Origin of the sequence: Pedobacter jejuensis (assembly GCF_003725795.1) — a bacterium.
Classification (GTDB): domain Bacteria; phylum Bacteroidota; class Bacteroidia; order Sphingobacteriales; family Sphingobacteriaceae; genus Pedobacter; species Pedobacter jejuensis.
On the sequence record NZ_RBEE01000042.1, the window covers coordinates 346,029 to 403,699 of the forward strand.

At 35.4% G+C, this 57,671-nt stretch carries 60 protein-coding genes (1 of these 60 only partly in view); 11 read left to right on the plus strand and 49 right to left on the minus strand.

All coding sequences use genetic code 11. The features are described 5' to 3' along the window. The 4 genes from pnuC to D7004_RS16165 form a co-directional block, all read right to left on the minus strand. Nucleotides 1–337 carry the 5' portion of a nicotinamide riboside transporter PnuC gene (gene pnuC / locus D7004_RS16150; RefSeq protein ID WP_123206864.1) on the minus strand. It extends 284 nt beyond the left edge of the window, so the window shows 337 of its 621 coding nt (coding positions 1–337); it begins with the start codon at nt 335–337; the stop codon falls past the left edge of the window. Nucleotides 338–1,225: 888 nt separating this feature from the next. Beyond that, entirely contained in the window at nt 1,226–4,084 is a 2,859-nt protein-coding gene (locus D7004_RS16155) for a DNA gyrase/topoisomerase IV subunit A (RefSeq protein WP_123206865.1), read from the minus strand. A 490-nt stretch (nt 4,085–4,574) separates the two neighbouring features. Further along, nucleotides 4,575–4,985 (minus strand): endonuclease domain-containing protein, encoded by a 411-nt coding sequence (locus D7004_RS16160; protein ID WP_123206866.1) that lies wholly within the window; start codon nt 4,983–4,985, stop codon nt 4,575–4,577. A gap of 288 nt (nt 4,986–5,273) precedes the next feature. Further along, nucleotides 5,274–6,953, minus strand: coding sequence for a PNGase F N-terminal domain-containing protein (locus tag D7004_RS16165; RefSeq protein ID WP_123206867.1), 1,680 nt, complete (start codon nt 6,951–6,953; stop codon nt 5,274–5,276). A 75-nt stretch (nt 6,954–7,028) separates the two neighbouring features. Here D7004_RS16165 and D7004_RS20735 point away from each other — a divergent pair, with 75 nt between their 5' ends. Next, entirely contained in the window at nt 7,029–7,202 is a 174-nt protein-coding gene (locus D7004_RS20735) for a hypothetical protein (RefSeq protein ID WP_167459522.1), read from the plus strand. 16 nt (nt 7,203–7,218) lie between these two features. On the opposite strand, the gene D7004_RS16170 is transcribed toward D7004_RS20735, so the two are convergent. Beyond that, a complete protein-coding gene (locus tag D7004_RS16170; protein ID WP_123206868.1) occupies nt 7,219–7,707 on the minus strand; it encodes a cytidine deaminase in 489 nt (162 codons plus the stop codon). Nucleotides 7,708–7,855: 148 nt separating this feature from the next. On the opposite strand from D7004_RS16170, the gene D7004_RS16175 reads away from it, so the two are divergent. Genes D7004_RS16175 through D7004_RS16185 form a run of 3 tightly spaced genes read left to right on the plus strand, consistent with a single transcriptional unit; the run spans nt 7,856 to nt 16,150 of the window. After that, entirely contained in the window at nt 7,856–12,850 is a 4,995-nt protein-coding gene (locus D7004_RS16175; protein WP_123206956.1) for a translocation/assembly module TamB domain-containing protein, read from the plus strand. Between the two features lie 16 nt (nt 12,851–12,866). Further along, complete coding sequence (tamL, locus tag D7004_RS16180) at nt 12,867–15,125, plus strand: translocation and assembly module lipoprotein TamL (protein WP_244214364.1); 2,259 nt, start codon at nt 12,867–12,869, stop codon at nt 15,123–15,125. 8 nt (nt 15,126–15,133) lie between these two features. Next, nucleotides 15,134–16,150, plus strand: a complete 1,017-nt coding sequence (locus D7004_RS16185; RefSeq protein ID WP_123206870.1) for a YihY/virulence factor BrkB family protein — start codon at nt 15,134–15,136, stop codon at nt 16,148–16,150. A gap of 83 nt (nt 16,151–16,233) precedes the next feature. On the opposite strand, the gene D7004_RS16190 is transcribed toward D7004_RS16185, so the two are convergent. Continuing rightward, nucleotides 16,234–18,375 carry an ATP-binding protein gene (locus tag D7004_RS16190; protein WP_123206871.1) on the minus strand — a complete coding sequence of 714 codons (2,142 nt, stop codon included), beginning with the start codon at nt 18,373–18,375 and terminating at the stop codon, nt 16,234–16,236. Between the two features lie 40 nt (nt 18,376–18,415). Next, nucleotides 18,416–20,284: a DNA topoisomerase IV subunit B gene (locus D7004_RS16195; protein ID WP_123206872.1), complete on the minus strand. Its 1,869-nt coding sequence runs from the start codon at nt 20,282–20,284 to the stop codon at nt 18,416–18,418. A 554-nt stretch (nt 20,285–20,838) separates the two neighbouring features. Here D7004_RS16195 and D7004_RS16200 point away from each other — a divergent pair. After that, nucleotides 20,839–22,176, plus strand: coding sequence for an APC family permease (locus tag D7004_RS16200; RefSeq protein WP_123206873.1), 1,338 nt, complete (start codon nt 20,839–20,841; stop codon nt 22,174–22,176). 140 nt (nt 22,177–22,316) lie between these two features. Further along, entirely contained in the window at nt 22,317–22,676 is a 360-nt protein-coding gene (locus D7004_RS16205; RefSeq protein WP_123206874.1) for a DUF1304 domain-containing protein, read from the plus strand. A 157-nt stretch (nt 22,677–22,833) separates the two neighbouring features. On the opposite strand, the gene D7004_RS16210 is transcribed toward D7004_RS16205, so the two are convergent. Continuing rightward, the gene (locus tag D7004_RS16210; protein WP_123206875.1) at nt 22,834–24,021 is read right to left on the minus strand and encodes a class I SAM-dependent methyltransferase; all 1,188 of its coding nucleotides are present in this window, start codon (nt 24,019–24,021) and stop codon (nt 22,834–22,836) included. A 288-nt stretch (nt 24,022–24,309) separates the two neighbouring features. On the opposite strand from D7004_RS16210, the gene D7004_RS16215 reads away from it, so the two are divergent. Both D7004_RS16215 and D7004_RS16220 read left to right on the plus strand, forming a co-directional pair. Beyond that, the gene (locus D7004_RS16215; protein WP_123206876.1) at nt 24,310–26,046 is read left to right on the plus strand and encodes a GMC family oxidoreductase; all 1,737 of its coding nucleotides are present in this window, start codon (nt 24,310–24,312) and stop codon (nt 26,044–26,046) included. 5 nt (nt 26,047–26,051) lie between these two features. After that, the gene (locus tag D7004_RS16220; protein ID WP_123206877.1) at nt 26,052–26,684 is read left to right on the plus strand and encodes a gluconate 2-dehydrogenase subunit 3 family protein; all 633 of its coding nucleotides are present in this window, start codon (nt 26,052–26,054) and stop codon (nt 26,682–26,684) included. A gap of 111 nt (nt 26,685–26,795) precedes the next feature. Here D7004_RS16220 and D7004_RS16225 read toward each other — a convergent pair whose 3' ends face one another. The 34 genes from D7004_RS16225 to D7004_RS16390 form a co-directional block, all read right to left on the minus strand. Beyond that, entirely contained in the window at nt 26,796–29,756 is a 2,961-nt protein-coding gene (locus D7004_RS16225) for a glycoside hydrolase domain-containing protein (RefSeq protein WP_123206878.1), read from the minus strand. A gap of 158 nt (nt 29,757–29,914) precedes the next feature. Beyond that, nucleotides 29,915–30,451, minus strand: a complete 537-nt coding sequence (gene rplQ, locus D7004_RS16230; protein WP_123206879.1) for a 50S ribosomal protein L17 — start codon at nt 30,449–30,451, stop codon at nt 29,915–29,917. 135 nt (nt 30,452–30,586) lie between these two features. After that, entirely contained in the window at nt 30,587–31,579 is a 993-nt protein-coding gene (locus D7004_RS16235; protein ID WP_056097531.1) for a DNA-directed RNA polymerase subunit alpha, read from the minus strand. An 85-nt stretch (nt 31,580–31,664) separates the two neighbouring features. Continuing rightward, the gene (gene rpsD, locus D7004_RS16240; RefSeq protein ID WP_123206880.1) at nt 31,665–32,273 is read right to left on the minus strand and encodes a 30S ribosomal protein S4; all 609 of its coding nucleotides are present in this window, start codon (nt 32,271–32,273) and stop codon (nt 31,665–31,667) included. Between the two features lie 61 nt (nt 32,274–32,334). Beyond that, entirely contained in the window at nt 32,335–32,724 is a 390-nt protein-coding gene (gene rpsK, locus D7004_RS16245) for a 30S ribosomal protein S11 (protein ID WP_055910073.1), read from the minus strand. 153 nt (nt 32,725–32,877) lie between these two features. Further along, nucleotides 32,878–33,255 carry a 30S ribosomal protein S13 gene (rpsM, locus tag D7004_RS16250; protein WP_109926334.1) on the minus strand — a complete coding sequence of 126 codons (378 nt, stop codon included), beginning with the start codon at nt 33,253–33,255 and terminating at the stop codon, nt 32,878–32,880. A gap of 69 nt (nt 33,256–33,324) precedes the next feature. Beyond that, on the minus strand, nt 33,325–33,441 hold the full coding sequence (gene rpmJ, locus D7004_RS16255) for a 50S ribosomal protein L36 (RefSeq protein ID WP_010599887.1): 117 nt from the start codon (nt 33,439–33,441) through the stop codon (nt 33,325–33,327). 1 nt (nt 33,442) lies between these two features. Further along, entirely contained in the window at nt 33,443–33,661 is a 219-nt protein-coding gene (gene infA, locus D7004_RS16260) for a translation initiation factor IF-1 (protein ID WP_010599888.1), read from the minus strand. Nucleotides 33,662–33,732: 71 nt separating this feature from the next. Beyond that, nucleotides 33,733–34,518 (minus strand): type I methionyl aminopeptidase, encoded by a 786-nt coding sequence (gene map, locus D7004_RS16265; RefSeq protein ID WP_123206881.1) that lies wholly within the window; start codon nt 34,516–34,518, stop codon nt 33,733–33,735. Nucleotides 34,519–34,610: 92 nt separating this feature from the next. Beyond that, nucleotides 34,611–35,957: a preprotein translocase subunit SecY gene (gene secY, locus D7004_RS16270; protein ID WP_123206882.1), complete on the minus strand. Its 1,347-nt coding sequence runs from the start codon at nt 35,955–35,957 to the stop codon at nt 34,611–34,613. A 7-nt stretch (nt 35,958–35,964) separates the two neighbouring features. Further along, nucleotides 35,965–36,411, minus strand: a complete 447-nt coding sequence (gene rplO / locus D7004_RS16275; RefSeq protein WP_123206883.1) for a 50S ribosomal protein L15 — start codon at nt 36,409–36,411, stop codon at nt 35,965–35,967. A 134-nt stretch (nt 36,412–36,545) separates the two neighbouring features. Further along, complete coding sequence (rpmD, locus tag D7004_RS16280) at nt 36,546–36,725, minus strand: 50S ribosomal protein L30 (RefSeq protein ID WP_123206884.1); 180 nt, start codon at nt 36,723–36,725, stop codon at nt 36,546–36,548. 4 nt (nt 36,726–36,729) lie between these two features. After that, a complete protein-coding gene (gene rpsE, locus D7004_RS16285) occupies nt 36,730–37,248 on the minus strand; it encodes a 30S ribosomal protein S5 (protein WP_010599893.1) in 519 nt (172 codons plus the stop codon). 17 nt (nt 37,249–37,265) lie between these two features. Beyond that, on the minus strand, nt 37,266–37,619 hold the full coding sequence (gene rplR, locus D7004_RS16290; RefSeq protein ID WP_123206885.1) for a 50S ribosomal protein L18: 354 nt from the start codon (nt 37,617–37,619) through the stop codon (nt 37,266–37,268). Nucleotides 37,620–37,624: 5 nt separating this feature from the next. Further along, complete coding sequence (gene rplF, locus D7004_RS16295; protein ID WP_123206886.1) at nt 37,625–38,182, minus strand: 50S ribosomal protein L6; 558 nt, start codon at nt 38,180–38,182, stop codon at nt 37,625–37,627. A gap of 19 nt (nt 38,183–38,201) precedes the next feature. Further along, nucleotides 38,202–38,600 (minus strand): 30S ribosomal protein S8, encoded by a 399-nt coding sequence (rpsH, locus tag D7004_RS16300; protein ID WP_056869756.1) that lies wholly within the window; start codon nt 38,598–38,600, stop codon nt 38,202–38,204. Between the two features lie 150 nt (nt 38,601–38,750). Continuing rightward, a complete protein-coding gene (gene rpsN / locus D7004_RS16305) occupies nt 38,751–39,020 on the minus strand; it encodes a 30S ribosomal protein S14 (protein ID WP_123206887.1) in 270 nt (89 codons plus the stop codon). Next, complete coding sequence (rplE, locus tag D7004_RS16310; RefSeq protein WP_123206888.1) at nt 39,020–39,586, minus strand: 50S ribosomal protein L5; 567 nt, start codon at nt 39,584–39,586, stop codon at nt 39,020–39,022. Before rplE ends, rpsN begins: the two co-directional genes overlap by 1 nt. Beyond that, on the minus strand, nt 39,586–39,927 hold the full coding sequence (gene rplX, locus D7004_RS16315; RefSeq protein WP_123206889.1) for a 50S ribosomal protein L24: 342 nt from the start codon (nt 39,925–39,927) through the stop codon (nt 39,586–39,588). The genes rplE and rplX overlap by 1 nt, the downstream gene beginning before the upstream one ends. Before the next feature lies 1 nt (nt 39,928). Further along, nucleotides 39,929–40,297: a 50S ribosomal protein L14 gene (gene rplN / locus D7004_RS16320; protein WP_010599900.1), complete on the minus strand. Its 369-nt coding sequence runs from the start codon at nt 40,295–40,297 to the stop codon at nt 39,929–39,931. Nucleotide 40,298: 1 nt separating this feature from the next. Then, entirely contained in the window at nt 40,299–40,553 is a 255-nt protein-coding gene (gene rpsQ, locus D7004_RS16325; RefSeq protein ID WP_010599901.1) for a 30S ribosomal protein S17, read from the minus strand. A 13-nt stretch (nt 40,554–40,566) separates the two neighbouring features. Beyond that, entirely contained in the window at nt 40,567–40,779 is a 213-nt protein-coding gene (gene rpmC, locus D7004_RS16330; protein WP_055910078.1) for a 50S ribosomal protein L29, read from the minus strand. A 74-nt stretch (nt 40,780–40,853) separates the two neighbouring features. Then, the gene (rplP, locus tag D7004_RS16335) at nt 40,854–41,276 is read right to left on the minus strand and encodes a 50S ribosomal protein L16 (RefSeq protein WP_010599903.1); all 423 of its coding nucleotides are present in this window, start codon (nt 41,274–41,276) and stop codon (nt 40,854–40,856) included. Between the two features lie 40 nt (nt 41,277–41,316). Beyond that, nucleotides 41,317–42,168: a 30S ribosomal protein S3 gene (rpsC, locus tag D7004_RS16340; RefSeq protein ID WP_123206890.1), complete on the minus strand. Its 852-nt coding sequence runs from the start codon at nt 42,166–42,168 to the stop codon at nt 41,317–41,319. 9 nt (nt 42,169–42,177) lie between these two features. Further along, nucleotides 42,178–42,540 (minus strand): 50S ribosomal protein L22, encoded by a 363-nt coding sequence (gene rplV, locus D7004_RS16345; protein WP_056097519.1) that lies wholly within the window; start codon nt 42,538–42,540, stop codon nt 42,178–42,180. Nucleotides 42,541–42,547: 7 nt separating this feature from the next. Further along, entirely contained in the window at nt 42,548–42,814 is a 267-nt protein-coding gene (gene rpsS / locus D7004_RS16350) for a 30S ribosomal protein S19 (RefSeq protein WP_123206891.1), read from the minus strand. Beyond that, on the minus strand, nt 42,814–43,638 hold the full coding sequence (gene rplB / locus D7004_RS16355; protein WP_123206892.1) for a 50S ribosomal protein L2: 825 nt from the start codon (nt 43,636–43,638) through the stop codon (nt 42,814–42,816). Before rplB ends, rpsS begins: the two co-directional genes overlap by 1 nt. Nucleotides 43,639–43,658: 20 nt before the next feature. Then, nucleotides 43,659–43,949, minus strand: coding sequence for a 50S ribosomal protein L23 (rplW, locus tag D7004_RS16360; protein WP_056097517.1), 291 nt, complete (start codon nt 43,947–43,949; stop codon nt 43,659–43,661). Nucleotide 43,950: 1 nt separating this feature from the next. Then, nucleotides 43,951–44,580, minus strand: coding sequence for a 50S ribosomal protein L4 (gene rplD / locus D7004_RS16365; protein WP_123206893.1), 630 nt, complete (start codon nt 44,578–44,580; stop codon nt 43,951–43,953). A gap of 4 nt (nt 44,581–44,584) precedes the next feature. Next, nucleotides 44,585–45,202 carry a 50S ribosomal protein L3 gene (gene rplC / locus D7004_RS16370; protein ID WP_123206957.1) on the minus strand — a complete coding sequence of 206 codons (618 nt, stop codon included), beginning with the start codon at nt 45,200–45,202 and terminating at the stop codon, nt 44,585–44,587. A 172-nt stretch (nt 45,203–45,374) separates the two neighbouring features. Further along, nucleotides 45,375–45,770, minus strand: coding sequence for a DUF1634 domain-containing protein (locus D7004_RS16375; RefSeq protein ID WP_123206894.1), 396 nt, complete (start codon nt 45,768–45,770; stop codon nt 45,375–45,377). Then, nucleotides 45,770–46,603, minus strand: coding sequence for a sulfite exporter TauE/SafE family protein (locus D7004_RS16380; protein WP_123206895.1), 834 nt, complete (start codon nt 46,601–46,603; stop codon nt 45,770–45,772). The genes D7004_RS16375 and D7004_RS16380 overlap by 1 nt, the downstream gene beginning before the upstream one ends. Nucleotides 46,604–47,131: 528 nt before the next feature. After that, the gene (locus D7004_RS16385; RefSeq protein ID WP_123206896.1) at nt 47,132–47,371 is read right to left on the minus strand and encodes a hypothetical protein; all 240 of its coding nucleotides are present in this window, start codon (nt 47,369–47,371) and stop codon (nt 47,132–47,134) included. Nucleotides 47,372–47,448: 77 nt separating this feature from the next. Further along, nucleotides 47,449–48,705 (minus strand): prephenate dehydrogenase, encoded by a 1,257-nt coding sequence (locus tag D7004_RS16390; protein ID WP_123206897.1) that lies wholly within the window; start codon nt 48,703–48,705, stop codon nt 47,449–47,451. 82 nt (nt 48,706–48,787) lie between these two features. Here D7004_RS16390 and D7004_RS16395 point away from each other — a divergent pair, with 82 nt between their 5' ends. Further along, a complete protein-coding gene (locus tag D7004_RS16395) occupies nt 48,788–49,399 on the plus strand; it encodes a hypothetical protein (protein WP_123206898.1) in 612 nt (203 codons plus the stop codon). An 83-nt stretch (nt 49,400–49,482) separates the two neighbouring features. On the opposite strand, the gene D7004_RS16400 is transcribed toward D7004_RS16395, so the two are convergent. Then, nucleotides 49,483–50,826 (minus strand): deoxyguanosinetriphosphate triphosphohydrolase, encoded by a 1,344-nt coding sequence (locus D7004_RS16400; RefSeq protein ID WP_123206899.1) that lies wholly within the window; start codon nt 50,824–50,826, stop codon nt 49,483–49,485. 279 nt (nt 50,827–51,105) lie between these two features. Between D7004_RS16400 and D7004_RS16405 the strand changes: the two genes are divergently transcribed. Further along, nucleotides 51,106–51,480, plus strand: coding sequence for a hypothetical protein (locus tag D7004_RS16405; RefSeq protein WP_123206900.1), 375 nt, complete (start codon nt 51,106–51,108; stop codon nt 51,478–51,480). Between the two features lie 12 nt (nt 51,481–51,492). Here the strand turns inward: D7004_RS16405 and D7004_RS16410 are convergent, their stop codons facing one another. Next, nucleotides 51,493–51,759 (minus strand): hypothetical protein, encoded by a 267-nt coding sequence (locus tag D7004_RS16410; protein WP_123206901.1) that lies wholly within the window; start codon nt 51,757–51,759, stop codon nt 51,493–51,495. Between the two features lie 376 nt (nt 51,760–52,135). On the opposite strand from D7004_RS16410, the gene D7004_RS16415 reads away from it, so the two are divergent. Further along, nucleotides 52,136–52,795, plus strand: a complete 660-nt coding sequence (locus D7004_RS16415) for a response regulator transcription factor (protein ID WP_123206902.1) — start codon at nt 52,136–52,138, stop codon at nt 52,793–52,795. A gap of 8 nt (nt 52,796–52,803) precedes the next feature. Here D7004_RS16415 and D7004_RS16420 read toward each other — a convergent pair whose 3' ends face one another. The 5 genes from D7004_RS16420 to rpsL all read right to left on the minus strand — a co-directional run bounded on the left by D7004_RS16420 (nt 52,804) and on the right by rpsL (nt 56,725). Then, nucleotides 52,804–53,049 carry a hypothetical protein gene (locus D7004_RS16420; protein ID WP_123206903.1) on the minus strand — a complete coding sequence of 82 codons (246 nt, stop codon included), beginning with the start codon at nt 53,047–53,049 and terminating at the stop codon, nt 52,804–52,806. A 119-nt stretch (nt 53,050–53,168) separates the two neighbouring features. Next, entirely contained in the window at nt 53,169–53,474 is a 306-nt protein-coding gene (rpsJ, locus tag D7004_RS16425; protein ID WP_008244591.1) for a 30S ribosomal protein S10, read from the minus strand. A 134-nt stretch (nt 53,475–53,608) separates the two neighbouring features. Beyond that, nucleotides 53,609–55,723 carry an elongation factor G gene (gene fusA, locus D7004_RS16430; protein WP_123206904.1) on the minus strand — a complete coding sequence of 705 codons (2,115 nt, stop codon included), beginning with the start codon at nt 55,721–55,723 and terminating at the stop codon, nt 53,609–53,611. 103 nt (nt 55,724–55,826) lie between these two features. After that, nucleotides 55,827–56,294: a 30S ribosomal protein S7 gene (gene rpsG, locus D7004_RS16435; RefSeq protein ID WP_123206905.1), complete on the minus strand. Its 468-nt coding sequence runs from the start codon at nt 56,292–56,294 to the stop codon at nt 55,827–55,829. Nucleotides 56,295–56,311: 17 nt separating this feature from the next. Next, nucleotides 56,312–56,725, minus strand: a complete 414-nt coding sequence (gene rpsL, locus D7004_RS16440) for a 30S ribosomal protein S12 (RefSeq protein WP_008244597.1) — start codon at nt 56,723–56,725, stop codon at nt 56,312–56,314. Nucleotides 56,726–57,671: the final 946 nt, after the last annotated feature.

The window sequence follows — 57,671 nt, forward strand, 5'->3', positions numbered from 1 at the left end:
AGCCAACAACAGAAATTAACACTGCAATTGTAAGCTCTTTGCTAGTACTCCACGAAACCTGGTTTTGCCCATCGGCTTTGCGTTTTTTCCAAATTACCCATCCGTAAACGCTCATAATCAAATAATAAATACTTAAAAGCATTTCTGCGTACAGCTTAATATTTAGCAACAGAAACATGGATAATAAAATTGAGATAATTCCTGTTGGATAAAGCCAGATGCTATTTTTCTTTGCCAACAAAACTTCTGATACACCAAAACCGACAGCCATCCATTCTACAATAGATGTATTTACAATTTGCTTTTGAAAAAGATTAAACCACTCTTGAAAATTCATTTACAATACGCTACGTCTTTCGACCAATAAAAATTATTGAAAAACTGCTTTCGGGGCGAAACAGCATTGTAAATTTGACCTCTTCCCTACGTCGGCATTATCCGAATCAGGTGCATTAAAAAGTCGAAAGGTTTTGAGGTGTAAGGCATAAGGTGAAAACCCTTAACCTTAAGCCTTTTTCCTTAAGCCTCTTAAATGGGTGTAATCTCAGCCTTTTGTTCGCAACAGAAATTGCAGAATTCAAAAAGCACCCCTTTGAGTAAGACAAATATAGTTTTTATAATGGAAGATGAAGAGTTTTAATTATCATTCAGAATTTTTCCCGGTCGTCATGCTGAAGTTATTTCAACATCTTTCATGCAAAAGCAGCCTTGCTATTAGGACCCTGAAATGAAATCAGGGTGACGAGCGTTCATAGCAATTTAATGATATATAGCATTGCGCTTTCCCGGTCGTCATGCTGAATTTATTTCAGCATCTTTCATGCAAAGCAGCCTTGCTATTAAGACCCTGAAATGAATTCAGGGTGACGAGCGTTCGAAGCAATTTTAAGTCTGCCGATACCTCATAAATCCAGATGAAAGTTATTTACGCGTAGCATTGCATTAGTGCAATGGGTTTCGCGGTCGTCATGCTGAAGTTATTTCAGCATCTTTCCTAATAAGCAGCCTTGCTATTGAGACCCTGAAATGAATTCAGGGTGACGACCTTTCATAGCGAATTTTAATGAGATCTAGTATTGCGTTTTCGAGGTCGTCATGCTGAAGTTATTTCAACATCTTTCATAATAAGCTACCTTGATATTAAGACCCTGAAATGAATTCAGGGTTACGACCGTTCATAGCATTTTAAGTCTGCAGATGCCTCTCAATAACGAAATCATTATAACTAAAACAAGCCCAATTGCCCTTTATCATCAATCTCAATATCATTCGGATTGGTAATCTCAAAATCTATTTTCTTAGCTGGTTTTTCCTCAGCTTTCGGTTTATCGGCTTCACTTTTTTGTGCTGGTTTTGCATCTTCCTCTTTAGGAGGTTCTACAACAGGCGTTTGAACAGCTTTTTCTTCTAGCTTATTATCATTTACCGGCAGCTGTTCAATAACCTTAGATTTTGTTGGTTCTAATATTGGTTCCTCAACAACTTCAGTTGCGAAGGTTTCCTGTTCAGTAAAATCAACAGCATCTTCAGTTTCAAGAGAAATTTCTTCCTCAACATTATCGCCTGAAATAATTTCTTCTACTTCGATTTCTGGTTCAACCAATTTAACTTTCTGTACATCATGTGGTGATAGTCGATTACCATTAGCTTTCAAGCCCTTAACATCAATCGCTTCAGATAAAACAACTTCTATCGTTTCAGGAATTTGGGTTTTGCCTTTTAAAACATCTACTACAACTTTTGCAGCAGGATTTGCCGTTAAATACAACAATTTGGATTTCTGCTCTTCGCTGATGAAAATTGTTTTACGCCCTATAGATTGTAATTCGAAAACGAAGCGTTTTATAAAATAATTTTGTGCTTTACCCTCGAAATGAACCGCAGCAAAAACTTTTTCAGGGTCGAACTTTTCAATTAAAATCAAACCATCATCAAAATGATTGCTTAACTCGAATGAACTTAATTCATAGTAACCATCTTTATGGATTTGCAAAATTCTATCATCGCCATCAAATTCCCCAAGAAATTTTCCTCTGCCATCAACATTCAGGCGTTTCAATAAATCATCATACCAAATCTTAAGTCCTGATAAAGTTGAAACACCTTTGCTTTTCAACACAATTTTTTTAACCGGGTATTTTGAAATAATATTTCCTTGAGAACCACGACCTTTTATTACAACTTCGGCAAAATCCTGGTCGAATTGAAGTTTACGAAGTTTAGAATGCGGTTTCAAAGCCACACTTACAATTTCGGCTTCTCCATTTGGGTTTGCAGAAAAATACAATACTTTTGAGCCTTTTGTTCCTTTAGTTAAGTCGTATTCTTTATCGCGGGTAACGCCAACAACCGCAAAACGTTTAATGTATGCTGTACCTGTAGAGCCATCTTTATAAATCATATTATAAATGGTTCGTTCATCATTTTTCTTAAAAACCTGGGCATGAATAATTCCTTTACCTACAAAAGTTTTATCGGCTACTTTGGTAATGATACATTTCCCATCCTCACGAAACACAATCACTTCATCAATATCAGAGCAATCGGCAATAAATTCATCTTTACGTAAACCGGTTCCAATAAAACCATCTTCGCGATTCATGTACAATTTAACATTCGCTAAAGCTACTTTGGATGCCTCAACCCTATCAAACAATCTGATTTCTGTTTTACGTTCTCTGCCTTTGCTGTATTTATCCTTTAGCCTTTGAAACCAGGCAATGGCATAGTCTGTTAAATGTTTTAAATGATTTTTAACCACTTTGATTTCATCTTCCAGATTTTTCATTTGCTCATCAGCCTTTTTCACATCAAAACGGGTGATGCTACTCATCGGCTTATCGATTAGCTTTTTAAAATCTTCTGGTAAAATTTCGCGGTAAAGTGATGGTTTAAACGGTTCGAATAGAACATGCAACACCTCTACCACGTTATCAAAATTGGGCGAATTTTCATATTCAGGATTTTTATACATCCCTTCCTGAATAAATATTTTGAGTAATGAACTAAAGAAAATTTTCTCTTGCAACTCATGCAAACGAATTTCAAGTTCCTTTTTTAGTAAGCGTTTAGTGTGTTTTGTATTTTCAATCAGGATATCATTTACACTTAAAAAATGTGGCTTATCATCCTGAATGATACATGTATTTGGAGAGATGGAAACTTCACAAGCGGTAAAAGCATACAACGCATCTATGGTTACATCGGGCGAAATACCTGGCGCCAAATGCACAATAATTTCTACATGCGCTGCTGTACTATCTTCAATTTTTTTGATTTTGATTTTGCCCTTATCATTGGCGGCCAAAATACTATCAATTACCGAACTTGTTGTGGTGCTATACGGAACTTCGGTAATCACCAAAGTCTTTTTATCTTTTTCCGTTATTTTTGCCCTAACCCGAATTTTACCACCACGTTGCCCCTCGTTGTAATTCGAGAAATCGGCCATTCCACCTGTAAAAAAATCTGGCAAAATGTTCGGCCGAACACCTTTTAAAGCTTCAATTGATGCATCTAAAAGTTCGATAAAATTATGTGGCATTACTTTGGTTGCCAAACCAACGGCAATTCCTTCTGCTCCTTGCGCCAATAGCAATGGGAATTTAACCGGTAAGGTAATTGGTTCGTTGTTTCTTCCGTCGTAACTTAATTGCCACTCGGTGGTATCGGCATTAAAAACAACTTCATTCGCAAATTTTGATAGTCGTGCTTCTATGTATCGTGGAGCTGCAGCACTATCGCCGGTAATTGGGTCGCCCCAGTTGCCTTGCATATCAATAAGCAAATCTTTCTGACCAATTTGCACCATTGCATCGCCTATGGAAGCATCGCCATGCGGATGATACTTCATTGTATTACCGATAACGTTTGCAGCTTTGTTGAAACGACCATCGTCCATTTCTTTCAGCGAATGCATAATACGTCGCTGAACGGGTTTTAAACCGTCATGAATGTGCGGCACAGCACGATCTAGAATTACATAAGACGCATAATCGAGGAACCAGTTTTCGTATAAACCGTTAATTGGGGTTATGGTATGTTTGTGTTCTTCGTTTAGGTTTTGGTCTAATTCTTCACTCATCTAATTACAAAAATTGGCAGCCGTAAATATAATAAAAATGATTTTACGGAATGATTGAGGTTATTCACATTTAATGAATGATTATTTTATAGAAAGATTAATGTTTGAGGATTTAAGCTTTGACAAATTTTTTGCTTGTCCGCTATTAAATTTGTCAAAGGGACGTTTGTGTTGTTACAGACCATTAAGCTTTGACAAATTTCTTGCTTATCCGCTATTAAATTTGTCAAAGCTAGGGACGGTTTGTGTATTTTACAGATTATTGAGCTTTGACAAATTTCTTGCTTATCCGCTATTAAATTTGTCAAAGCTAGGGACGTTTTGTGTTTGTATAGATTATTAAGCTTTGACAAATTTCTTGCTTGTCCGCTATTAAATTTGTCAAAGCTTGTAGAATTGATTTCTCTTTTTACACTAAAATTCAAATTAAATAAAAATCCAAATCTTGATTATGCAGGTATAAGCCCTGTCTCCCCCGCTGGCGGGGGAATTAAAGGGGGTGGTTGTTTTTGTTATTGTTAAACCCTTCAACATAAAAGCATATAGCACGATTAACATTTACAATATCTTTAAGAATTTCATCATCATTGAATCGAAGCACAGTAAACCCAATGTCGATCAAAAGCTTATCTCTTGTGATATCTTTTTTCGCTACATCTTCCCAATGATGTGTTAAACCATCAACCTCAATAATGAGCATCAACTCTTTACACATAAAATCAACAATAAAATTTAATATTGGTCTTTGCCTTCGAAATTGGTAGCCCATCATCTGTTTACCACTTAACACATATTTCCAAAGGCAGGCTTCCGCCTTTGTCATGTCTTTTCGGTTAGAATTAGCAAATTTCTTAAGATTAGTGTTGTAATGCCAAAGATTATCTTTATTAGCCTCATCCATATTTCAAGATAAGAATTAATTTATTTTTTCTAACGGATAAATTGAAAGATAGCGAATGTTATAACTTTTAAATCCTCCCCCTGCCTCCTCCAAAGGGGGAGACAAAGTGCAGACAGCATGATGGAATATCAGATTGGTATTGTAAGTTGTTATATTTCCCCTGCCCCCTCCAAAGGGGGAGACAAAGTGCAGACAGCATGATGGAATATCAAATTGGTATTGTAAGTTGTTAATATTTTCCAATCATTTTCTAATCTATTGTAAATCTTGTCAAAAGCCTTAGCTCAATTACTCCGTTCCTAACAACACTCCAGATACATTCCATGCGCTACTGCTCGAACCTTGTGGCGGGCCCATTGGTATGGTAATTTTAATGGAGTGAGTTCCGGCTTTTAAATTTCCTAAATCGATAATATTCGGGTTTGTTACCGTGCCTGGGCACCAGTTCGAACGGCTTAAATCGGATGAAGAAAGTCCTGTTTCGAAGTTACCAGAAGCAGGATTGGATAAACGGTAAGAACCGCAATCTTGTCGCCATGGTACGAAACTAAATACTTCTTTTGCATCCAACCAAATGGTGTTTTTCCTTGGTACAAATTCATCACCTCCACCCCAGCCGCCATGTCCGGTTGTTATGTAGCGTAGCTTTGCATCTTGTATATCTTTATCCAAAGTGAATGAAACTTCCAAACCTTTATCGCTACTAAACATGGTTGCATACTCTTGACCGGCCATTTCCATAACATTTGTAGAATTAAACAAAGGCATAATTACAGCTTTCTCTGGCTTCGGCCGTCCACCATTGTGAAGTGTAATATTTAGTGAAACTTTGTGTCCGCCTTTATCATAATTTCCAATAAAAACAGCTACCCAAACTTCCTTTCCATTTACCATTGGAAACAGTTCGCTAACATCTTGCCTGTAATAAACCTTATCGGCCCAGGTTTTATCTTTTAGCTTTAAATTGTTGTATTTACCAATGCCAAAAGGTGTAAAGAAGCGCATAAGTTCGATTACCGGGTTATAGTTTGAAGTGGCTACAACACCTTGATACTGTTTGCCGTTTCCATTTTGATAAATGGGCAAATCCTTAACCGAGCCTTTAAGTGCATCCATTAAACTGATATTTTTATCCGTTGGAATAATAAACACTGAACCTGTTCTATCATATGCATCACCATTTGATTGTTCAGTTAAATCAACAAAAACATTTGGGTTAGTTTGCAGTTCGGGAAACTTTACTTTGCGGGCAATAACTGTACCGCCAGAAAATTTAAAAACGGAATCGTTTGATTGGGGCTTATCTATAAAATTAATGGTTTCACCTTTAAAAATACTTAATGTTGTAAACCTGCTTTTCCAAAGCAAATCTTTATAAGTTAAGCCATCGGTTAGTTTAAGTTTTGATAAATCTACAGGTTTTGTATTCTTTAATTCTTCAATTTTTGCAGCGGTTATGTAGCTATTTCCGTTTCTAACTTGTTCTAAAACTAAACCCAAATTTTGACCAAGAACCGATGGCGCAGCTTTAATGCCTGCCTCGTTAGTGTACCACAACTCAATCGTATTGGAATTTACTATCGTTTTAGCTTTTTTGCAGGTGTAACCTAAAATTACTTTGGTTTCGTTGCTAAACTCAAAAATTTGTTTAGAAATTGAAGAACTATCTGCAGTGGAAATTTGATTGTTCTGATTTAAATCTGCGATTTGAAATAATATATTATCAGGCTTGTTGATGATGCTTTGCTCAAAAGGAAATTTTCCTTGACCATCTAAAATAGTTGAAGTTGTGATTAAATTTTGATTTACACCTGCAATAATTACTGTAGCATTCCTATCTTCTTTAGGTTTGCCATCTGCAGAGCGCCAATACGTAATTTTATAGGTAACTGTTGGTTTAAGTTTTTGCTGAGACCAAGCTGTACAAGCAAAAAATAGGGAGAAGAGGAATAAGGAAAACTGTTTCATGGATTTTGAAAAATCAAATATAAATAAGATAATTCAGTATCTCTTGATTAGGAAGAAGTGTAACACAATGAATAAATGAATAACCGTCTAGTTGGTTACCAAGCAGCACAAACTGATAATTATAAACCCGACAGCAGCGGCGGCCCCGAATATTTCATGAGGGCTATAGCGAATGGCGGGACTGCTGTTCCAAAAGATTTACCGAACCCTTCATTTCCAAAAAATCTTGATAATTATCTAATTCATTAGTAGCGCTTTAAAAATATTATTTCTCCAACCTATCTTCTACAAAAGCGAAAGGCAATAAACTTTTTATACTAGGCACTTTTAAAACCTCACCATTTAAGCAATAAAAAATTACGGCAATTGGGCTGGCTTGCTTACGTTCAAACTCTGCCATAACTTGCAAACAACCTCCACAAGAAGTTACTGGTTTTAAAATTTCAAAGGCATCTGTTTGTGCGGTAATTGCCATAGCCTCTATAACTGCATTTGGATAGGCTGACCCAATAGAAAAAAGTGCAACACGTTCGGCACAAAGCCCTGATGGATAGGCCAAATTCTCCTGATTGCTACCTAAAATGGTTTCGCCTGTTTTTAAACGAACAGCGGTACCCACCCTAAATTTAGAATAAGGGGAGTAAGAACTTGCCAGCGCCTGTTCTGCCATATTGCAAAGCATCGCATCAGTTTCATTTAACTCATTAATGTTTTGGTATTGCTCAATGCTTATATTTAAGGATATAGACTTCATGTTAAAAAAATTACAAAACCGCCAATGTTAAATAATGATGCGGGGCGAACAATTTAGGATATTTTTTGTAGTAATTACAAAAACAGCCTTAAAATAAATTTTAATGGCATGCTTTTGGCATTCAAAATTCAACCAAACAAAATTAGCTTTGAATAAATACGTACGCAAAAGTCTTAAAGTTTTACTCTGGGTTATCGCATCTATCATCATACTGGTTGTTGGTATTGCTTTATCGCTTAACATTCCGGCAGTACAAAACTTTGTAAAAGGCAAAGCCATAAATTACCTTAAAACCAAAACCAAGACAGAAGTTAGCCTTGAAAGCATAAAAATTGCTTTACCAAAAGATGTGGTTTTAAACAAATTTTACATTGAAGATAAAAAAGGCGATACATTATTATATGCAGAAAAATTGGCGGTAGATATTAGCTTATTTAAGCTGCTTAAAAATACTGTTGAGATAAATAATATTGAACTAAAAAATATACGTGCAAATGTTAAAAGAATAAGTCCTGATACAACTTTTAACTTCTCTTTTTTAGTGGATGCTTTTATGAGCGATCAGAAAAAACCTGAAGAAAAGGTTGATAAAGACACTACATCTACACTTAAATTTTCTATCGACAAGGTTTCATTTGAAGATATTGGGATTACCTACCGCGATGATGTTGCTGGAAATGATGTAAAAGTTTATTTAGGTGCATTTAAAACTAAACTAAAAACTTTCGATTTAGCAAATCAGCATTATGTTATTCGCGATTTAACGTTGAATAACACTTCCCTTAAATATTTGCAACAAAAACCGTTAGTAAAGCTGGTACAACATTTAACAAATAGTGTAGATAGTAGCGAAAAAGCAACTGGTAAATTGCCATTAATTGAAGTTGAGAACTTCGCTTTTAATAATGTAAAAGTAAATTACGACGACCAGATTTCAACTACAAAAGCAATTGCCGATGTTAACGAATTGGGTTTAGTAAATTTAAAGGTAGATTTAAATAACAGCAAATACACCGTTGATGATGCTAAACTGAATAAATCTAACATACTTTTTGCTTTTAAACCAGCACCATCAAATAATTTAAAGAAAGTAAAAGATACTGTTGTGCCAGAAAAATCGACTTTAGGGTTAATTATCAAGAACATTAGCTTGGCAGAAAACACGGTTCAGTTTGATAATTTGGGCACCAAACCTGCATCAAAAGGAATGGATTTCAACCACCTTAAAATTACAGGATTAAATTTTGGTGCAGGTGATGTAAACTACAGTGCTGCAGGCATAAAAGCCAACGTAAAAAATGGTTCGTTAAAAGAGAAAAGTGGCTTTGTTTTAAACGAGCTAAAAGGAAACGCAATTTACAACGATAAGCAGATTAAACTAAGCAACTTCGTTTTAAAAACGCCAAACACAACGATTGAAAATGCTACAGAATTAAATTTCACCTCGATGGATGATTTAACAAAGCATCCTGAACGTGTCAAGCTTGCTCTGAATTTCAAAAACACAACAATTGGTTTAAAAGATGCTGGATTTTTTAGCGATGCTGTTCCTGCAAATTATCGTAATGAAAAAATAAAGCTTAATGCAGATGTTAACGGCTACTTAAACAATTTGAACATTCCACGCTTACAAATAAGCGGACTTAAAAATACCCAAATTGACATTAGTGGAACAGCTAAAGGATTGCCTGATATTAACAAAACCTTTCTAGATTTAAACATCAAAAAACTGTATTTAACTAAAGGTGATATTTTAGTTGTTGTGCCTAAAAAATCGTTACCGCCTAGCATAGAATTGCCTAATGTTATAAATGCAAAAGGTAAGTTCACAGGCTCAATGACAGATTTTAACACCAACATGAACATTCAAACGGACATGGGCGGTGCAATTTTAACGGCTGCAATGAAAGGACCAAAAGGGCGTGAAAGTTACAAAGCCAACGTAAACTTAAATAATTTTAATGTTGGCAGATTGCTAAAAATGCAACCAAAATTAGGTAGAATTACTGTAAAAGCCGATGTTGTTGGAACAGGTTTAGATCCTAAAAAAATCAATGCCAAATTTAACGCAAAAGTACTTAGCGCTTTTTACAATAAATACACTTACAGAAACTTAAGCTTAGCTGGAAATTATAGCAACCAAAACATCAACATAAAAAGCAGCATGCCCGATAGCAATGCCAATTTTGCTTTAGATGCGAAGGTTAATATGACAGGCAAATACCCTGCAATTAAAGCTAATTTGAACTTAAAACAGGTAAATCTGCAGGCTTTAAATTTTAGTCCGACAGTTTTAAGTGCCGCAGGTTTAGTGAAAGTAGATTTGCAAACTGCAGATGCAGATTACCTGAATGGCACTGTTGACATTACCAGCTTGCAAGTTGTAAAAGATGCCCAAAAAATTAATGTTGATACCATTTCAGTTCGTGCCAAATCAACTGAAACTGAAAATGAATTAACCTTAAAATCAGAAATACTTTCTGCAAAAATTGATGGAAAATATCAGCTTTCTAAAGTAAGCAATGCCATCATTAACGAAATAAATAAATATTATGCTTTTGGCACAGTAACCAAAATACCCGATCAAAGGATGAGGTTTTTTGTCAACATTTACGATTCTAAAATTCTGAAACAGTTTGTTCCCGAACTAACTGTTTTTAAACCCTCACAGTTTTACGGTTTAATTGATACACAAAAAGACAGTCTTAAAATTAGAGGTAACTTCCCACAAGTTGTATATGGAGATTTTAAAGTTGATACAACAGTAATTAACATCAATAACGATAATAACAAGCTGGCTTACGCATTAACGGTTAAAGGTTTACAAAGCCCATCCGTATCACTGTTTAACACAGAAATTAGTGGTGATGCAGCAAATAACAATTTGGGTGTTAATATATTTCTTCGCGATAGGCAATTAAAAGATAAATATGTAATTGGCGGAACGTTTCAATCCATCAATAAGGATTTTAAGTTTAGTTTAGATCCTCAAAAACTTTTACTGGATTATCAAAAATGGGTAGTTTCGCAAGATAATTACATTCAATTTGGTGCATCGGGTATTTTGATTAACCAATTTCAAATTAGCAATAGCGGTCAATCCTTATCTATAAACAGTAACCCTACGGCTCCAAATGCGCCTTTAGCGATTGAATTTAAAGATTTTCAGCTCGAAACTTTAACTAAGTTTGCCGAAACGGATACAACATTAGTTGGTGGCCGTTTAAATGGAACTGCTAATGTTAAAGATTTAGCGTCGACTCCAAAATTTGAAGCCAATTTAACTGTAGACCAATTACGTTACCAAAAAGACCAATTGGGAACTTTGAGATTAGCTGTAAACAACAATACGGCAAATGCTTTTGAAGTTAATATGGCGCTTACGGGAGTGCATGAAATGAGGGTTAATGGCTTTTATTATACTGCTCCACAAAGTGCGCTTGATTTAACAGTGAACATTGATAAAATCGAGATGAAAAACATTGAGAGCTTATCACAAGGTCAGTTAAAAAATGGAACAGGAACATTGACAGGAGCGCTTTCCGTTAAAGGCGCATTAACTGCACCAAAAATTCTCGGCGATTTAACCTTTAAAAATGCAGGTATAAATGTGGCTTATGTTAATTCTTATTTCCGCATGCCGAATGAGAAAATCTCATTTACAAATGAGGGAATTAGCTTTAATAATTTTACGTTGATAGATTCACTAAATCAAAAAGCTACTATTAATGGAAAAATCCTGACGAAAGATTATAAAAATTATCGCTTCGGATTGGATATTAGAATGAACAATTTCAGGGCTATAAATTCTACCGCAGCAAATAATGAATTAATTTATGGTACGGTTTTCTTAACCAGCAACATTAAGGTTAGGGGCGATTTAAATCAACCTGATGTAAACATGACGGTTAAGGTAAACAAAGGAACAAAATTCTTTTTCGCTTTACCATCTAGCGACCCATCAGTTATTGATCAGGATGGAATTGTACAGTTTATCGATGCCGATGCGCCACCATTTAACGGACAACGGGCTTTAAAAGTAGATAGTATCAGTAAATCACCTGTAAAAGGCATTAACTTAGTTGCAAATGTAAGCATAGACCCAGAAGCCGAATTAAACGTAGTTGTAGATCCTGCTAATGGCGATGCTTTAAAAGTTCGTGGTGATGCAAATTTAAATGCTACAATGGACCCAAGCGGTAAAATAAGCTTAACGGGTAGATATGAAATTTCTGATGGTTCATATAACTTATCTGTTGGCCCATTGGGTAAGAAAGAATTTAAATTGGTTAAAGGTAGTACCATCATTTGGACAGGTGAACCAACAACTGCAAATGTTAACTTAAGTGCGTTGTACGAAGTTAATGCCGCTCCAATTGATTTGATTAATGATCCATCCAACATCCAGGCGAAAACGAAATTGCCATTTCAGGTATATTTAATGATGAAAGGCGAATTGCTTAAACCAATTATATCTTTCAAACTTGATTTGCCAGAAAATGAGCGTGGAGCACTTAGTGGTATTGTTTACACAAAATTATTAAATGTAAACCGCGATGAAAGTGAGTTGAATAAACAAGTTTTCGCTTTGCTTGCATTAAATAGATTTATAGCAAATAACCCTTTCCAAAGTTTAGCAGGTGGCGGCGGGGGTGTTTCTACGCTTGCCCGCTCAAGTGTGAGTAAATTATTAACCGAACAGCTTAACAATTTAACATCTGATTTAATTCAGGGAGTAGACTTAAATTTCGGTGTAAACTCGTCCGAAGATTACTCTACAGGTTCGATGCAGCAAAAAACTGATTTAGAAATTGGCTTATCTAAAAAGTTGCTTAATGATAGGTTAACCGTAACTGTTGGAAGTTCATTTGCATTGGAAGGTCCGCAAGCACCAGGAGAAAAATCGACAAATATTGCAGGAAACGTAAATGTAGAATATGCATTATCTGCCGATGGAAGATATAGATTAAGGGCTTACAGACGTAACCAAAACGATGTTATTGTACAAGGACAAATTATTGAAACCGGATTAGGGTTTACACTTGTTGTTGATTACAATAAATTTAAAGAGATATTTCAAAAGAAGAGAATTAGAAGAATAAGAAACGTTGAAGAGAAAGCACAAAATGAGACCACTAACTAGACCCTTTTTATTTATAATGGCCTGTTTAGTTTGGGCAGGTTGCAGCAGTACAAAATCGTTAAAGCCGGGTCAGGTTTTATATACCGGTGCAGATGTTATCATAAATCCAGATTCATCAAAAAAAATTGATGACCAGAAACAGGTAAAAACTGATTTGGAATCGAAAACCAGACCACGACCAAATAAATCAATTTTAGGTATAAAATATAAACTTGGAATTTACAACCTTGCCGGCGAACCGAAAAAACCTAAAGGCTTTAAAAACTGGTTAAGAAAGCAAGGCGAACCACCTGTTTTATTAAGTGAGGTAAAGCTTAAATATAATAATGATGTTTTATCGAGCTATTTAATAAGTGAAGGTTATTTGCAAGCCGAAGTTACTGGCGATACTGTTGTAAAAGACAAAAAAGGAAAGGCAATTTACACTGCAATAACAGGTGATAGATATAAAATAAATAAAATAAATTTTCCGCCTGATACCGGAGTTTTGACCAGAATTATAAACGAAAATAAAGGCAAAAGCTTATTAAAAGTTGGTGATTTTTACGATTTGGATGTTTATAAAAATGAGCGAATTAGAATCGATAATGATTTAAAAGAACGTGGTTATTTCTACTTCAGTCCTGATTATTTAATTATGCAGGTTGATAGTACAATTGGGAAGAATTTAGTTAATGTTTCTGTTGCTGTTAAAAACATAGCTCCAGATGCTGGATTAAAGCCTTATACCATTAAAAACATAAATATTTATCCAAATTATTCCCTTAGAAGAGATAGTAATTTACGCAAGCTAAAACCAATTCAGTACAAAGACTTTAATATTTATGATGATAAAAACACGTTCAAACCAAGGCTGTTTGATAGATTGGTGTTTTTTCAAAAGGGCGAATTGTACAATAGAAAAGATCACAATCAATCGCTAAATAGAATGGTTAATGTTGGCGCTTTTCAAGATGTTAGGGCAGAATTTCTACCTTTGGATAGTTTCAAGAACGACCAAATGGATTTAAATATTTACTTAACTCCGTTAAAGAAAAATTCGTTAACTTTTTCTGTAACCGGTACGAGTAAATCAAACAACTTTGTTGGGTCGGAAGTAAAGGTAACGCAAACCACCAGAAATCTATTTCGTGGTGCAGAACAATTAGATGTAAGTGTAAGTGGTGGCTTTGAAACCCAAACAAGAGGAACATCATTAGGAAGAAACCAAATCTCTCTAACTGCCGAAGGTAAATTAACTTTCCCTAGACTTATTGTACCGTTTTATAAACCAAATTCAACTACTGCATTTATCCCAAAAACGATAACATCGCTTTCTTACCAAATGCTTAATCGCGGCTCTGAATATACGTTGCATGCGCTGAAAGGTGAATTTGGATATAATTTCAAGGAAAATATTTATAAGGAACATAATTTAAATCCTATATCTATCAGCTACGTTTCAACAAGTTTTCCAGATAGCACAACACAAACTCGAATTTTTAACGAAAATCCATTATTAAGATCAACGCTAGAAAATCAATTCATCATTGGTAGTAGTTACAACTTTACCTACACTAACCAAATGGAAGATAGCAGAAGAAATAATTCTTATTTCTTTGGAGGAATTGAAACCGGTGGAAATGTTTGGGGTTTATTTGCACCAAAAAATGACGAAAATCAAAAATCAATTTTTAATATTCCATTAACCCAGTTTGTTAGGCTAGAAGCCGATTTTAGAAATTATTATAAAATTAATAAAAGCTTAATTTGGGCAAACCGTTTAAATTTGGGTTATGGTTATGCGTATGGCAATAGCACATCATTACCATTTGTTAGGCAATTTTTTGCAGGTGGTGGTAACGATTTAAGGGCATTTCCAGCCAGAGCATTAGGTCCGGGTACATTTAAAGTTGCAGATTCTGCTGTATTTGCCGACCAAGGTGGTGATATTAAGTTAATGCTTAACTCTGAACTACGATTTAAAATTGTGAGCGTGCTTTACGGTGCATTATTTGCTGATGCAGGTAACGTTTGGTTAAGAAAAGAAGATCCATTAAGACCAGGTTCAGAATTTAAAGCCAAAAATGTTTTAAATGAACTCGCAGTAGGCACTGGTGCTGGCTTAAGAGTTGATGCAACTATTTTTGTTATTCGTTTAGATGTTGCATTTCCTGTTAGAAAACCTTATTTACCAGAAGGACAAAGATGGGTATTTGATAGTATTGCGTTTGGCAACAAAGATTGGCGCAGAGAAAATTTAATTTTTAATATTGGTATTGGTTATCCTTTCTAATTTTTACTATGAAAGCAGTTCATAAGGTTAAACATTTCTTTATTGCACTTTATCATTTATTTATTGCCGCCGGAAAAGGTTTTGCAGAAGATAGAATTTTAAAGTTAAGTGCTGCTCTTGCCTATTATACAATATTCTCTTTAACGCCGCTAATTATTATTGTTCTTTCGGCAGCAACCTTATTTTTTGGTGAGCGAATGAAAACCAGAGATAAGTTTTTTACTGAAATTACAGAACTGGTTGGAAAAGATGCTGCAACACAAATTCAAGGATTTGTTGAGCATGCAAATAAAACCGGGCAATCTACCATCGGATTAATAATTGGTATAGCAACACTAATAATTGGTGCTACTGCAATATTTATTGAAATCCAGGATAGTATCAATATGATTTGGAAAGTAAAAGCTATGCCAAAAAAAGGCTGGCTAAAAATGCTTACCAATAGATTATTATCCTTTTCACTAATCATTTCCATGGGATTTTTACTTTTGGTTTCGCTTGTAATCAATAGCATAGTTGTTGGTTTAGGCGATAAAATCGTATCGCTCATATCTCAAACTAAAATTGATGATGTAATTCCCGTTGCGAATGACACCATGGCTTTACTCATCTATATCTTAAATAATGTAATAACCTTAGCGGCTGTAACGGCTGTATTTACGATTATATTCAAGGTATTGCCAGATGTAGAAATTAAATGGAAATCGGCAATTATTGGCGCCCTGTTTACCGCTCTATTATTTAGTTTGGGTAAATACTTAATTGGAATTTATATCGAAAAAGGAAGCACAGTTTCTGCATTTGGTGCAGCTGGTTCCATTATAATTATTTTACTTTGGATATATTATACCTCAGTTATATTGTACTTTGGAGCCGAATTTACGCAGGCTTACGCAGAAAAGTACGATGGAGGAATTGCACCAAGCAAATACGCAGTGTTTACCAAAATTACTATCGTAGAGAAAGTTGTTGACGTATTGCCTCCGCAGCATCCTGAAGATACCGTTAATGCACCAGATAAATAATATTTGTAAACTATCTACAGGATTGACTTGAATTAATGAATAGGTAGATAAGTGCTTTAAATTTCGATTTTATAAATATCCATCTATTTTAAATAAGCAATCATTTTTTCAATCAGTTCTTTCTCTAAAAAAGGCTTTAGAACCAACTCATTCATCCCCGATTCAAGATATTTAGCTCTATCTTCTTCCATAACGTTTGCGGTAACACCTAAAATTGGAATGTTCCTTTTTAATTCATCATCGCAATTTCGTATTTTTTTGGTCAGCTCTATTCCGCCCATTTCAGGCATCTGAATATCTGTTAAAATAACATCGTAATGATTTTCATTAAATAATTCAAACGCCTGCAAGCCATTGTATGCAGCATCGTAACTCAGTTTATATTTTTTTAAAATGGTGCTTGCCAACAAAATATTAAGCATGTTATCATCAGCTAAAAGCACTTTTTTATTTTTTAATAAGTCAGTATCCTTTACTCCTATTGCTCGGCTAACAACTGCATCTTTAACCTTGTCTGTAATTTCAACTGGCAATTCAAAAGCAAAAGTAGAGCCATGGCCCTCCTCACTTTTAACTGAGATGGTTCCGCCTTGAAATTCAACTATCTTTTTACATATTGCTAAACCTAAACCTGTGCCTTGTTGCTTCTCTTTAGTAGATGAGTAGTAAACTTGAGCAAATTCATCGAAAATAACTTTCTGATCAACTTCATTGATACCCATGCCTGTATCTACTACACTAACTTTCAAATGCGCATTATTTTCTATAGTATTCTCTAATTCTACATTTAAAGTTACTGCACCAGTATTTGTGAATTTTATAGCGTTACTTAATAAATTCATCACCACTTGTTTTAAACGCAATGGGTCGCCGAGAATAAAAATATTTTTATCAACTGACATATTCAGAACAAACCCGATCTTCTTTTTTTCAGCCAAAATTGTCATGCCATCAAATACATCGTTAATGGTAACGAATAGCGAAAAAGGGATTTTTTCGAAAAGGACTTTGCCAGTTTCGTATTTAGAAAAATCAAGAATTTCATTTACAACTTCGAGTAACATCACGGATGAATTTCTAATTGCGTTGACTTGCTCCTGTTGTTCGGATTCTAAATTAACCTGTGTTAACTGCTCCGAAAACCCAACAATAGAATTTAAAGGTGTTCTAATTTCATGACTCATATTTGCCAAAAACCTACTTTTAGAAACTGCATACATAGATGTTTTGTTACTATAATCTATCAAAGCTTTTTCGCTTTTGTATAAATTATAAATGGTGTAAAAAACAAAAAGTAGCAATCCGCCAGCTAAAATCAACAGCAGTAATGTAAATTTATCAAGGTTCTCTACCGTATTATAGGCGGTATAATTTATTTCCTGCTGAACGGATGAATAATAATCTTTTTCATTGGATTTATATTCTTTCAATCCGTTTACAATGGTTTCTATCAGTTTATGATTAACATCTAACAGCTCCTTCTCCTTATCTTTTAGCCGCTTATTAATCCGGTAAAGATTTAAATAATAATCGTTTATGGCTTTTAGCTGCAATTTATTATATGCAACATTTATCGAAGCCGTGTCAGCAGATACTATGGTTTTTATTAGGGTAGATTTAGAACTATCTGTGGCTTTTTTTTCTTTTGCATTAATGGCTGCGATTATTCTACCAAAGAATTTCCTTTTGGGCTGCGCAACTATTTTTGGTTTTAAGGTATCAATGGTTATAATACTTTTAAATTGACGAGCGGTAAATAGCCTGCTTTTCGGATTAATTTTTTCAACATCCTTATCAACCTCAATAGAAAAGTTTATTAAACTATCTGATAGTCTTTTTAAAACGATGAATTGTGCGGTTCTTAGTTTTTTCTGCTTAATAAGTTTATTAAATGCCTCTTTTGAAAGTGACCGCTCTGAATAATTTTGCTCCTCGATTGCATCCATAATCGAAGAGATTTCTTTAATCTCTGCAACAAACTGATTGTAATAAACCCTTTCCCCACTAACAACATACATTCTGCAGCTGTTTTCTGCATTGTAGAGTTTAAAAATACAGCTATCAAGTTTGGTAAAATCATTTTGAACCTGAACGATTTTATTTACTGATTTTAAAAGTGGTATTTTTGAGAAATTAATGAATAAACCTGCAGTTATTCCAAAAATTAATAGAATTAAAAATACGACTATCAGATACTTTCTTGCTGTCTTTTTTGTGGGTTTCAATTGAGTTGAATTAATTTGTGATTAAGTCAACGCCGTTATTCTATGCTACTTCATCGATAATTTTAGGTTCTTCCGTTACTTCGTCTTTCTCTACGCGTAAATTTCTGATGATGTGTTGCTGCCTATCCGGGGTGTTCTTTCCCATATAATATTCTAGCAAACTTTTAATGGTTTGGTCTTTCAAAATAACAGGATCCAGCCTGATATCTTTACCAATAAACAAACCAAATTCATCTGGAGAAATTTCTCCCAATCCTTTAAAACGAGTAATTTCGGGCTTACTCCCTAATTTTTCGATTGCACTCCGGCGTTCTTCATCGCTATAACAATAAATGGTTTCCTTTTTATTTCGTACCCTAAATAATGGGGTTTGTAAAATGTAAACGTGTCCTGCTTTTACTAAGTCAGGAAAAAATTGAAGGAAGAAAGTCATCATTAATAACCTAATGTGCATTCCATCTACATCGGCATCAGTTGCAATAACAATATTGTTGTAATGCAAACCTTCTAGACCATCTTCAATATTTAAAGCATGCTGCAAAAGGTTAAATTCTTCATTTTCATAAACCACCTTTTTGGTTAGTTCATAACAGTTAAGCGGCTTACCTTTTAAGCTAAAAACTGCCTGGCAATCCACATCACGAGATTTGGTTATTGAACCCGAAGCAGAATCTCCTTCTGTAATAAATAATGTTGTTTCGTATCTTTTTTCGTGTGTAGTATTGAAATGTACTTTGCAATCGCGAAGTTTCTTATTGTGTAGTGATGCTTTTTTGGCTCTATCATTTGCCAGTTTTTTAATTCCAGCAATATCCTTACGCTCCCTTTCCGATTGATTGATGCGTTTCAGTAATGCATCGGCAACATCAGGGTTTTTATGTAGGTAATCGTCCAATTCCTTTTTAACGAAATCGTTTATAAAAGTGGCAACTGATGGCCCTTCAGGACCCATATTTTGAGAACCTAGTTTGGTTTTAGTTTGCGATTCGAATACCGGCTCTTGAACACGAACAGATATTGCAGCAATAATAGATGAACGAACATCTGACGCTTCAAATTCTTTCTTGAAAAACTCTCTAACTGTTTTAACTACTGCCGCCCTAAAAGCAGCTTGATGTGTTCCACCCTGGGTTGTGTGTTGCCCGTTAACAAAAGAATGATAATCTTCACCGTATTGCTGACCATGAGTCATCGCAATTTCAATATCGTTACCAATCATGTGGATTATTGGGTAACGAATCTCTTCTGGTTTATTAAATTTCGAAAGCAAATCGTAAAGACCTCTTTCTGAGAAATATTTTTGATTATTAAAATTTACGGTTAAACCTGTATTTAAAAACACATAGTTCCAAACCATGCTTTCAACAAAATCAGGTATATAATGGTAATTTCTGAAAATGGTTTCATCTGGATAAAAAGTAATAGATGTACCATTGCGTTGCGTTGTATCAATAATTGGTTGCTCGTTAACAATTTCGCCTTTAGAAAACTCAACTTTTTTAGTTTTACCATCGCGATAAGATTGAACAACAAAATTTGTAGAAAGCGCATTTACAGCCTTTGTACCAACTCCATTTAAACCAACAGATTTTTGGAAAGCATTGCTATCATACTTACCGCCGGTATTTATCTTGCTTACACAATCTATAACTTTCCCCAAAGGGATACCTCGACCATAATCTCGTATGTTTACCTTTTGCTCAGAAACTGTAATTTCAATGGTTTTGCCGCTACCCATTACAAACTCATCAATAGAGTTATCTACAATTTCTTTTAACAAAACATAAATTCCATCGTCTTGCGCAGAGCCATCACCAAGCTTACCGATGTACATACCGGGGCGTAGTCTGATGTGTTCTTTCCAATCTAATGAACGAATACTGTCGTCGTTATAAATTACTTCTGCCATAAATTTTGTTATTGTTTGTCAGTTTGATAAAACTTTGCATAAACACAAAGCAGCCATACCGAGGGATGGTCGGGTGAGGCTTTAATTACTAACATGACAAGTATTTAGGAATGATTTGATACCGAGAATTTTAAAATTATTGTTTTGATAGTTTCGCAAATCTCGAATAGCAAAAATTGTTAAACAAAAATAGATTTATTCTACGAAGCAAACAAAATAAAATTTCAACAAAAATGGAAGATGTAAGAGGGAAGATGGATGGTGGGGAAATCTAGGATGTAAGAGCGAAGATGGACGATGCATAATGTAGGATGTAAGAGGGAAAATGGACGACGGCAAAATCGGGTCTGTACTATGTCAATCAATAATTTTGCTATCCAACTTCGTAATCTATCATCCATTTCCCATCACCCATCTTCCATTTCCCATTTTCCATCGTCCATCTCCCATTTCCCATTTACCATCGTCCATTCCCCCCTCATCCGTTTTACATTATCCATCTCCCGTCTTCCATAATTTCCCTATCTTCATCCCTTAAATTTATTCTATCCTTAATGCAACAAAAAAAGCAACTTTCGCTCTTCGATTTATCCATGATTGTGGTAAGTTTGGTTATAGGAATGGGTATTTTTCGTACGCCTGTTAACGTTGCAGCTAAAGCCCAAATTCCTGAACTTTTTTACCTGGCTTGGTTTATTGGCGGTTTTGTAGCCTTTTGTGGTGCACTAACCTATGCAGAGATTGGTTCTCGTTACCCAGTTACCGGTGGTTATTATAAAATATTTTCTACTGCTTATCATCCGTCAATTGCATTTGCCATAAATTGTATTGTACTAATTTCGAGTGCGGCATCGGTAGCTGCCATTTCTATAATTGGTGCAGAATATTTAAGCAAAATTATTTTACCCTCAGCAATGCAAACTGATATATACAGAGTTGCAATTGCCATTGTAACAATTTTAGTTTTTTATTTAATTAATCTTTTGGGTTTAAAAGCAAGTTCTAAAACGCAAAACATTTTAACAGTTATTAAAATCGGACTTATTTTAACCCTTATTTGTGCTGTATTTTTTGGTGAGCAACCGCAAACCATTACACCAGTTTTTAAAACAGCAAATGGCACATTACCAACATGGTCTGATTACGGAAAAGCGTTAGGTTTATGTTTAATTGCGGTTTCATTTTCGTACGCGGGTTATGCACAAACCATTAATTTTGGCGGCGAAGTAAAAGAAGCAAAAAAAGTAATTCCTCGTTCTATAATTATTGGTTTAACAATAATTGTAATGCTTTATTTAGCCATTAATTACGTTTATGTGAAGGTTATCGGTTTCGAAGAATTAAAATCAGCAGAAAGTATTGCAGCAATTTTGGCGGCTAAAATATTTGGTCCGGCGGGCTACAACTTACTTTCGGTAATTATATTTATTTCGGTAATGGGCTATGTAAATGTGAATTTACTCAGCAACCCAAGAGCTATGTTTGCCATGGGCGAAGAAGGTGCTTTACCAAAAGTTTTTAGCAACATGAATAAAAAAACCGAAGTAATGACATTAAGCTTAACCGTTTTTACCATTGCAGCAGTGGTTATAATATTCTACGCTAAAACATTCGATAAAATTTTAAACTACACCATATTTTTAGAAAGCATTAGCATGGCCAGCTCGGCAGCAACCATTTTTATTTTGAGAAAACGTACAGCTCATCTCGATAAAAAAACCATTTACACGGTTCCCTTATATCCAATTTTACCCATCATATTTATCGCAGCTTATACATTTGTTGCCTTTAGTATTTATGCTGATGACCCAAATGCAGCGCTAAATGGACTGTATATTTTTATTGGCTTTTTAATTATTTATTTCGTTTCGAGGTTATTGAGCAAGAAATAATTAAACATTTTTTTATGGGTTTGGAAATATTATTTTCGTCTCCTTATTAGATACAATCACTCCAAAAAATTAGGATTGAAAAAAAGTCATTGATAAAATTAATTGATTTATTGTATCTTCATTTTACCAAACAAAATGATATGCAACTAGCAGCACAAATTTTAATCGGCTTAATTGCTATAATCCACATCTATATCCTCTGGTTAGAAATGTTCGCGTGGACCACCAAAGCGCCTAAAGTTTTTACCGTATTACCCAAAGAATTATTTCCACCTACAAAAGTGTTGGCAGCAAACCAAGGCTTGTACAATGGCTTTTTGGCAGCAGGATTAATCTGGTCTTTGTGCATTAGCGACCATCAATGGAAATTCTATGTAGCAATCTTCTTTTTAAGCTGTGTTCTAATTGCAGGAATTTATGGGGCAGCAACAGCAAGTAAGAAGATACTTTTTGTACAAAGCGTGCCGGCATTAATTGCATTGATTTTATTGCATTTGTAATTTTTCGTGGATAAGCAGAATTACAAGATAAGCGTTTCGATTTTTAATGTAGAAGATATTTAAGAATCACGCAAGCTGGACTACGTTAATATCGACTTTAGAAGGTCTTATATCTTCCTATATTCCTTATATGGTGCATAATTCTCAAAATCTATTACTACAATTCTAACAATCTTTCCAAATGATGATAGCCAATTCCAAAGTATGCTTTACTAGATTTAATTTTTTGTAAAATCTCATCCTTGTTCTTTGCTCCTTTATCCTTACTCTTAATACCCACTACCAATACATTCTTCGGTGTATGCGCATCAGAAATAAATTCGAATACTTTAGTCTTGTATCCAAAATACTCTAAAATCAAAGCACGAATACCATCAGTAACCATCTCTGCTTGTCGCTCTAAAAAGATACCATATTTGGTTAAAAACGAAACATCATTCTTCACTTTGTTTTGCTCAATTTCTTTACGGATTTGTTTGTGGCAACAAGGCGCAACCACTATTAATTCAGCATTGGCTTTAATTCCCTTAAAAATTGCATCATCGGTTGCGGTATCACAAGCATGTAGTGCAATAAGAACATTTACACCGTCTGCATTATAATCTTCAATTGTTCCCTGAACGAAGTTTAATTTTTCAAATGCAGATTTTTCTGCAACAGAATTGCACAAATCAACCATATCCTGCCGGTATTCTATACCTACAACTTCCGTATCTAACTTTAAAACAGTGTGCAAGTAATCAAATAAAGCAAAAGTTAAATAACCTTTACCAGAACCCATATCAGCAACTTTGTTTATTGTTCCTTCGGGTAATTCTTTAATTAAAGAACTTAAAATTTCGATATAATGGTTAATCTGACGAAACTTATCTTGGGCATTTTTAAAAACTTTTCCCTCAGCATCTGTAATCTTTAGTGCAGTTAAATATGATTTAGATTCTGCTTTAATTAATCTCAACTTCTCCTTATCGTGACTACCGTCTGGAACAATCTTAGTTGAAGCTGGCAATTCTCTTAACACAATTTTTCCATTGTTTAATTGTTCAAAAACTAAGTCCTTTTCTGTTGTGAACAACGTTCCAATTTTAAATCCAGTTTGTAAATATTCAGAAACTAAGTTTACGGCTTCCATTAAATCGAAGTTCTTAACAACATCGCGGGTTTTGTAGCGAAAGGTGAATGCAAATTTATCTTCACGTTTAATGATTACTCTCCTTATCAAAATCTGTTTCAAAGCCTCTTCTTCACCCTTATAATTCCCTAAAGAGATTTTTACAAAGTTTTGTAAGTTTAAGCTATCTTCTATTGCAGATATGAATTGTTCTAAATGTTCTGAAAATACCATCAATTAAATTTATAACACAAAGATAAACCATTTTATTTGGAGCGCAATCTCGAGAAATAATGTAACAAATGAGCGACCAAAAAAATCTCCAAAATGTTGATAATTTTTCATTCCTATAAATAATTATATGCTGAGAATCGCTTAACCAAAATAACTAATACGATTTAGGAATAAAAATTATCAACATTAATCTGTAATGATTCCAAAATAGCAAATGTTTGATAAAGCATTTTAATTTTACAAAATTTAGTTCTAGATTAGAATCTGATTAATTTCTAAATTCTATTCATGAGTGACTTTCAGATAAAAAAATCGCCCATTGTTTACGATGCCATTGTTGTTGGCTCGGGTGCAGGCGGTGGAATGGCAGCGTATGTATTAGCAAATGCAGGCCAAAAAGTTTTAATGCTCGAAGCTGGTCAGTATTTCGACCCAAGATTGGATTCACATCAACTAAAATGGCCTTGGGAATCGCCTCGACGCGGTGCAGGAACAACCCGCCCATTTGGAGATTTTGATGCCTCTTATGGCGGTTGGGAACTGGATGGTGAACCTTATACTCAAAAAAATAAAACAGAATTTGAGTGGTTTCGCTCTCGTATGCTTGGCGGTCGTACCAATCACTGGGGTCGTATTTCGTTAAGGATGGGTCCGCAGGATTTTAAACCTACAGATGGGTTAACAGATTCATGGCCAATTACCTATAACGATGTAAAACCATTCTACGATAAAATAGACAGAATGATTGGCATCTATGGAACTTCAGAAGGTATAGAAAACGAACCCGATGGAATTTTCATGAAACCACCTAAGCCTCGCTTAAATGAACTATTTATTAAAAAAGGTGCAGAGAAAGCTGGGGTAAAAGTTATTACTGGTCGCGGTGCCGTTATGACGGAATCGATAAAAGGGAACAACGACCGTGCTCCTTGTTTCTATTGCGGTCAATGTGGTAGAAGTTGCAAGGTATATGGCGATTTTTCCGCATCATCGTGTTTAGTTATCCCAGCAGTAAAAACTGGTAATTTGACTGTAATTACCGATGCCATGGTGCGTGAAGTGATTACCGATAAAGATGGAACGGCTAAAGGTGTTTCTTATGTTAACCGGAAAGATTTACAAGAATATCAGGTAAATGGAAAACTTGTTATTTTGGGCGCAAGTGCCTGTGAATCTGCTCGTATATTATTAAATTCAAAATCCTCAGCACACCCGGGCGGCTTAGCAAATAGCAGTGGTGTAGTTGGTAAATATTTACATGACTCTACTGGAGCTGGTGTTTCGGGTTTTCTACCCCAATTAATGGATAGAAAACGTTATAATGAAGATGGTTTAGGCAGCGTACATATTTATTCACCTTGGTGGTTGGATAATAAGAAACTTGATTTCCCACGTGGCTATCATATTGAATATGGCGGTGGCATGGGTATGCCATCTTATGGCTTTGGCGGTGGCGTTTCGTCAATAAACGGAATGGTGCCCGATAGAAATGGCAAGAAAAAAGAAGCTGGTGGTTATGGCAAATCATTAAAAGATGATTACCGTAGATTTTATGGTACCGGTGTTGGCATGGCTGGACGTGGAACTGCAATCGCTCGTGAAGATAATTATTGCGAAATCGACCCAAACATGGTTGATAAATACGGAATCCCGGTTTTAAGGTTTAACTATAAATGGGCCAAAGAAGAAATTCTACAGGCTAAACATATGCAAGAAACGTTTCTATCAATCATGAAGGAAATGGGCGCCGTAGTTACTTCAGAAATTCATGGTCCGGATACTAATTATGGCTTGCTTAATCCAGGAAAGATTATTCACGAAGTTGGAACAATTAGAATGGGTGATGACCCAAAAAAATCAGCTTTAAATAAATATTGCCAGGCACATGACTGTAAAAATTTATTTGTGGTTGATGCTGGTCCTTTTGTACAACAAGGCGATAAGAACGCAACCTGGACTATTCTAGCATTATCAATGAGAACTGCCGAATATATTTTAGCCGAAAAGAAAAAACAAAATATTTAAGAATTATGAACAGACGTGATTCACTAAAAGCCTTAGGCATAACTGCACTAAGTACTTCTGTACTTGTTGAAGCTTGCAAGCAGCCTGAAAATAAAACCACCGTTGCTGCTCCAGAAGAAACTACTAAAGAAGCGGGAAAGGAGCAATGGGAAGTTGATAGAGATAAAAAACTAAAATCAGAAACGTTTTTTACAAAGCATGAAATGGCTACAATTACTGTTTTGGCTGATATTATTATTCCTAAAGATGATGTTTCAGGAAGTGCTTCGGATGCAAAAGTCCCAGAATTTATCGAATTTATCGTAAAAGATATGCCCTACCACCAAACGCCAATGCGTGGCGGGTTGAAATGGCTAGATATTTACTGCTTTAATAAATTCCAGAAATCTTTTGTTGAAGCTTCTGAAAAGGAACAGATATCTATAGTTGATGAAATTGCTTACCCTAAAAAAGCACGACCAGAAATGCAGGCTGGTGTAGCGTTTTTCAATAAAATGAGAGATTTAACCGCATCGGGTTTTTACACTACAGAGATTGGCGTTAAGGATATTGGTTATGTTGGTAATTCGCCAAATCAATGGGCTGGTGTGCCAGATGATGTTTTGAAACAATATAACATGCAAAACGTAAAGATTTAATTAAACGAGTTCGTCGTTTAAATCGAAACGGAGAAATCTTTGTAATTAAATGCAAAGATTTCTCCGTTTCTAACCTTAAGTGAGCAACTACTTACCTATTCTATTAATTACCTATTCAATAATCAAAATCAAACCTTTCCCTTTTTCAACCAAAATAGATTTTCCATCAGAGTAATTTCCAGCAGTTTGAAATTTATCAATATTTGGAGCCAAAATTTTCGCTTTATCGGCTGTTATACCTAGCTTATTCCAATCAATAGCCAGATTAATCTTAGCATCATTATCATCCCAACTCGCCAAGGCAACCATCACTTTGCTCTTTTGCTTATATATCGTAGCTAAAACTTTTGGATTATCCGTTTTAACAGGGCAGTTTTCGCTCCAGTAACCTATCATTTTAGAACCCGTTATTCCAAAATCATTCCAGGCTTTCCACAATGGTTTTGGATCGCTTTTGTCCGACCAGCCCAAGCGGCTCGTCATTCCATAAAGCATTCCTCTCCACGGATTTCCATCATCTTGGAGCATCTCCCCCATTAAACCAAAAGGTATTCCACTCACCTCCGTTAAAAAGAAATCAGGATTATTTTTTTCGTAATCAAAATATTCACCAAACCACAAACGGTTTAAATAAGGGAAATGTTCCATGTACAAAATGGCACTATTGTTAAAACCATCGCTTTTATTATACTGGTTAGCTGAATGCAGATCAATAATGCCTGGATGATTGTTTTGCGTTAAAATACGCTTAATCCGCTTCATTGTCACACGGTCAAAAGCTACATCATCTAAGTAAACACCATCAATACCTACATTATTTACCAACCAATTCATGCCCTCAACATAATAATTATGCCAGCGATTCATTCCACTATTAATAATTGCTGCATCTTTAATCTCAGGCACAAACCATGCAGCTAGGTAATTAGAATCGAGATGCTCCTGCAACCAACTGAAGCCACCACCTTTTCCAGGGGAATAAACTTCGGTACCCAAACTTCTCAAAGCCGGCCACTCGTAAGCATGATTGGAAAGCTCGCGAACAGTATTGTAAATTTTGACTTTTAACCCCTTTTGGTGTGCTTCATCTATATAAGACTTCATTTTTTTCGACTCTATGAAAGGGTAATTTATCCAAGGATTGATTGGTGTAGCGTGGTGAATATTTACTACCGTAGCACCAGTCGATTTAATAGAATCTAAATCTCCATACTTATGATAAAAGCGATTATTCCATTGAAAATCAGTATCTAATAAATGAAATGGAGTGATTAGCAAATTAAAATTATAATATAGCACATCACCTTTTTTCATTGTCCTTGCCCCTGTAAAATTATCAGCCAGCATCGAACTTCCTTTTACATTAATCTGGATACCACCTTTATTTTCATTACCCCATGATTTAGGAAGCAACAAGGGCTTTTGCAAATAAAAATTGGTATTTAAAGGGCGAATATAGTTTTCATCTCTTAAGTTGTAATACAAACCTGCATTGACATTGCCAATCCAAACCGCATCTTGATTTTTATTTGCTACATCCCACTTCCATTTCACAGTATCTGGCCTTACTCCGCCTTTTTCTCCTAAACCCATCAGGTATTTTGTAGAACCCTTTTCAAAAGGAATGTGGAAATCAACATTGCTAAAATTTACATCATTTAATGCTGAAACCTTAACAACATAATGTACATAACCATCAAATTCTAATGCACCTTCCAAATCCATTTTCAAATTATCTGAGGTATTCGTCGCTACCCATCGTACAGTTCCAGCTTCTTTACTAATAATTTTTAAATTGCTCGATGTAAATTTTTCTTGAGTTTTAGGGGTATTGTAAAAATGGAAGTGAATAGGTTCGTATAATATATTATTTGGCTTTTCGGAATAAGCGGTCATTTCATCATTAAAAAAAGTTTGTATCTGTTTTGGGAAGCCATCTGCATTAATTTCGAATTTCCTGCCGAGCAATGAAATCATATTCCCCTCAACTGTTAACGGCGTGTAAGGTGCCACGATAGTATTTGCTTGCGCCATTGTAGAATTTAACCAAGTTAAACGGGTTTGTTTACTCGGAGTTCCAACACCAGCATCGGCTAAAACTTGGTTGGATACGGTCAATTTTAAATCTACAACGCTTGATTCACCGTTTGATTTAATTGTAAACCTTCCATTGTAGATACCGGCAGTTGTGAAGCTTGGAATATCAATAGTAATCCACATGGGCTGCACCTTTCCTGCTGCCACATTTACAACTTGTGTTAAAGGTTTATTGTTATAACTAGTGCCGTTTGTATTTAAGCAGTTGATAAATTTTGATGGAATTACCTTCCCGTTTAATGTTTTTAAATCTCCAAAAGTAACCTTAACATTTTGCAAGTTTTTGAAAGCGTAAACACCCAATTGAAAAGCATAATTTTCACCTCTACTAGCGGAGCCACTAAAAGATTTAGACACTCCCTTCTGTATCCACCGATAGGGCAAATCATCTTGCATTTTGATGGGATACATTCTATCTTCTGGAAAAACGATAAAAGATGAGGATGCATATTTTGATTTTAAAGCAGCTGTTTCTTTCGCTGTGGCAATAACTTCCATAGGATAGAAAGAGTTAAATGCATCAACAGATTGAATTTCTAAAACAGATGAATTAACAGGTACCTTATTGGATTGATTGGGGGCAGTGTAGTTCGCCTTTAAATAAACGCCTTTGGGATAATTACTTCTACCTTCATTTTTATAAGGTAAGTAATAAACATAGTATTTACCTCTGTTGGTGGCGTCAAAATAAATATCTACACTTTCACGATTAAAGTTTTCAACTCCCAAAACCTTAATGGCATTACCATTTGCACATTTTATAATTAGCTTCTTATTTTCTGGGTGTTCGTCTCTTCTTCGCCAATCTATTTTGGTATGTGCCACGCTTCCACTTCCATTATAAAGAACAATAACCCTATGGTTACCTAAAGAATCTGCATTCCATTGATTGTTTCCATTTGTATATTTTAAAGTTTGCGCATGTAAAGAGGATGCAAAGCAAAGCAGGCAGATGAAGATAAACTTAAATTTCATTACAGGTATTAATTTAAGCTAATTTATAGATACAGAATTGAAATATCGCTTTGTAATGAAAAAATGAGGCAAACGTTTGAGTAAGGGATATTCTTGTAAACAAAAAAAGTCCTGTTCGAGTGAACAGGACTTTTAAACTTAAAGTATAGTGAGTTAAACTATTCTCCTTTTGATTCTTCTGTAGCTTTGTCAACAGCAGGAGTTTCTTCAACAGGAGCAGCTTCTTCAGTAGTTTCAGTTTTTGCTTCTGTAGCTTTAGGGGCTGCAGCTGCTTTACTTCTACCACGACGAGTTGTTTTCTTCTCTTCTTTAGCTTCTACATCTTTACCGTAAACAGTATTGTAATCTACCAATTCAATTAAAGCCATTTCAGCATTATCACCTAAACGGTTATTTAATTTAATGATACGTGTATAACCACCCGGACGATTTGCAACTTTCTCAGCAATTTCGCGGAATAAAATTGTTACTACTTCTTTATCTTGTAAGTATGCAAATACCGTACGACGTGAGTGTGTTGTATCACTTTTTGATTTAGTGATAATTGGCTCAACATACATACGTAAAGCTTTTGCTTTAGCTAAAGTTGTTGTAATTCTTTTGTGCAAAATTAGTGATGAAGCCATGTTAGCTAACATCGCTTTTCTGTGGCTGGCGGTTCTACCTAAGTGGTTTACTTTTTTACCGTGTCTCATTGTTTTTTAATTGAGTGCATACCGTCTCGTTGCAATTAAGCTGAGGGAATTATGCACTGTGAAATAATATTTAATTTTCAATTTCAATTCTCAACTTTCAGTTCTAGAACTGAAAACAGTTAACCGAATACTGAATTATTCTTCGTCTAATTTAAATTTAGACAGGTTCATACCAAATGATAAACCTTTTGATTTTACTAATTCTTGAATCTCAGTTAAAGACTTTTTACCAAAGTTTCTGAATTTCAACATATCAGCAACATCATAAGAAACCAAATCAGCTAAAGTGCGGATATCTGCAGCTTTTAAGCAGTTTAATGCTCTAACTGATAAATCCATATCAACTAACTCAGTTTTTAAGATTTTACGCATGTGTAAAATTTCCTCATCAACTTCTTTAGTTTCTTCTTTTGCTTGAGATTCTAATACTAAGTTCTCATCAGAGAATAGCATAAAGTGTTGGATAAGAATTTTAGCCGCTTCTTTTAATGCTTCTTCAGGGTGAATTGAACCATCTGTTGAAATATCTAATACCAATTTCTCATAATCCGTTTTTTGCTCAACACGGAAGTTTTCAATTGTGTATTTAACGTTTTTCATTGGTGTGTAAATCGAATCGATAGCGATAACACCTACAACAGCATCAGCAACTTTATTTTCTTCAGCAGGTACATAACCACGTCCTTTATTGATGGTTAATTCCACTTCTAAAGTAACAGATTTATCCATATTGCAAATAACATGCTCAGGATTTAATACTGTAAAGTTATTAGAGAATTTAGTGATATCACCAGCTTTAAACTGATCCTGACCGTTAACAATGATGAATACTTTTTCAGCATCACCAGAATCACCAGTTTTCTTAAAACGAACTTGTTTTAAGTTCAAGATAATATCAGTTAAATCTTCTACAACACCTTTCATGGTAGAAAACTCATGCGAAACGCCTGAAAAACGAATAGTAGTAATAGCATAACCTTCTAACGAAGAAAGTAAAATTCTTCTTAAGGCATTACCAATTGTTACACCGAAACCGGGCTCTAAAGGACGAAATTCAAATATGCCATCGAAATCTGTTGATTTCTGCATGATCACTTTGTCTGGTTTCTGAAATGCTAAAATTGCCATTTATATTTTTTTAAATTCGTTATTGAATATATAGTAACATGAAAAAAGTTAATTACCCTTTCGAGGCAATTAACTATATCATTTATTACTTTGAGTATAACTCGATAATTAAGTTTTCCTTAATGTTTTCAGGAATCTCGTCGCGTTGTGGATAAGTTAAAAACTTACCTGTCAATTCGCCAGAATTCCACTCTAACCAAGCAAACTTGTTAATAGTTCTGCCTGCAACTGAGTTACTAATTGATTCTAATGATTTTGATTTCTCACGAACCGCAATCACATCACCAGCTTTTAACTGATATGATGGGATATTTACAACTTCACCATTCACAGTTACGTGTTTGTGGCTAACCAACTGGCGTGCACCAGAACGAGTTGTTGCAATACCTAAACGGTAAACTGTATTATCTAAACGTGCCTCTAATAACTGAAGTAAGTTATCACCGGTAATACCAGCACGAGAAGATGCTTTTTTAAACAAGTTACTGAACTGTTTTTCTAATACACCATAAGTGTATTTAACTTTTTGTTTCTCCATTAACTGGATAGCATATTCAGATTGTTTTCCTCTTCTTTTTGATGAGCCATGTTGCCCAGGAGGATAATTTTTTCTGTCTAACACTTTATCAGGACCGAAAATTGGTTCTCTGAATTTACGTGCGATTTTACTTTTTGGGCCTGTATATCTTGCCATTTTTGTTGTGTTTTAAAGTATCATCCAACCTTTAGCTGGAGATTCTTAGCTTTAAAATTAATTAAACTCTTCTCTTTTTAGGAGGACGACATCCGTTGTGAGGAAGTGGAGTGATATCTTTGATAGACATTACTTCAATACCTGCTACTTGTAAAGTTCTGATTGCAGATTCACGACCTGAACCCGGACCTTTTACAAATACTTCAACTTTACGTAAACCTAAATCAAATGCAACTTTACCACAATCTGAAGCTGCTTGACCAGCTGCATAAGGTGTGTTCTTTTTAGAACCTTTAAAGCCCATTTTACCAGCTGAAGACCATGAGATAGTCTGTCCGTTGTTGTTTGTTAGGGTAACGATAATGTTGTTGAAGGTAGCATTGATGTGTGCCTGACCAACAGACTCAATTACAACGATACGTTTTTTGGTTACTTTTTTACTCTTAGCCATTTTTGCTTTTAGATTTTAGATGTGAGACTTGAGATGTAAGATTTTATAAATCTCGGCACTCAGCATCCTAATTTTTATCTTTATATTCCAGATTTGAAAAGAGTTAAAAGACATGATTCTCATATCTAAAATCTCAAATCTCATATCTATCTATTATTTAGTAGCTTTTTTCTTGTTAGCAACTGTTTTTCTCTTACCCTTACGAGTACGTGAGTTGTTCTTAGTACGTTGACCACGAGAAGGTAAACCTTTTCTGTGACGTAAACCACGGTAACAACCAATATCCATTAAACGTTTAATGTTTAATTGAACCTCAGAGCGTAAAGCACCTTCTACTTTAATCTCATCGTTAATCATTGTACGGATAGCTGATAACTCATCATCAGACCAATCTTGTACTTTCTTATTAACATCGATACCTGCAGTTGTTAAAATACGTTGTGCAGTTGTTTTACCTATACCGTAGATATAAGTTAAACCAATCTCTCCTCTTTTGTTTCTTGGTAAATCAATACCTGAAATCCTTGCCATATTTGTTTTTGTTTTTAAGTAATTCCGAACGGCGGGCCACCGTTGTGCGGTTGATTACAATATTTTTAATTACCCTTGACGTTGTTTGTATTTAGGATTTTTCTTGTTGATAACGTAAAGTTTACCTTTACGGCGAATAATCTTACAATCAGCGCTACGTTTTTTAATTGATGATCTAACTTTCATTTTATTTATATCTATAAGTGATGCGACCTTTTGTTAAATCATACGGAGACATCTCTAATTTTACTTTATCACCAGGAAGAATTTTGATGTAGTGCATCCGCATCTTTCCCGAAATATGTGCAATAATTTCATGTCCGTTCTCTAGTTCTACCCGGAACATGGCATTAGATAATGCTTCTCTTATTACTCCGTCTTGTTCAATTGAGGCTTGTTTAGCCATATTTTATTGATTGTTACTTAATTAGCTGCTTCTAAACAGGGTTGCAAAATTAAATAAAAAATTTTAATTATTTATTTTTTTTCTTGTAAAACTTTTTCTATTAATGAAAAGGTTGATAAAACATCTGCCTTACCCTTTTTTATTGCTACTGTATGTTCAAAATGTGCCGAAGGTTTATTGTCTTTACTCGTTACCGTCCATCCATCCTTATGAAATATTACACTGGCTACACCTGCGTTAATCATCGGCTCAATTGCAATTACCATTCCTTCTTCAAGTTTTGGTCCGCTGCCACGTTTTCCATAATTAGGAACTTCTGGTTTTTCATGAAGTTTTACACCAACACCATGTCCTACTAATTCTCTTACTACACCAAATCCATTTGATTCTGCATATTGTTGTATGGCAAAACCAATATCACCAATACGTTTACCAACTACTGCATGCTCGATACCTAAATCGAGGCATCTTTTGGTAACTTCAACTAACTTTTGCTTTTCCTCATTAACCTCTCCGATTGAAAAGGTATATGCAGAATCGCCGAAATAGTTATTTTTAATTACACCGCAGTCAACTGAGATTAAATCACCATCCTTTATAACATAATCACTTGGAAAACCATGAACAACTTGCTCATTTGGTGATATGCATAAAGAATTGGGAAAACCATTGTAATTTAAAAATGCAGGTATTGCTCCGTTATCACTTATAAATTCGTAAGCCAGTTTATCCAACTGATTTGTTGTAACTCCTGGTGCAATAATTTTGGCAACTTCTGCCAACGCTTTAGAAACCAGTAGTGAACTTTCCCTTATTAACTCAATCTCTTCGAGAGATTTGTAATAAACTTTAGACATTCATCGTAAGTTTTGAATGAGTAAATTTAGAGTGAGTAAATCGACTATCAATCCACTCACTCTATCATTCAAAATTCTATAATTCTTAAATATTATAATGCTGCGTTGCTACTAGCGGCAGGAACACCTGTTCTACCAGTAACACGACCAGTTTTCATTAAACCATCGTAATGACGCATTAAAAGATAACTTTCAATCTGTTGCAAAGTATCTAATACTACACCTACTAAAATTAGTAATGATGTACCACCGAAGAAGTGAGCAAATTCTTGCTTAATTCCAAACTTAACAGCAACTGAAGGCAATACAGCAATAATTGCTAAAAATACAGCACCAGGGAAAGTGATTTTAGAGATTACATCATCAATAAAAGTTGATGTTGCAACACCTGGCTTAACACCAGGGATAAAACCACCGTTTTTCTTCATATCGTCACTCATTTGAGTTGGATTTACAGTAATAGCTGTATAGAAGAAAGTAAATGCTATAATTAAAAATGCAAATGTTAAACTGTAAGCTAAAGATGTTGTATTACTAAACTGGATTAACCAAGAACCTTGTAAAGAAGGAACAAATTGGATTAAAGCACCCGGAATAAACATCAATGCCTGAGCAAAGATGATTGGCATAACACCTGCAGCATTAACTTTTAATGGAATGTATTGACGCACACCACCGAATTGACGATTACCTACTATCTTTTTAGCATACTGAACAGGTACTTTACGCACACCTTGTACAATTAAGATAGTAAACATTACAATTGCGAATAAGGCAACAACCTCTAACACTAAAGCAACAGGACCACCACCGGTACTCGAAGCACCTACTTTATCAGAAAATTCCTGACTTATTGCCTGCGGTAAACGAGCAATAATACCAGTCATAATAATTAATGATGTACCATTACCAATACCCTTATCTGTAATTTTTTCACCAAGCCACATTACGAATAATGTACCTGCTGTTAATACAAATGTAGATACGATATAAAACATCGTTTGACTCATCACAGGCAAAATAGCCTCTTGTGGTACTTGTGTTTTAACATAACCAACAGATTGAACAATCGTGATGGCCACTGTTAAATAACGTGTAATCTGGTTCAGTTTTTTTCTACCACTTTCGCCTTCTTTCTGCATTTTTTGGAAAGTCGGAACAGCAATACCTAATAATTGCACCACAATTGATGCAGAAATGTAAGGCATTACCCCCAAAGCTAAAATAGAAACACGAGAGAAAGAACCTCCGGCAAACATATCGAGTAAGCCTAAGATGCCTGACTTTTCGTTAGCTCCTAAAGCTGCTGGATCTACACCTGGCAAAACCACATGTGATACGAAACGGTACACCAAAAGAATCATGACCGTAAATAATATACGTTCTTTTAATTCCTGAATTTTCCAGATATTACTTAAAGTAGTAAATAGCTTCTTCATTTAATAATTACAATTTTACAATTGAACCACCTGCTGCTTCAATAGCTTTTTGTGCGGTTGCAGAAAACGCATGTGCTGTAACTTCTAATTTTGCTTTTACTTCACCACGACCTAAAACTTTTACTAAGTCGTTTTTAGAAGCTAAACCATGCTCTTTCAAAATAGCAAAATCAATAGTTGTTAAATTGAATTTTACTGCTAATTCTTGAATTACATCTAAATTTACACCAACATATTCAGTACGGTTAATTGGTTTGAAACCAACCTTAGGCACACGGCGTTGTAAAGGCATTTGACCGCCTTCAAAACCAATTTTGGTTTTATGACCAGAACGAGAACCAGCACCTTTATGGCCACGAGTTGAAGTTCCACCACGACCAGAACCAGTACCACGACCAATTCTTTTACTATTTTTTACTGAACCTGTAGCAGGTTTTAAATTACTTAAATTCATTTCTTTGAATTTGTGTTGCCCTTCGCTTTCACTAAACAGGTACAACGATAAATAAATAATGATTGAATTTTGAATGATTGAATATTTGCATTATGCTCATTCACTCATTCAAAATTCATCATTCAATAATTCTATTAAATTGTTTCGATAGCTACCAAATGGTTCACTTTGCGAACCATACCGATAATTTGTGGAGTAGCTTCTACTTCAACGCTTTGATTCATTTTAGATAAACCCAAAGCCTGAACAGTTCTTTTCTGGCGCTCGCTTCTGTCGATAACGCTTTTAATTTGTGTTATTTTGATCTTAGCCATGATATTATCCGTTAAAAACTTTGTTTAAATCGATACCACGAGTTTGAGCTACTGTATATGCATCACGCATTTTTGTTAATGCATCAACAGTTGCTTTTACCACGTTGTGAGGATTTGATGAACCTTTAGATTTTGCAAGTACGTTATGTACACCAGCGCTTTCTAAAACTGCACGCATTGCACCACCTGCAATTACACCAGTACCTACTGCTGCTGGTTTGATTAAAACAAAACCACCAGAGAATTTACCGATTTGCTCATGAGGAACAGTACCGTTTAAAATTGGAACTTTAACTAAGTTCTTTTTAGCATCATCCACACCTTTAGCAATCGCCTCAGTTACTTCTTTTGCTTTACCTAAACCAAAGCCTACTACGCCGTTCTCATCACCCACAACAACAATTGCTGAGAAACTGAAAGTACGACCGCCTTTTGTTACTTTGGCAACACGTTGTATACTAACCAAACGATCCTTTAACTCGATATCGGTGGTTTTAACTCTTTTTATATTGATAGTTGACATCTTACTTTTTCTTCAGATTAAAATACTAAACCAGCTTCGCGGGCACCCTCTGCCAACGATTTGATACGTCCGTGATATAAATAACCGTTTCTATCGAAAACAACTTCTTTAACACCTGCAGCGATAGCTTTTTCAGCAACTAGCTTGCCTACTGCTACTGATTGCTCACTTTTATTTCCTTTACTTGCAAAATCTTTAGATAAAGATGATGCTGAAGCTACTGTTGTACCTGTAACGTCGTTAATTACCTGAGCATAAATCCCTTTATTGCTTCTAAATACAGATAACCTTGGGCGTTCTTCCGAACCAGTAAGTCTTTTTCTGATCCCTTTTTTAATACGATCTCTTCTTGATAATTTTTTACCTGCCATGATTACTATTTTTTAGATGCTGATTTACCTGCTTTTCTTCTTAACACTTCACCTACAAACTTGATACCTTTACCTTTGTATGGTTCTGGTGCACGTAACGAACGGATTTTCGCTGCTACTTGGCCAATCAATTGTTTATCAATACTTTCTAAAATAATTTTAGGCGTTTGACCTTTTTCTGATGAAGTTGTTACTTTAATCTCTTCTGGTAATTGAAATACATAATGGTGAGAGTAACCCAAAACTAAATCTAATGTATTACCTGCATTTGTAGCACGGTAACCAACACCAACTAATTCTTGAGTTAATTTATAACCTTCTGTAACACCAATAACCATATTGTTAAGCAAAGAGCGATATAAACCGTGTAATGCTTTGTGTTTCTTTTGTTCTGAAGGACGGTTTACTGATAAAATTCCGTCTTCCTGACTTACAGTGATATCTGAATCTACTGCTTGTGTTAATTCACCTTTTGGGCCTTTTACAGTTACTACGTTATCTTTAGATACGGTAATTGTAACACCTGAAGGGATTGTAATTGGGGCTTTTCCTATTCTTGACATTGTGCTGTTCTCCTTTTAATTAATAAACGTGACACAATACCTCACCACCAATGTTTAATTTGGCTGCTTCTTTATCAGTCATTACACCTTTAGAAGTAGATAAGATTGCGATACCTAAACCGTTTAATACTCTTGGCATATTTTCAACACCAGCATAGTTTCTCAAACCTGGTTTACTAATTCGCATCAAAGTACGAATAGCAGGAACTTTAGTTATTGGATTGTATTTCAAAGCGATTTTAATAGTGCCTTGAACTGTTGTATCTTCAAACTTGTAGTTCGCGATGTAACCTTTATCGAAAAGAACTTTAGTAATCTCTTTTTTAAGGTTTGATGCAGGAATTTCTACAACACGGTGGTTGGCCTTAATGGCATTCCTTACTCTTGTTAAATAATCTGCTATTGGATCTGTATTCATTTTTTATTGTTTTTGATAGTGGTTTCCTTCTGCTACCCAGCTGTGGGACCTTCTATCGGTTAAAATTCTTTTAAAGCAAAAAGAGTAAAGCACAAAGACTAAAGCGATATATATCCGCTTTAGACTTTGAACTTTCAACTTTAAGCTATATTACCAAGAAGCTTTTTTAACTCCTGGTATTTTACCGTCTAGTGCCATTTGGCGAAATGTTACCCTTGAAATACCAAAGGTACGCATATAACCACGTGGACGACCAGTTAATTTACAACGGTTGTGTAAACGTACCGGAGATGAGTTTCTAGGTAATTTATCTAAACCCTCGAAATCTCCTGCAGCTTTTAATACTGCACGTTTTTCAGCGTATCTAGCTACCAATTTTTGGCGCTTAACTTCGCGTGCTTTTACACCTTCTTTTGCCATTATTCTGCTGTTTTTTGATTTTTAAATGGTAATCCGAATTGCTTCAATAATTCTAAGGCCTCAATGTCAGATTTTGCCGAAGTTACGAAAGTTATATCCATACCTAAAATTTTATTGATTTTATCGATATTAATCTCAGGGAAGATGATTTGCTCAGTAACACCTAATGTATAGTTACCTTTACCATCAAAACCTTTATCATTAATACCTTTAAAATCACGAATACGTGGTAAAGCTACAGAGATCAAACGATCAAGGAACTCATACATATTGTTATCACGTAAAGTAACACGTACACCTACAGGCATACCTTTACGTAATTTAAAGTTTGAGATATCTTTTTTAGATTGGGCAGGAACCGCTTGTTGACCAGTAATGGTTGACAACTCAACGATTGTAGTGTCCATAATCTTTTTATCTGTTACAGAAAAACGACCAACACCCTGATTGATACAGATTTTTTCCAATTTAGGAACCTGCATTACAGTTTTATACTGGAATTTTTCTTTTAATGCAAGTACAACTTCTTCTTTGTATTTGCTTTTTAGTCTTGGTGTAGTAGCCATTATTTAATCTCCTCTCCTGATATTTTAGCAACTCTAACCAATTTACCTTCTGCATTAGCTTTACGGCCAACGCGGGTAGCTTTACCAGATTTTGGATCAACCAACATCAAGTTAGAAATATGAAGAGCAGCTTCTTTTTTAATAATACCACCGTTAGGGTTTGCAGCATTTGGTTTAGTATGTTTAGATACTAAATTAACGCCTTCTACAATGGCTCTGTTTTTTGCAATGATTACTTGCAATACTTTTCCTTGCTGACCTTTTGAATCGCCGGCAATGATTTTAACTAAATCTCCTGTGCGGATTTTTAATTTTGATGGTGTAATTATCTTGTTTCCCATTTTATAATACCTCCGGTGCTAATGATACAATTTTCATGAATTGTTTTTCACGCAGTTCTCTCGCAACCGGGCCAAAGATACGTGTACCTCTTGGCTCATCCTGTGCGTTCAATAATACAGCTGCATTATCGTCAAAACGGATATAAGAACCATCTTTACGTCTAATCTCTTTTTTAGTTCTTACAACAACTGCTTTAGAAACTGTACCTTTTTTAATATTACCTGACGGTAAAGCGCTTTTTACAGTAACAACCACTTTATCACCAATTGAAGCATAACGTTTGCCGGTTCCACCTAGCACACGAATTACTAATACTTCTTTAGCGCCGCTGTTATCAGCAACGTTTAATCTCGATTCCTGTTGTACCATATTATTTAGCTCTTTCTAAAATTTGTACCAATCTCCAGTTCTTGTTCTTACTCAAAGGACGAGTTTCCATAATCAATACTGTATCACCGATACCGCATTCGTTTTTCTCATCGTGAGCCATAAATTTGGTAGTTTTCTTTACGAACTTGCCATAAATCGGGTGCTTTACTTTACGCTCAACGCTCACTACAACAGATTTATCCATCTTATTGCTCACCACCAACCCGGTTCTTGTTTTTCTTAATTGTCTTTCCATGTCGACTCTCAAATTAATTAGTTTCAGTAGCTGACTCAGTGTTTTTCACTTTAGTCAGTTCAGTGTTTAAACGGGCTATGTCTTTCCTTACTTTTGCAATACGTGAAGGATTTTCGATAGCTGAAATAGTATGAGCGAACTTTAATTTTGATAAGTTCTCTTTTTCTTCCGCAATCTTAGCTACTAATTCTTCTTTTGAAAGCCCTGTGATTTCTGAATTTTTCATTTTTATTTTTCTTTACGGTTGAGTGTAGCGGTTATAATAAACAAGTATTTACAACATTCATCTCAACAACTTTACTATGCTTCTACGTAATCTCTACGTACTACAAATTTGGTTTGGATTGGTAATTTCTGTGCTGCTAAACGTAATGCTTCTTTAGCAACTTCTAAAGGCACACCTTCAGCTTCGAAAATTACGCGTCCTGGTCTTACTACTGCAACCCAGTATTCAGGAGCACCTTTACCTTTACCCATACGTACTTCAGCAGGCTTTTTAGTTACCGGTTTATCCGGGAAAATCCTGATCCATACTTGGCCTTCACGTTTCATGAAACGAGTTACGGCAATACGGGCAGCCTCTATCTGGCGACTTGTTATCCAAGTTGCTTCTAAAGATTTGATACCGAAAGATCCGAATGCTAATTCAGCTCCACGTGAAGCTAAACCCTTCATTCTGCCTTTTTGCATCTTCCTGAACTTCGTTCTTTTTGGCTGTAACATTTTATTTTGTTCTAATCGTTAAACGATGTTAATAAATCAATTATTTACGAGGACCTCTGTTAGCGCCTGCGCCACCACCTCTATTTGCTCCGGGACCACCTTGACCTGGACCACGACCACCACCTTGGTTTCCACCACGTCTGTCGTTACCACCGCCACGTCTCTCGTTGCCACCACCTCTGTTATCTCTTCCACCGAAAGCTGGTTTGTCTGATGCACCTTTAGGACCGTTATTTGTTGCACCAATGTTTGGAGACAAATCACGTTTTCCATAAACCTCACCTTTACAAATCCAAACTTTAACACCTATTTTACCATAAGTAGTTAAAGCTTCTGCTAAAGCGTAATCAATATCAGCACGGAATGTATGCAAAGGCACTCTTCCTTCTTTGTACTGCTCAGAACGTGCCATCTCAGCACCACCTAAACGACCAGAAGTCATGATTTTAATACCTTCAGCACCCATACGCATGGTAGATGCGATAGAAGATTTCATTGCTCTACGGAATGAGATCCTTGCTTCTAATTGTTTTGCAACACCTTCTGCAACTAATTGTGCATCAAGTTCTGGGCGTTTAATTTCGAAGATGTTAATTTGAATTTCCTTTTTAGTTAATTTCTTTAACTCTTCTTTGATTTTATCAACCTCAGCACCTGCTTTACCGATTACGATACCTGGGCGAGCTGTGTGAATAGTTACCGTGATACGTTTTAACGTACGCTCAATAACTACTTTCGCAACACCACCTTTAGCAATACGAGCAGAAAGGTATTTTCTTATTTTCTCATCTTCAACTAATTTATCGGAGTAGTTGTTGCCACCGAACCAGTTAGAATCCCATCCTTTGATGATACCTAACCTGTTACCTATTGGATTTGCTTTTTGTCCCATTTCCTAAAATTAGTTTTGAGTTGTTTCTGTATTTTTACTATCTACAATCAGCGTTACGTGGTTAGAACGTTTACGAATTCTATATCCACGGCCTTGAGGAGCTGGACGTAAGCGTTTAAGCTGACGGCCACCATCTACCATAATTGTTTTTACAAACAATTGGTTTTCTTCAGGGCGAGCACCTTCATTTTTAGATTCCCAGTTTTTAATTGCAGATAATAATAATTTTTCAACTCTTATTGCTGCTTCTTTATTGGTAAACTTTAAAATGCTTAATGCTTTTTCTACACGTTCACCTCTGATAAGATCTACAACCAAACGCATCTTACGTGGTGAGGTTGGACAATTGTTTAATTTTGCTATTGCTTCCATTGTCTAATTATTTTTTCTTTTCAGCGTGTCCTCTGAATGTTCTGGTTGGAGCAAATTCTCCCAACTTGTGACCAACCATGTTTTCTGTAACGTACACAGGAATAAATTTATTACCGTTGTGTACAGCAAATGTATGATTCACGAAATCTGGTGAAATCATTGATCTGCGAGACCAAGTTTTGATTACAGACTTTTTGCCTGAATCATTCATAGAGCTTACTTTTTTCTCTACGTTATGGTCAATATAAGGTCCTTTTTTTATCGAACGAGCCATTATTTCTTCCTTCTCTCTATGATGTAACGATTAGAATATTTTTTAAGTTCTCTGGTTTTAAAGCCTTTAGCTAAAACACCATTTCTTGAACGAGGGTGACCACCTGATGATCTACCTTCACCACCACCCATTGGGTGATCGACAGGGTTCATCGCTACCGGTCTAGTTCTCGGACGACGGCCCAACCAACGTTTACGACCAGCTTTACCTAATACTTCGTTTGCGTGATCTGAATTAGATACAGCACCGATAGTAGCAAGACAAGTAGTCAAGATTAAACGGGTTTCGCCTGAAGGCATTTTTAAAGTAGCATATTTACCATCGCGGGCAGCTAATTGTGCGTAAGCACCTGCACTACGAGCTAATTGTGCTCCTTTTCCAGGATGGATTTCTACGTTGTGAACGATAGAACCTAATGGAATGTTCGATAATTTTAAAGTGTTACCTACTTCTGGAGATGCTGTATCGCCCGATAATAATACCGAACCTACTTGCAATCCTTCTGGAGCAATAATGTAACGCTTCTCGCCATCTGCATAATTTAATAATGCAATGCGGGCAGTACGGTTTGGATCGTATTCTACAGATGCTACTGTAGCAGGAATATCAAATTTATCGCGTTTGAAGTCGATTAAACGATATGATTTTTTATGACCACCACCCATGTAGCGCATAGTCATCTTTCCTGTGTTGTTACGTCCACCAGACTTTTTTGATGATACAACCAATGATTTTTCGGGCTTGGTTGCTGTAATCTCCGTAAAGCTGGCACCAACTCTAAAGCGGGTTCCCGGAGTAACTGGTTTAAATTTTCTTAAGCCCATAGTTATAATTAATAATTAAATTAAAGATTTGCGTAATAATCTATTGTTTCACCGTCTTTCAAGGTTACAATTGCTTTTTTGTATTTCGGGCTACGGCCAGAAACAAAACCTGCTTTTGTGTAACGAGATTTAGCTTTACCATCTACAACCATAGTATTGATTGATGTAATGGTTACACCATAAAGTTTCTCAATTGCAGATTTGATTTGCAATTTATTTGCTTTGTGATTAACGCTAAATGTAAAAACGTTTAATTTTTCAGTTAAAGCTGAAGCTTTTTCGGTTAATATTGGTTTTTTTAAAATTTCCATATTACTTGGCAAATGCCTCCTCCAAAGTTTTAACAGAATCTGTAGTTAACACAAGTACGCCTGCATTTAACACATCATATGTGTTTAAATCTGCTGCAGTAATTACTTTAGTTTTCTCAACGTTTCTGCTTGATAAATAGATATTATTATTTTGTGCAGGTAAAACCAATAAAGTTTTTTCGTTACCTACGTTTAACGCAGCGATTAAGTTTATGTAGTTTTTAGTTTTAATGGTATCGAAACTGAAATCCTCTAAAACTACCACGTTGTTATCCTTCGCTTTATAAGCTAAAGCTGATTTACGTGCTAATACTTTTAATTTCTTGTTCAATTTAAAACTGTAATCACGTGGCTGAGGACCGAAAACACGACCACCACCGTTAAATAACGGAGATTTAATGCTACCGGCACGGGCACCACCTGTACCTTTTTGTTTGTATAGCTTGCGGGTTGAACCTGCAATCTCATTACGTTGTTTAGATTTATGAGTTCCCTGACGTTGGTTAGCCAAAAACTGTTTAACATCTAAATAAATCGCGTGGTCGTTAGGCTCAATACCGAATACCGATTCAGGAAGTTGCACCTTGGCACCTGTTTCTTTACCTGAAATGTTTATTACTTTAACTTCCATCTGATTACTTGTCTAAGATTACGTAAGAACCTTTAGCTCCTGGAATGGAACCACTAACTACTAATAAGTTTTGCTCAGCATAAACTTTCAAAACTTGTAAGTTTTGAACTTTTACTCTGTCTCCACCTGTTCTTCCAGCCATGCGCATTCCTTTGAATACACGTGAAGGGAATGATGATGCTCCCAATGAACCCGGGGCACGTAAACGGTTATGCTGACCGTGAGTCTGCATACCAACACCGGCAAATCCGTGGCGTTTTACAACACCTTGAAAACCTTTACCTTTTGAGGTACCTACAACATCAACAAAATCGCCTTCTGCGAAAGAATCAACTGTTACTACATCACCTAAATTAAGTGCAGTTGTAAACGAATCAAATTCTACCAGCTTGCGTTTTGGAGTTGTGTTTGCTTTCGCGAAATGGCCTTTTAACGGTTGAGTTGTGTTTTTCTCTTTTTTTTCATCGTAACCCAATTGGATTGATGAATACCCGTCTACTTCTTCGGTCTTCACTTGTGTAACTACACAAGGCCCAGCCTCGATAACAGTACATGGAATGTTTTTTCCATCTGCATCGAAGATACTGGTCATTCCTACTTTTTTTCCAATAATTCCTGACATTTTATCTTTTCTTTTTAACACCCATCGAAGCAGTAGGGCTTCGTTCAAGGTGGTTGTTCATCCCTTTTAAGGGAGGGCAAAAATAGGAAAGAATTCTTAATATTCAAATAGTTAGCGAAATATTTTTTCAAATAATTTGCTGATACGTTGGGAATTAACTAAAAAAGATAGGCTAATGTGCCAAACCACCATTTAAACTAACAGTTATAATGGCTAAAATGATTAATCCAATGAGTACATATAGATAATCTCGCTCGATTAAAAAGCTAAAAATAGCAAAAACAATGCGGGCAATTGGCGTAAAGATGAGCATTAGGATACCAAACTGAACAATAGCATCGCCATGAAATGTTAACACGCCTTTGAAAATTGCGTTAATAGATGAAAATTTAGACAGCTCTGGCTTGAAAACTTTATAATCCGTTATCGCACCCTTATTATGAACTAAGAAAATTGCCCCGCCAATTAAAACGATGCTCATAGAAATAATTACTCCGGCACGTAATAGCGTACCCAGAATTACCTGAATGTCTTTATCGTTTAAATTTTCTTTACCAGGTGTGTTCATTATAATCCGCTTATTCCTTTATAAATCATTTGCAGCGCTAAAAGAGTAACTACAACAGCAAAAACTATTTTGAGCTTATCAGTTTTTGTTTTTAGCAATATTTTGGAGCCAATAGATGCACCGGTTAATACACCAATACATACCGGCATTGCAATTCCAGGATCAATCTGACCACGATGTAAATAAACTACAGCGCTTGCAGCGGCGGTAACACCCATCATAAAATTACTGGTGGTTGTAGATACTTTAAAAGGTAATCGCATAATATTATCCATTGCGATAACTTTTAGTGCTCCGCTTCCAATTCCGAGTAAGCCGGATAATGTGCCTGCAACAAGCATCATTAAGAAACCAGCCGGAACATGTTTAACGGCGTATTTATGTTCTACACCTTTATCCGGATAAGAACCATTCAATTTGAAAAAATTAGCCCATCTATCTGAATTGTCCAAAGTAGAATGATCTACCTTTTTCTTTAAAGTCATGATGGCTGAAAAAATAAGAATGCAACCGAAAATTATGGCAATGTAATTTGCGTTAAGATAAACGGCAACAATTGCCCCACAAACCGCTCCAATTGTAGTAGCGATTTCTAGGAACATCCCAATTCGAATGTTCGTAATTCCTTCCTTAACGTAAGCAGCGGCTGAACCTGAAGATGTTGCAATTACGGAAACAATGGATGCACCAATTGCATAATGAATATCTACACCTAAAGCCAATGTTAACAGCGGAATAATGATAACACCACCGCCTAAGCCTGTTAAAGAGCCTAATAACCCGGCTAAAAGAGCACCTACTAAAACGATAATTGTAAACAACAAAACCGACATGCGGGCAAATATAAGCGACTGTTGTTGGCTAAACGAAAGATTTACCGAATAAAATAAAGTCTATATGGTATATGGATGAAGTAAGATGGGAAATGGAAAATGGTGTGCTAAATAAATAAGTAGATTTACTCACGCCTATTTTCAAAGATAAAATCGCAAATACAATCGAATTAATTAAGGAAATGAATAAACTTGGGCAAATGCATTCTAAATAACTCCTGCGTCTCTAAGCCTTTGAATAATTTTCTCCGTATCAATGGTATCATATTCACTCTTAAGATAAATATCAGCTAAGTAAACAGTTTGATGGTCAATTAAAACATAGGTAATTATTCTTGCTCCTCCAGATTTTCCTTTGTTGGAACCAGAAATGGCTAAGCGAAGTTATAAATATTTTGACCAAGATGAACACCAAGAGTTGGATTGAATTCAAGCTCATCAATTAAATCCGAAATATCATACTTAATTAATTTGTGCTTTTTTGATATCTTTTTTACCTCTCTATCAAAGTTAGATAAAGTTTTAACACTATAATTCATCTAAAAGTTCTCTGGCATTTCTAAGTTTAATCTTTCCTTCCTGATGTAACTTAATTTGTTCGAATGAATTTTTAAGACGATTGTAAATAGCTTGTTCACCCTCATTTAAAGGCTCTTGTTCTGACTTTGTTGTTTTGTTTTCAGCATAACTCAAACCCAAAGCTTCTAAAATAGCTTTAACAGCCTTTTCAGTTTTCTTATTCTCGATTTTCACAGTTAAAGTAGTCATACTAAAAAAGTTAAGAATTAATTTTAAGGATAAATTAGATGATCAAAATAATTAGAAGTTATAAAATTCTATCTTGCCTACTTTCCCAACCTTTTAATCATCTCTGCGCTTAAATCTCTGCCATCATTTAAACGATTTGCAAAAAATGATTTCGCGGCTTCGAAATGCTCTTTATAACCTTTCAAATCGCCGTAACCAATTATCGATGCCCATTCATGCACTGCGGTATGAAATTCCAAATCATCGCCACGGATGGATTTATCGTAGAGTGCGGTATGAATCGACTCCTCCAACATTGCCTCGTTCTTGAAAAGGTATTCGGCAATTCCTAAACGTAATTTAAAAGGTGGGGTTTGGCAGATTAAGTTATCATAAGGATTTACGCCCATCTTGTACCATGCATACACCATGCTTAGTAAACTTAGGTGTGAGTTTGGTTTCTGTTTGTGATCCGCATCCGATAAGCTGAACTCTTTCATAATGTTATCATCCAACAGCAATAATTTTCTGCTCTCATGAAAAACAAAATCACGGGCAGCATAAATTTTAGACCTGAACTCGGTTTCGTTTTCGCAAATCATCAGTTTATACAACTCAGACTCTGCTTGCGCATAATATTTAACCTGCTTTTGAGCATAAGGATTCAAAATGGCTAAACCGGCATAGATGTGAGATTTGTAACTAAATATCCTTAGTGTTGTTAGAATTTTAACGTTATCAATTCCACCTGCATAAGCCGGATTATCCCATGGAAAAAAACCTGCATTTTTCCAGGCCGAGCCCATGCTTTCGAAACCCATGTGGGTTACGGCTTGTGTATCTGCCACTATCCTATCGTGTTCTTTATAATCGTTTAACTCAATTATATTCGATTTAAGCGATTTATAAATGTCTAATGCTTTATTGTATACCTCATCAGTGGCACGATGCCTAACCACAACTAAAGTTTGTCCTTCAGGACTAAAAGCTGGCCCATGTAATGAATGACAGGTTACAATTTGAGTTTCTTTTGGTAGATATTTTTCAAATGCTGCAATTTCGGGATGCTTTACAGAGGTTTGACCTGCTACTATTGCACCATATTTAGTTGATAGAGCAAAGGTTGCCACTACTTCATCAATCTTCTCGGCTTCTACACAATAAATGATAAAATCAGATTTTCTGGAAACCTCATGTCCATCATTTAATACCTCAACATTTGATGGTTCTAACTCTTTTTTTAATTCGTTGAAACGCAAAGGCATATCTGCCCCACATACCTTATAACCTGCATTTGCGAATGATATGGCATACAATTTTCCCATATCACCTAAACCAATAATTCCTATTTGCATGAAACAAATGTAATCTATCAGAATTAATTTATAATAAATTGTATAAAAATGTAGTTTTACATTTTAACATTACCTTTGAACTATGCAAAAATTTAAACACGTTATTTATTGTCTTGGAGCGTTAATCTTTTTAAACGTTTCTTTTGCTCTTGCACAGCAAGACACTTCTAAAAATACTGACCCATCGTTAAATGGTCAGTATCAGTTTATGTTGAAAAAATCGAAAAACTTATATGGATCGAAACTGATTAATCCGGCTAGATTATCATCTGTTTGGAAAAGCGTAAACGATACTTTGCGTAAAGAAAGAAGGCAGTTGCAGGAAGCCAGAACACAAATTAAAACTCAAGCAGACAATATTGCCAGCTTAAAAGGCGAAGTAACCGGTAAAGAAAGTTCATTGGCTAGCGCCACGGCATCGGTTAACGAAATCAGTTTCTTGGGAATATCTTTTAATAAGGGAACTTATAATACGATGGTTTGGGCTATAATTATACTTTTAGCTGCAGCTTTAGCTATTGTAATTTTACAAACTGGCAAGTATAGGAAAGAAGCCACTTATAGAACCCAACTGTACCAGGAAGTTGCTGATGAATTTCAGGCACATAAAGTTAAAGCCAAGGATAAAGAAATGAAGCTTGCGAGAGAATTGCAGGATGAAAGAAATAAGTGGGATGAAGGCGGTCGACGATAATAAGACATTGAATTAGTACACAAAAAGCCAATTTTGCAGATGCAGACTTGGCTTTTTTTTGATACGTTAATGATTTACAGCTTCTACGTTTCTGAAGGAAAAGATATGCCTTTAATGTTTCGGTATAAATCTACAGCATACAAATCAGTCATGCCAGATACGAAATCCAATACGCTTTGCGTTCTCGAATAAATATCTGTTAAGTCTGTATGGTATTGTTTTGGAATTAATTTAACCAACTTTTTGTAATAGTGTGTATTGTTATGAATTAATGCTGGCACAAATTCTTCGAGCAAACCTGCCATAATTTTATAACCAGCAACTTCTTTTTGTATCACTGAGGAAAAATTATAAATCCTTTCAACAGAAACTTTTTCAATGGCTTTCCAGGCCGATTGATATGGTTCAGGAATTAAATCAGTAAGACTGTAATTTAAACTTCCTTTTAATAAGGCCTCTTGTTCCCTGTAAAATATATCGGCACAAATTTTTGTTAGGGTATTTATGGCTTTTGCTCTTAATAAACCGATTTTGGCGTCATCATCTTCATAGTCGTTTTGTAGCCTGTTTTCTATCGTTGTAGAATTCGCAAATGGAAGCAGATAACTTTTAACTTCTTCGTACGAAAGGATTTTTAATCGGTGTGCATCTTCTAAGTCGATTATGCTGTAGCAAATATCATCTGCTGCTTCTACAATATAAACCAGCGGATGTCTTTTATAAATCAGATGTTCATTAGATTCCTGTTCTAAACCTAATTCTGTAGCAATTCTTTTAAAAGATTCTTCTTCTGATTGAAAAAAACCATACTTTTTTCTATGCAATAAGCCTTTTTGCTTCCCGGCAATTGATGCACAAGGATACTTTGCAATCGAAGCTAAAGTAGAATAGGTTAGCGCATAAGCATCGTTGCTTTTTCCTTTTAATGGGTGTGTAAGAATTCGAATTGCATTGGCGTTGCCTTCAAAATTTATCAAATCATGCCATTGTTCAGTCCTCATCTCCTTCTCATAAACCTTCCCGTCACCATCTGTAAAATATCTGGAAATGGCTGCTTCGCCAGAATGTCCGAAGGCCGGATTACCTAAATCGTGCGCCAAAGCTGCAGCTGCCACAATATTTCCCACTTCTGAAATAAGTGGTGCATCTTTAATCAATTCAGGATTTTTTTCTTCGATGCTATTTAAAAAAATATTTGCCATGGAGCGGGCAACGCTTGCAACTTCCAGGCTATGCGTAAGTCGGTTATGTACAAAAACACTACCTGGCAATGGAAAAACCTGAGTTTTATTTTGCAACCGACGAAATGGTGAGGAAAATATTAACCTATCATAATCGCGTTGAAAATCAGAACGGGCCTTATCTGAACTTGCTCCATACTGCTCTTGTCCAAAACGTTTATTCGAAAGTAATTTACTCCACTCCATTTAAATCTAAGTTTATTTAGCGAAGTTAATCAAAAGCTAAAACGACGGGAGAATAAAATAGATAATTTTGAATAAGAACTTAAGTTCGGTACTTAAACTTAATATGTCTGCTGTTTTATCGCCGTATTGCTTATCCGACACGTCTTACTGAATTTATTTCAGCATCTCTCCTGTGCAAATAAGACCCTGAAATAAATTCAGGGTGACGTAAACTATAAAAACACTTAAGATGTTCTATAACAAGAAAAAACCATTTGAAATCTTATCTGTTATGTAAGAATGAAAACAAGCGCATATCGTAAAGATGAACATATTGAAGGATATGTTGATTCTAATGGCTCCAAGAAAACTGACGTTGTTAAATCTGATGTTCAGAAAAAATACGAAAAGCAGAATGAGGGAAATGAAGTAACTTCTTACGGTAAAGAAAGTAGTCAAATGATTGCTGGTAATCCGTTGGCAAAAGATGGCTATGATAACTCTGGCACTCAAGGTAAGGATTCGCTAAGTGATGATTCTTTTAATAGCACTGACGAAAGGCCAAGTATTGAAAGCGCTTCTAGTCATACAGCAAGTTCATCTGATGATTTTGATGATAAAAATGAAAAACCTTCACAAAGGAATGAAGATGATGTTTTAAATTCTGGTATTTAGAATTTTAAGCGTTTAAAGTTTTTTTCCTCCTAACCCTTTTTCTTGATTATCGTTTCTTGAGGAAACGTCGTCATTAGATAAGTTAATGTTCTTCAATTTCTCTGAGGTTTCTAAATCTGCTCCAGATTCATCTTTTTCTATAAAATCTAAATGTTCCTCATTTGGCTCATTCTTTTTCTTCAATAATTCCGGATTCAATATATGTCCGTACGTATCATTATCCCATTCGATATGAGTATCAAAATTTAAACTTTGCTTTTCATTGCTATTCGTTTCCATAAGGGTAGTTTTTATGATGGTTAGATATCTACACAACAATCATTATTAATAAAAAGTTTAGTAACAGCTTAATTAAACTTTATAGTTGTGTAAAACCTGTCGGAAATCATATATTAAATTATTTAAAATAAAATGGGTTAATAAAAGTGTATATTTAAATAGTTTTTTATTCAAAACTCATTGTCCTTCAAATTTTTTTAAAGCCACTTCATGGTTTTATTGTAATTCTTATCTTTTAGTAAATTATCTTCTTGAATAGTTATTGCTAGTGCCATAAAGCGTATTTATACGAAAATATGCGGTATAAACACGCACCATCAAGCATGAAAATATATCGATATTTGAAACTGACCAAACTGTTTTACATAATCATAAATTGAAAACCATAATAAAAGTATTACTTGCTGAGGATCACACAATTGTACGAAATGGCATAGTTGCTTTACTGGATGGAGAACCAGAGATAAAAATTATTGCAGAGGCTAGAAATGGTAGCGAAGTTTTACAACATTTAAGGTCGGGGATTGAGCCGGATGTTATTATAACCGATATCAATATGCCAGATACAAAAGGTGTTGAATTGATAAGCATATTAAATGCAAACTTCCCTAATATAAAAGTCTTGGTGCTTTCGGTATTGGATGACGAGAAAAATATTAGTCAGGCTATAGATGCTGGGGCTTCTGGCTACTTGCTAAAAACGGTAGATATCGACACAATGATTTTTGCTATTAAACAAATTACCTTAGGCAATAAATACATTTGCACTAATATCTCGCTTAAGTTATTAGCACACATTAATCGCACTAACAATTCTAACCGAACACCATTAAAATCTAATGTTGAGGTTTCAAAAAGAGAGATTGAAATATTGAAATTGATAGCTCAAGGCTACACAAACAGTGAAATCGCCGATAAACTGTTTACAAGTAAAAGAACTATTGAAGGTAATAGACAAAACTTACTAGATAAAACCGGAACAAAAAATACTGCATCATTAATAAATTTCGTGGTGCGAAATCGAATTATAGATTAAGTAATTTATTAAACTCCCTTTTCTTGTTCCAGATTATTTTTTGGCTTGTCAGTATCATCCTTTGTTGAGCCATTGGTATCTCTGTGTTTTGGCGGATGATCCATTCTACTTTCTTCTAAGTCGGTAAAATCGCTACCTTTTTGATTTGCAACTTCTCCGTGAGAAGATGGTTTTTGATCTTCCTCCTCAGGTTTAGCAAAATCTTGACCTTCAATTGGCTCAATGGCATTATCTGTTTTTTTTGTATTATCCATTTCGGCAATTTGTATTATAGCTTAACTCAAAATTTGAGCTTTTGTTTTGAATATGGTGAATCTTTAAACAAAAAAAAGTCCCGATTTACATCGAGACTTTTTCAATTTCATCAAATCTATCACACTTTGATTTCAACTTCAACACCACTTGGCAATTCAAGTTTCATTAAAGCGTCAACTGTTTTAGAATTAGAGCTATAAATATCTAATAAGCGTTTGTAAGCGCATAATTGAAATTGCTCTCTAGCTTTTTTGTTTACGTGTGGAGAACGTAAAACAGTAAAGATTTTTTTCTCTGTAGGAAGTGGAATTGGTCCACTTACAACTGCACCCGTAGGTTTAACAGTTTTTACGATTTTCTCAGCAGATTTATCTACTAAGTTGTAATCGTAAGATTTTAATTTAATTCTGATTCTTTGGCTCATCTTAATTTAATTTATGATTTCTTGTTAGAGCTATTAACAACAGAAATCGGATTTATTTTTGTGATCAAGGATAAAGGAATAAAGACCAACGATGTAAAACCATATCTTTTATCCTTGCTCTTTTATCTTCTTAATTAGTCTTCAGATTTTACTCTTCCTTTTGATTTAGCAATTACTTCATCCTGTACGTTTTTAGGCGCAGCTTCGTAGTGGTCAAATTCCATTGTAGAAGTTGCACGACCTGAAGTGATTGTACGTAACTGAGTTACATAACCAAACATTTCAGAAAGTGGCACAGTTGCTTTAATTACCTGAGATCCGTTACGAGTGTCCATACCTAATAACTGACCACGACGACGGTTCATATCACCGATAACATCACCCATGTTTTCTTCAGGGGTTAAGATTTCGATTTTCATGATTGGCTCCATCAAAGTTGGTTTACATTTAGGTAAAGCCTCACGGTAAGCCATTTTAGCTGCTAATTCAAACGATAAAGCATCTGAATCGACCGCGTGGAATGAACCATCCGTTAAACGAACTTTCATATCTGGAAGTGGATAACCAGCTAACACACCATTTGCCATTGAAGCAGCAAAACCTTTTTCTACCGAAGGAATAAACTCACGTGGAATTGAACCACCTGTAATTTCGTTTACGAATTGTAAACCACCTTTTTCAAAATCAGCATCAATTGGAGAGATAACAACCGAAATATCGGCAAATTTACCACGACCACCTGATTGTTTTTTGTATGTTTCACGGTGTGTAGTTGTACCAAAAATTGCTTCTTTGTACGCTACTTGTGGTGCACCTTGGTTAACTTCAACTTTAAATTCGCGTTTTAAACGGTCAATTAAAATATCTAAGTGTAACTCACCCATACCAGAGATAACAGTTTGACCAGTTTCCTGATCAGTTTGAACTCTAAATGTAGGATCTTCTTCAGCCAATTTACTTAAGCCCATACCCAATTTATCAACGTCAGCTTGAGTTTTAGGCTCAATAGCTAAACCGATAACTGGCTCAGGGAAGTTCATTGATTCAAGAATAATTGGGTGTTTTTCATCACAAAGTGTATCACCTGTTTTAATATCTTTAAATCCTACTACCGCAGCAATATCTCCAGCAGCCACATTAGGCACCGGGTTTTGCTTGTTAGCATGCATTTGGAAGATACGAGAAATACGTTCTTTGTTTTCTGAACGTGTATTGTAAACGTAAGAACCCGCTTCTAAGTTACCCGAATAAACACGGATAAAACATAAACGACCTACGAATGGGTCAGTTGCAATTTTAAATGCTAAAGCTGCGAATGGCTCATTAATGCTTGGTTTTAATAAAACTTCAGCACCTGTATCTGGGTTAGTACCAACAACACCTTCGCTATCCATAGGTGAAGGCAATAATTCCATCACATAATCAAGCATGGTTTGTACACCTTTGTTTTTGAAAGATGAACCACAAACCATAGGTACAATTTTAGCATCTAATACAGCAGCACGTAAAGCATCTAAAACTTCGCGTTCGGTGATTGTTTCAGGAGCATCAAAGAATTTCTCCATTAACGACTCATCGTAATCAGCTACAGATTCTAACAATTTCTCTCTCCACTCCGCAACTTCATCAATCATATCTTCTGGGATAGGCACTTCAGTAAAGGTCATACCTTTATCATGCTCATTCCATACAATACCGCGGTTGTTAATTAAATCAACCACACCTTTAAATCCGTCTTCAGCACCGATAGGTAATTGCAATGGAACTGCATTACTACCTAACATATCTTTAACTTGTTTAACAACTTTTAAGAAGTCAGCTCCAGAACGGTCCATTTTGTTAACGAAACCAATACGAGCAACATTGTAGTTGTTAGCTAAACGCCAGTTAGTTTCTGATTGAGGCTCAACACCATCAACTGCAGAAAACAAGAACACTAAACCATCTAATACACGTAACGAACGGTTTACCTCAACGGTAAAATCCACGTGCCCTGGTGTATCGATAATGTTCATGTGGTAAGCCTGACCTCTGTATTTCCACTCAACAGTAGTTGCAGCAGAAGTGATCGTGATACCACGCTCTTGCTCTTGTGCCATCCAGTCCATTGTTGCAGCACCTTCGTGCACTTCACCAATTTTATGACTAACACCAGCATAATAAAGGATACGCTCAGTTGTTGTAGTTTTACCTGCATCAATGTGAGCTGCGATTCCAATATTTCTTGTAAATTTTAAATCTCTTGCCATTGTTTTTATTAATGAATGAATGACAAAATGATTGAATGAGTGAATGTGTAAAAACACTCATCATTCAATCATTCAATCATTCAAAATTCAATCATTTGAATGTTTAGAATCTGAAGTGAGAGAACGCTTTGTTAGCTTCCGCCATTTTGTGCGTATCTTCTTTCTTTTTAACAGCAGCACCTTCACCTTTAGCAGCGGCTACAATTTCACCAGCTAATTTCTCTTTCATGGTTTTTTCACCACGTTTACGAGCATATGAAATTAACCATTTCATACCTAAAGCTGTTTTACGCTCTGGTCTAACTTCGGTTGGAACCTGGAAGTTAGCACCACCAACACGACGAGATTTAACCTCTACAGCTGGCATAATATTAGTTAAAGCACGTTTAAATATCTCTAAACCGTTTTCACCTGCTTTTTTCTCAGCAATTTCAACAGCATCATAAAAAATAGAGTAAGCGATAGATTTTTTCCCATCGTACATCATATTGTTTACAAAACGAGTTACCTGAACATCATTAAATTTTGGATCAGGAAGAATAATTCTCTTTTTTGGTTTTGACTTTCTCATTTCTTATTTCCTCCCGATTATTTCTTTTTACCTTTAGTTGGCGCCGCAGCTACTTGTCCCGGTTTAGGACGTTTAGTACCATATTTAGAACGACGTTGATTACGACCAGCTACACCTGATGTATCTAATGCACCACGGATGATGTGGTAACGTACACCTGGTAAATCTTTAACACGACCACCACGTATTAAAACGATTGAGTGTTCTTGTAAGTTGTGACCTTCTCCAGGAATGTATGCATTAACCTCTTTACCGTTCGTTAAACGAACACGGGCTACTTTACGCATTGCTGAGTTTGGTTTTTTAGGGGTAGTGGTGTACACACGTGTACATACACCTCTTCGCTGTGGACAGCTGTCCAACGCTGGAGACTTACTCTTGAACTCCAGTGCTACTCTACCTTTTCTAACTAATTGTTGAATGGTTGGCATTGTGCTTTTTTAATTTTTTATTTAATTATTTACCGCTCCCCCGGCATCCTTACAGATAGCCCATAAAACGGACTGCAAAAGTAGAACAATTCTTTTTATAAATCAAGGGGTTAGGATAAAAATTTTCGAGTTCGTAATTATCAGTTTGGTGTTGATGATTAAGGGTTTGCAAATTCTTTTGCAAATCCATTACCACACTCGTCATGCTGAACTTGTTTCAGCATCTTAATAGTACAAGCATTATTTTTTTCTGAAAAGCAAATGCAGTGATTCTTGGCTTTGGTTCAGTCCCGCTAATGCTTCAAGCAACAATGAAAAATTGTTGGCTTTACGCGTATATCGGGTTTAGGTGGCAAGGCTAATCGAGATTTTATCGGCTTGGTCTAGGAGCTAACCTATTATTTTACAAATTCTTTTGCAAATCCATTATCACACGCGTCATGCTGAACTTGTTTCAGCATCTTAATAGTACAAGCATTATCCTTTTTTTTTGTGAAAATTTACAAATTCTTTTGCGAAATTCACTAATACACTCGTCATGCTGAACTTGTTTCAGCATCTTAATAGCATAAGCATTATCCTTTTTTTTGTGAAAATTTACAAATTCTTTTTCGAAATTCACTAACACACCCGTCATGCTGAACTTGTTTCAGCGTCTTAATAGTATAATCATTATTTTTTTTTGAAAAGCAAATGCAGTGATTCTTGGCTCGGGTTCAGTCCCGCTAATGCTTCAAGCAACAATGAAAAATTGTTGGCTTTTCGCGTATATCTGGTTTAAGTGGCAAGGACAATTGATATTTTATCGGCTTGGTTTAGCAGCTAAACTATTATTCTACAAATTCTTTTGCGAAATTCACTAACACACTCGTCATGCTGAACTTGTTTCAGCATCTTAATAGTACAAGCACTATTTTTTTTGAAAAGCAAATGCAGTGATTCTTAT

Excerpts from the sequence above, each read along its gene's own strand:
- D7004_RS16165 (WP_123206867.1), bottom strand. The coding sequence starts at position 6,953 with ATGAAACAGTTTTCCTTATTCCTCTTCTCCCTATTTTTTGCTTGTACA.
- D7004_RS16385 (WP_123206896.1), bottom strand. The coding sequence starts at position 47,371 with ATGACTACTTTAACTGTGAAAATCGAGAATAAGAAAACTGAAAAGGCT.
- D7004_RS16375 (WP_123206894.1), bottom strand. The coding sequence starts at position 45,770 with ATGAACACACCTGGTAAAGAAAATTTAAACGATAAAGACATTCAGGTA.
- rplP (WP_010599903.1), bottom strand. The coding sequence starts at position 41,276 with ATGTTACAGCCAAAAAGAACGAAGTTCAGGAAGATGCAAAAAGGCAGA.
- rplW (WP_056097517.1), bottom strand. The coding sequence starts at position 43,949 with ATGGAAATTTTAAAAAAACCAATATTAACCGAAAAAGCTTCAGCTTTA.
- fusA (WP_123206904.1), bottom strand. The coding sequence starts at position 55,723 with ATGGCAAGAGATTTAAAATTTACAAGAAATATTGGAATCGCAGCTCAC.
- rplO (WP_123206883.1), bottom strand. The coding sequence starts at position 36,411 with ATGAATTTAAGTAATTTAAAACCTGCTACAGGTTCAGTAAAAAATAGT.
- D7004_RS16205 (WP_123206874.1), top strand. The coding sequence starts at position 22,317 with ATGCAACTAGCAGCACAAATTTTAATCGGCTTAATTGCTATAATCCAC.
- D7004_RS20735 (WP_167459522.1), top strand. The coding sequence starts at position 7,029 with ATGAATAACCGTCTAGTTGGTTACCAAGCAGCACAAACTGATAATTAT.
- rpsQ (WP_010599901.1), bottom strand. The coding sequence starts at position 40,553 with ATGGAAAGACAATTAAGAAAAACAAGAACCGGGTTGGTGGTGAGCAAT.
- D7004_RS16210 (WP_123206875.1), bottom strand. The coding sequence starts at position 24,021 with ATGGTATTTTCAGAACATTTAGAACAATTCATATCTGCAATAGAAGAT.
- tamL (WP_244214364.1), top strand. The coding sequence starts at position 12,867 with ATGGCCTGTTTAGTTTGGGCAGGTTGCAGCAGTACAAAATCGTTAAAG.
- D7004_RS16225 (WP_123206878.1), bottom strand. The coding sequence starts at position 29,756 with ATGAAATTTAAGTTTATCTTCATCTGCCTGCTTTGCTTTGCATCCTCT.
- D7004_RS16195 (WP_123206872.1), bottom strand. The coding sequence starts at position 20,284 with ATGGCAGAAGTAATTTATAACGACGACAGTATTCGTTCATTAGATTGG.
- D7004_RS16200 (WP_123206873.1), top strand. The coding sequence starts at position 20,839 with ATGCAACAAAAAAAGCAACTTTCGCTCTTCGATTTATCCATGATTGTG.
- D7004_RS16185 (WP_123206870.1), top strand. The coding sequence starts at position 15,134 with ATGAAAGCAGTTCATAAGGTTAAACATTTCTTTATTGCACTTTATCAT.
- rpsS (WP_123206891.1), bottom strand. The coding sequence starts at position 42,814 with ATGGCTCGTTCGATAAAAAAAGGACCTTATATTGACCATAACGTAGAG.
- rpsH (WP_056869756.1), bottom strand. The coding sequence starts at position 38,600 with ATGAATACAGATCCAATAGCAGATTATTTAACAAGAGTAAGGAATGCC.
- rpsK (WP_055910073.1), bottom strand. The coding sequence starts at position 32,724 with ATGGCTAAGAGTAAAAAAGTAACCAAAAAACGTATCGTTGTAATTGAG.
- rplQ (WP_123206879.1), bottom strand. The coding sequence starts at position 30,451 with ATGAGACACGGTAAAAAAGTAAACCACTTAGGTAGAACCGCCAGCCAC.
- rpmD (WP_123206884.1), bottom strand. The coding sequence starts at position 36,725 with ATGGCTAAGATCAAAATAACACAAATTAAAAGCGTTATCGACAGAAGC.
- D7004_RS16380 (WP_123206895.1), bottom strand. The coding sequence starts at position 46,603 with ATGTCGGTTTTGTTGTTTACAATTATCGTTTTAGTAGGTGCTCTTTTA.
- rpsL (WP_008244597.1), bottom strand. The coding sequence starts at position 56,725 with ATGCCAACCATTCAACAATTAGTTAGAAAAGGTAGAGTAGCACTGGAG.
- rpsN (WP_123206887.1), bottom strand. The coding sequence starts at position 39,020 with ATGGCAAAAGAAGGTGTAAAAGCACGCGAAGTTAAGCGCCAAAAATTG.
- rpsD (WP_123206880.1), bottom strand. The coding sequence starts at position 32,273 with ATGGCAAGATATACAGGCCCAAAAAGTAAAATCGCACGTAAATTCAGA.
- rpsM (WP_109926334.1), bottom strand. The coding sequence starts at position 33,255 with ATGGCAAGGATTTCAGGTATTGATTTACCAAGAAACAAAAGAGGAGAG.
- D7004_RS16220 (WP_123206877.1), top strand. The coding sequence starts at position 26,052 with ATGAACAGACGTGATTCACTAAAAGCCTTAGGCATAACTGCACTAAGT.
- rplD (WP_123206893.1), bottom strand. The coding sequence starts at position 44,580 with ATGGAAGTTAAAGTAATAAACATTTCAGGTAAAGAAACAGGTGCCAAG.
- D7004_RS16420 (WP_123206903.1), bottom strand. The coding sequence starts at position 53,049 with ATGGATAATACAAAAAAAACAGATAATGCCATTGAGCCAATTGAAGGT.
- rplV (WP_056097519.1), bottom strand. The coding sequence starts at position 42,540 with ATGGAAGCAATAGCAAAATTAAACAATTGTCCAACCTCACCACGTAAG.
- rpsJ (WP_008244591.1), bottom strand. The coding sequence starts at position 53,474 with ATGAGCCAAAGAATCAGAATTAAATTAAAATCTTACGATTACAACTTA.
- D7004_RS16155 (WP_123206865.1), bottom strand. The coding sequence starts at position 4,084 with ATGAGTGAAGAATTAGACCAAAACCTAAACGAAGAACACAAACATACC.
- secY (WP_123206882.1), bottom strand. The coding sequence starts at position 35,957 with ATGAAGAAGCTATTTACTACTTTAAGTAATATCTGGAAAATTCAGGAA.
- D7004_RS16235 (WP_056097531.1), bottom strand. The coding sequence starts at position 31,579 with ATGGCAATTTTAGCATTTCAGAAACCAGACAAAGTGATCATGCAGAAA.
- D7004_RS16390 (WP_123206897.1), bottom strand. The coding sequence starts at position 48,705 with ATGCAAATAGGAATTATTGGTTTAGGTGATATGGGAAAATTGTATGCC.
- rplR (WP_123206885.1), bottom strand. The coding sequence starts at position 37,619 with ATGGCAGGTAAAAAATTATCAAGAAGAGATCGTATTAAAAAAGGGATC.
- D7004_RS16410 (WP_123206901.1), bottom strand. The coding sequence starts at position 51,759 with ATGGAAACGAATAGCAATGAAAAGCAAAGTTTAAATTTTGATACTCAT.
- D7004_RS16170 (WP_123206868.1), bottom strand. The coding sequence starts at position 7,707 with ATGAAGTCTATATCCTTAAATATAAGCATTGAGCAATACCAAAACATT.
- D7004_RS16405 (WP_123206900.1), top strand. The coding sequence starts at position 51,106 with ATGAAAACAAGCGCATATCGTAAAGATGAACATATTGAAGGATATGTT.
- D7004_RS16395 (WP_123206898.1), top strand. The coding sequence starts at position 48,788 with ATGCAAAAATTTAAACACGTTATTTATTGTCTTGGAGCGTTAATCTTT.
- rplE (WP_123206888.1), bottom strand. The coding sequence starts at position 39,586 with ATGGCTACTACACCAAGACTAAAAAGCAAATACAAAGAAGAAGTTGTA.
- rpsC (WP_123206890.1), bottom strand. The coding sequence starts at position 42,168 with ATGGGACAAAAAGCAAATCCAATAGGTAACAGGTTAGGTATCATCAAA.
- D7004_RS16215 (WP_123206876.1), top strand. The coding sequence starts at position 24,310 with ATGAGTGACTTTCAGATAAAAAAATCGCCCATTGTTTACGATGCCATT.
- rplB (WP_123206892.1), bottom strand. The coding sequence starts at position 43,638 with ATGGGCTTAAGAAAATTTAAACCAGTTACTCCGGGAACCCGCTTTAGA.
- rpmC (WP_055910078.1), bottom strand. The coding sequence starts at position 40,779 with ATGAAAAATTCAGAAATCACAGGGCTTTCAAAAGAAGAATTAGTAGCT.
- D7004_RS16160 (WP_123206866.1), bottom strand. The coding sequence starts at position 4,985 with ATGGATGAGGCTAATAAAGATAATCTTTGGCATTACAACACTAATCTT.
- map (WP_123206881.1), bottom strand. The coding sequence starts at position 34,518 with ATGTCTAAAGTTTATTACAAATCTCTCGAAGAGATTGAGTTAATAAGG.
- rpmJ (WP_010599887.1), bottom strand. The coding sequence starts at position 33,441 with ATGAAAGTTAGATCATCAATTAAAAAACGTAGCGCTGATTGTAAGATT.
- rplX (WP_123206889.1), bottom strand. The coding sequence starts at position 39,927 with ATGGGAAACAAGATAATTACACCATCAAAATTAAAAATCCGCACAGGA.
- rpsG (WP_123206905.1), bottom strand. The coding sequence starts at position 56,294 with ATGAGAAAGTCAAAACCAAAAAAGAGAATTATTCTTCCTGATCCAAAA.
- rplN (WP_010599900.1), bottom strand. The coding sequence starts at position 40,297 with ATGGTACAACAGGAATCGAGATTAAACGTTGCTGATAACAGCGGCGCT.
- rplF (WP_123206886.1), bottom strand. The coding sequence starts at position 38,182 with ATGTCAAGAATAGGAAAAGCCCCAATTACAATCCCTTCAGGTGTTACA.
- D7004_RS16400 (WP_123206899.1), bottom strand. The coding sequence starts at position 50,826 with ATGGAGTGGAGTAAATTACTTTCGAATAAACGTTTTGGACAAGAGCAG.
- rplC (WP_123206957.1), bottom strand. The coding sequence starts at position 45,202 with ATGTCAGGAATTATTGGAAAAAAAGTAGGAATGACCAGTATCTTCGAT.
- infA (WP_010599888.1), bottom strand. The coding sequence starts at position 33,661 with ATGGCTAAACAAGCCTCAATTGAACAAGACGGAGTAATAAGAGAAGCA.
- rpsE (WP_010599893.1), bottom strand. The coding sequence starts at position 37,248 with ATGTCAACTATCAATATAAAAAGAGTTAAAACCACCGATATCGAGTTA.